Below are 53540 nucleotides of genomic sequence, written 5' to 3'. Positions count from 1 at the left end.
GTCGCCGACCTGGAGACCTGCGAGCGCGGCCGGCTGGGGCGGGAATGCCAGCTGGTGGTCGTGGTGGGGGGGGACGGCACCCTGCTCAACGCCGCCCGCAGCCTGGCCGACTACGGCGTGCCCCTGCTGGGTGTCAACCTGGGGCGGCTCGGCTTCCTGGCCGACATCAGCCCCGAGTCCATGCTCGGACGGCTGGAGCAGATCCTCGGCGGCGATCACCAGCGCGAGGAGCGCTTCCTGCTGCACGCGGACATCAGCCGCGGCGGGCAGCGGATCGCCGAGAACGCGGCCTTCAACGACGTGGTGCTGCACAAGTGGGACGCGGCGCGCATGATCGAGTTCGAGACCTACGTCGACGGCCAGTTCGTCTACTCCCTGCGCTCCGACGGCCTGATCGTCGCCACCCCCACCGGCTCCACCGCCTACGCGCTGTCCGGAGGCGGCCCCATCGTCCATCCCAAGCTGGATGCCATCGTGCTGGTGCCCATCTGCCCCCACACCCTCACCAACCGCCCCCTGGTGGTCACCGGGGACAGCCAGGTGGAGGTGGTGCTGAGCGACTCCAACGACGGCCACGCCCAGATCACCTGCGACGGCCAGATCAACTTCCAGCTCCACCCGGGGGACCGGGTGCGCATCGGCAAGAAGCCCCAGCGCATCACCCTGATTCAACCGCGCGGCCATAACTATTACGATATCCTGCGCACCAAGCTGCACTGGGGCCGCAAGGTCACCTGACCCCCCCGGGCAGTCGTGTACCGTCCACCGCCTGCCGGAACCGGAGCATGCTGACCCACCTGCACATCAGCGACTTCGCCATCGTCGACCGCCTCGACCTGGACTTCGAGGCGGGCATGACCGTGCTCACCGGGGAGACCGGCGCGGGCAAGTCGATCCTCATCGACGCCCTCGGGCTGGCCCTGGGCGATCGGGCGGACACCGGCGTCATCCGCGAGGGCTGCGCGCGGGCCGAGGTGGTGGCGGCTTTCGACCTCGGCGACGCCCCCGCGGCCCGGGCCTGGCTCGCGGAGCAGGAGCTGGACGAGGAGGGGGAGTGCGTCCTGCGCCGCACCCTCTCCGCCGAGGGCCGCTCGAAAGGCTACATCAACGGCCGCCCCGCCCCCATGCAGTCCCTGCGCGAGCTGGGCGAGCTGCTCATCGACATCCACGGCCAGCACGAGCACCAGTCGCTGCTGCGCCCGGAGGTGCAGACCGCCCTGCTCGACGGCTACGGCGATCTCCAGGCACCGGCCCGGTCGGTCGCCGCCACGGCGCGGGAATGGCGTGCCGCCCGGGAGGAGCTGGAACGCCTCTCCACCGCCGCGGCCGAGCGGGATGCCCGGCGCGAGCTACTCGCCTACCAGCTGCAGGAGCTGGAGGCGCTCGACCTCCAGCCGGGCGAGGTGGAGGCGCTGGAGGAGGAGCACCGCCGGCTCGCCAACGGCGGCCGCCTCATCGAGGAGGGGGGGCGCACCCTGGCCCTGCTGCAGGAGGACGACGAGACCTCCGCGGCGGCGCTGCTGGGTGCCGCCCGGCGCGGCCTGGAAGAGCTGCAGGCCCTGGATCCGGAGCTGGCGCCGGTCACCGAACTGGCCGAGAACGCCGAGGTGCAGCTCAAGGAGGCGGCCCTGGAGCTGCGCCGCTACCTGGACCGGCTGGAGCTGGATCCCGAGCGGCTGCAGTGGGTGGAGGCGCGCATCGAGGCGCTGCACGACCTGTCGCGCAAGCACCGGGTGCACCCCACCGGGCTGACCGGGCTGGCCGGCGAGCTGGCAGAAGAGCTGGCCGGGCTGGAGGGTGCCGACCAGCGCCGCGCGGAGCTGGCCGCCCGGGTGGAGACCCTGGCCGCGCGCTACCGCGAGGAGGCCGGGGCCCTGAGCGCCGGCCGCGCCCGGGCCGCCGCCGCCCTGGGCGAGGAGATCACCGGCCGCATCCGCCGCTTGAGCATGCCCGACGGGCGCTTCGAAGTGGCCCTGGAACCCCGCGCCGGCACCGATCCCGCCCCCGGCGGCGACGAGCGGGTCGCGTTCCGGGTGGCGGCCAATCCCGGCCAGGCGCCGCGCCCGCTGGCCCGGGTGGCCTCCGGCGGCGAGCTCTCCCGCATCAGCCTCGCCATCCAGGTGGCCACGGTCCAGGCGGGCACCGTGCCCACCCTCATCTTCGACGAGGTGGACGTGGGCATCGGCGGCGGCGTGGCCGAGGTGGTGGGACACTCCCTGCGCAGCCTGGGCGGGACCCGCCAGGTGCTCACCGTCACCCACCTGCCCCAGGTGGCCGCCCAGGGCCACCATCACCTGCAGGTGGGCAAGCAGAAGGTGGACGGCGCCAACCGCACCCGGGTCCGGCCCCTGTCGCCCGATCAGCGCGTGGACGAGATCGGCCGCATGCTCGGCGGCCTGGAGATCACCGACAACACCCTCGCCCACGCCCGGGAGATGCTGGAGCTGGCCGCGGTGGGATCCTAGTGTACTGTGCCAGGACGCGAAGAACGTCGGGAAAACAAGGGATTGACGGTCCTCTGCTACAGTGGCCCTCGCACAAGATGCTCGATGCGCCATTCATAATGGTCCTGATCATTTCGAACCTTGGCGCTCTTGGCGTTCCTGGCGAGAAAAATCCGGACCAGGAGACTGTCGAACTCGAGCGATCGTAGCGAGCCGGGGGAGAGCGGGGACAGATGGGGCCGGCGGCGGGTGCACCGTGTGCACCGGACCGGATGCAGCTCAGCGTCACTTCCGGCAGTCGGGGCAGATACCGTAGATGTAGAGGCAGTGATCGGTGATGTCGTAGCCGGCCTTCTCGGCGATGACCTTCTGGCGGCTCTCGATGGTCTCGTCCACGAACTCCTCCACCCGGCCGCACTTCACGCACACCAGGTGATCGTGGTGCTGGCCCTGCTCCAGCTCGAACACCGAGTGACCGCCCTCGAAGTGGTGGCGCGCCACCAGGCCGGCGTTCTCGAATTGGGTGAGAACCCGGTAGACGGTCGCCAGCCCCACCTCCTCACCGGCCTCGAGGAGGGCCTTGTAGACATCCTCGGCGCTGAGGTGCCGGTTGTCGGCCCCCTCGAGCACTTCGAGGATCTTGATGCGCGGCAGGGTGACCTTCAGGCCCGCCTTGCGCAGCTCCTGGTTTTCCAAGGATCGTGCCTCCCGGAACGTGTCAATCAGGGGAGCATTGCGGTATGATTTTTCCAACTTTCACAAGATAGTGGAAAAGATTCTCAAATGCAAAAGGATCGCGTTACCGTCTCCCTGGCCCTCGCCTTCGCCCTCGCCCTCCTCCTCGGCGGCTGTTCCACGGATGCCAAGATACCCGGCGTCTACCGCATCGACGTGCAGCAGGGCAACGTCGTGACCCAGGAGGATGTCAACAAGCTCGAACCGGGGATGACCAAGCGCCAGGTCCGCTTCCTCCTCGGCACCCCCCTCATCGTGGATGTCTTCCACCAGGACCGCTGGGACTACTACTACAGCATGCGGCCCGGCAGCCTCGGCGGGAAGAAGGAGCGGCAGCACGTGGTGCTGTTCTTCGAGAACGACCGCCTGGTCCGGCTGGAGGGCGATCTGCGCCCCGGCGTGCCGGTGGCGGCCGACGCCGAGGGCGGCGGCAGCGAGCCGGTCAGCGTGGAGCTGAAGGAAAAGGAGGAAAAGGGCTTCTTCGGCCGGATGCTCGAAAAGATCGGCGTCGGCGACGACTGAAGCGGACCACCCCGGGGCCCGTCCGGCCGGACGGGCCCCGGGCGCAACGACCCGCGGGGCTCAATCCCCCCCGTCGCCCCCGGAATCCCCGCCGTTGTCATCCCCGCCGTCGTCTCCGCCGGCGCGGGCACCCTTCTTGAGCTGCTTGCCCTCGGCCGCGCGCTTCTTGCGCACCTCCTTGGGGTCGGCGATGAGAGGGCGGTAGATCTCCACCCGGTCGCCCTCGCGCAGGGGGTTGTCAAGCTTGGCCAGCTTGCCGAAGATGCCCACCTTGGTGGCGGCCAGGTCGATCTCGGGGAAGCGCCGGAGGACCCCGGAGCGCTCGATGGCCTGCTGCACCGTGGTCCCCTCCGGCACCTCCAGCGACAGCAGCGCCTGCTCGTCGGGCCGGGCGTAGGCGACCTCCACCAGAATCGTTTCAGCGTTTTCCATACATCTCCACCGCGCGTTTGTAGAAGGAATCCACCAGGGTGCTGGCGATCTGGTTGAACACCGGCCCGAAGGCCATGCTGATGAGCCGGCCGGCGAACTCGAACTCCAGGTCCAGGGCCACCCGGCTGCCCACGTTCTCCAGCCCGTCGAAGCGCCAGAACCCCTCCAGGTGGGAGAACGGTCCCTCATCCAGCCGCATCTCGATCATCTTGTTCTTCTGCAGGCGGTTGCGGGTGGTGAAGGTCTTGTGCACCCCGCCCCGGGAGAGCTCGATGCGGGCCCGCAGCGCGTCACCCTCCTGATCGAGGATCCGCGCCGATCGGCACCAGGGAAGAAACTCGGGATAGCGCTCGATGTCGCTCACCAGGGCGTACATCTCCTGCGCCGAGTAGGGGACGAGGACGCTGCGGCTGATATTGGCCATGGGACTGTCTGTGCTGGGTTTACTGTTCTCGACCGGGACCGCCGGGCGGTGCTGCGCTGCGACAACCCCAGCCCCGACGGGGGCTTGAGTTTACGTCAGCGCCCCGCCCCGCGTCCATGCCCCCCCTGCCCCCGGCGCCCGCGGCCCTATATAATGCCCGCCCATGGCAAAACAGAAGAAGAAACCGGGCGCCGGCGGCGCCACCGTGGCCCTCAACAAGAAGGCCCTGCACGACTACTTCATCGAGGAGCGCTTCGAGGCCGGCCTGGCCCTGGAGGGCTGGGAGGTGAAGAGCCTGCGCGCCGGGCGGCTGCAGCTCAAGGAGAGCTACGTGGTCATCAAGGAGGGCGAGGCCTGGCTGTTCGGGGCCCACATCTCGCCCCTGCCCACCGCCTCCACCCACATCCACCCGGACCCCCTGCGCACCCGCAAGCTGCTCCTGCACCGCCAGGAGCTGGACCGGCTCATCGGCGCGGTGGAGCGCAAGGGCTACACCCTCATTCCCCTCTCCCTGTACTGGAAGCGGGGCCGGGCCAAGGTGGAGATCGGGCTCGGCAAGGGCAAGAAGCAGCACGACAAGCGCGACACCGAGCGCGAACGCGACTGGCAGCGGGAGAAGGAGCGGGTCCTGAAGGCGCACTGAGCGCGGCTTCAACCCCCCATGACAGGGAACTTATCCACAGGTATCATGTCCGAGTAGTACAAGAAACCGGGGGCGACTTGGTTTCGACGTGGGTTGCAAAACCCAAGGTGCATGCCGAGGATGCAGATGACCTCGTAAATCCTGTCTGCAACAACATAGTTGCCAACGACGACAACTACGCCCTGGCTGCTTAAGGCGGCCAGCCTCTGACCGAACCCTGTCTGCGGGGGTCGGAGTCCTTCGGGACGCCTCAGGGGTCGACTGTACACAGACTCGTGGCAAGGTTTGCCCGGAACCAAGCCGCTAAAACCTGACGGGCTCGCCGCTGAACGATCCTGCCGGTCGGAACGCCAGCGGTTAACTTGAAGATCTGGCTAAGCATGTAGATCCAAGGGCGGAGAGCTTGCGGACGCGGGTTCGATTCCCGCCGCCTCCACCAACAGGAACCGCCGCCGGCAAAACCGGCGGCGGTTTTTTTTGGTCTGCCAGGCGCGCTTTCCCTACCCCCGCAGCCCCGGTGTCCGGGCTGTTGGCACGGGCTGCCTGTGTGTCCCGCGCCATCGCCGCCGATATACTGTCCCCGGGCCGGCAGGCCCGCCCGTGCGTCGTCACCCGCGCCCTTGCCCCCGCCCCCCGCAACGGTCAGGCACATGACCGGCACCACGACAAGCCACCGGAGGAACGACCCATGCCCCTGCCGCGAACCGCGCTCCTTGCGCTCCTTGCGCTCCTGCTCACCGGCCTGCCGCCCGCCGTGCCGGCGGCGGAGTATCCGCCCACCGGCGTGGAGATGACCCTGCAGCGGGTCAGCGCGCACGGCTACTACGTCCAGGGACAGGCGGGCACCGCCATCGAGAACGAGGGCTTCGTCTCCAACGCCGGGGTGGTGGTGACCGACGCGGGGGTGGTGGTGATCGACGCCCTCGGCACCCCCTCCCTCGCCTGGAAGCTGCTGGAGGCGATCCGCACCGTCACCGACCGGCCGGTGGTGAAGGTGCTGGTGACCCACTACCACGCCGATCACATCCTCGGGCTGCAGGTGTTCAGGGACCAGGGGGCGGAGGTGATCGCGCCGGCCGGGGCGGAGCGCTACCTCAACGCCCCGGTGGCGCGGGAGCGGCTGGAGGAGCGCCGCTTCTCCCTCGATCCCTGGGTGAACGACACCACCCGGCTGGTGTGGCCCGACCGCTACGTGGCGGACGAGGAGCGCTTCAGCCTGGGCGGGGTGGAGTTCCGCCTGACGGTGGTGGGCGACGCCCACTCCGACGCGGACATGACCGTGTTCGTGGAGAACGACCGGGTGCTCTACTCGGGGGATGTCATCTTCGAGGGGCGGGTGCCCTTTCTCGGCAGCACCAACACCCGGCTGTGGCTGGAGACCCTGCGGCGGATGGACAGCAGCGGGCTGGCGGCGCTGGTGCCGGGCCACGGCGCCCACCAGGCCGCGCCGGTGGAGTCCATCGGCCTCACCTACCGCTACCTGGCCCACCTGCGGGCGACCATGGGGGCGGCGGTGGAGGAGCTGACGCCCTTCGACGAGGCCTACCGGGCGGCGGACTGGTCGGAGTTCGAGCACCTGCCGGCCTTCGCGGAGGCCAACCGGCGCAACGCCTACCAGGTCTATCTCTCCCTGCAGAACGAGCTGTTCGAGTAGCCGGCGGCCGTTGACAAGGGCGCGGGGGCCCCATGCCGGGGCCCGCCCCGCCCGCTCCCCGCTCTACCGATTTGTACCCTCCGCCGCGCCGTCGAACAGCCCCTCGTCCCAGTAGGGCCGTGCGCCGATCTGGTTCGCCAGGAAGTCGATGAGGGCGCGCACCCGCCGCGGCACGTGGCGCCGTGAGGGGTAGACGGCGTAGGCGGTGGCGGCGGGGACGGTGTAGCCGGGCAGCAGCGGCGTCAGCCGCCCCTCCAGCACCGCCCGGTAGGCGAGGAAGGTGGGCTGCAGGCAGACGCCCAGCCCCGCCGCGGCGGCGGAGAGCAGCAGGTCGCCGTTGTTGGCGCGCATGCGCAGCGGCACCCGCACCGCGACGCTGCCGCCGTCCGGCCCGGTGTAGCGCCACAGCTGGGGCTCGGGGAGATAGCCGTAGACCAGGCAGGGGTGGCGGGCCAGGTCCGCCGGCTCCCGGGGGACGCCGTGGCGGGCCAGATAGCCGGGGCTGGCGCAGGTGACGAAGCGGATGGGCGCCAGCGGGCGGGCCACCAGGGTGGAGTCGGCCAGGTGGCCGATACGCAGGGCCAGGTCCACCCCCTCCTCCACCAGGTTCACCTCCCGGTCGTCAAGGCGGATATCCAGCTCCACCCCCGGGTGCTCGGCCATGAAGGCGTTGAGGATGGACGGCAGGTGGAGCAGTCCGAAGGAGAGCGGCGCGGCGAGACGCAGGCGCCCGGTGAGGGCGGCCTGCTCCGCGGCCACCGACTGCTCGGTCTCCTCCAGCTCCGCCAGCAGCCGCACCGCCCGCTCGTAGAGGGCGCGCCCGGCGTCGGTGAGGGCGAGGCGGCGGGTGGTCCGCGTCAGCAGCTGCGCGCCGAGCCGGTTCTCCAGCTCGGCGATGCGCCGGGAGACCGCCGAGTTGTTGCAGCCGAGCCGCTCGGCGGCGGCGTTGAACTGGCCCGCCTCCACCACGGCGACGAAGGTCTGCAGGGCTTCGAAGCGATCCATTGTTGCCTTTCACGCAATTATGAATTCAGTAAATGCGACTTTATTTCCAAATGCGCCAGTTCACAATGGACTTATCCAAGCAATTCACTGGGACACCGCCCATGAACGGCAGCACCCGGAATCCGACCGCCCTCCCCTCCCGGCCCGTCCGCCAGCTGGTGCGCGGCCATGCCGCCGCCGACGGCGCCGGGGTGCGCCTGACCCGGGTCATCGGCGGGCCGCAGCTGCCGCTGCTGGACCCCTTCCTGCTGCTGGACCACATCCGCTCCGACGACCCGCGGGAGTACATCGGCGGCTTCCCCTCCCACCCCCACCGGGGCTTCGAGACCGTCACCTACCTGCTGGCCGGGCGGGTGCGCCACGAGGACAACGCCGGCCACGCCGGGGTGATCGAGCCGGGCGGGGTGCAGTGGATGACCGCCGGCCGGGGCGTGGTGCACTCGGAGATGCCGGAGCAGGAGAACGGGCTGCTGGCCGGGTTCCAGCTCTGGGTGAACCTGCCCGCGGCCCACAAGCTGATGCCGCCGCGCTACCAGGAGTTCGACCGCCGGCAGGTGCCGGAGGAGACGCGCGGGGACGGCGCCCGGGTGCGGGTGGTGGCCGGCGCCACCGCCCGCGGCACGGCGGGGCCGGTGCGCGAGCTGGTGACCCCGGCGCTGTTTCTCGACGTCAGCCTCGAGGCCGGCGGCCGCCTCGAGGAGCCGCTGCCGGAGGACTGGAACGCGTTCGTCTACGTGATCGAGGGGAGCGTCGCCATCGCCGGCACCGCCGTCGCGGCGGGCAGCCTCGCGGTGCTGGGCGAGGGCGGCCGGGCCGCCCTGGAAGCCGCCGCGGCCAGCCGCCTGCTGCTGGTGGCGGGACGCCCCATCGGCGAGCCGGTGGCGCGGATGGGCCCCTTCGTGATGAACACCGAGGCGGAACTGCGCCAGGCGTTCCGCGACTTCCAGGCCGGCAATTTCTGACCCACGGGCGGATTCCGGGGATGGGACTGCGCAACGACAGGGAACGCTATGGGGCGGTGTCCGTGCTGCTCCACTGGCTGGTGGCCCTGGCCGTGTTCGGGCTGTTCGGCCTCGGCCTGTGGATGACCGGGCTCACCTACTACGACGCCTGGTACACCCGCGCCCCCTGGCTGCACAAGGGCATCGGGGTCACCCTGCTGGCTGTGGTCATCCTGCGCCTGGCCTGGCGGTTCGTCTCGCCGCCCCCGCCCCCACCCGCCACCCATGCCCCGTGGGAGCGCCGGGGCGCCGCGCTGGCGCATGGCCTGCTCTACCTCCTGCTGCTGACGGTGATGGCGACCGGCTACCTCATCTCCACCGCCGACGGCCGGCCACTGGAGGTGTTCGGCCTGTTCACGATCCCGGCCCTGGTGACCGGCATCGAACGCCAGGAGGATGTGGCCGGCAACCTGCACCTGGTCTTGGCCAGCACCCTGGTGGGGCTCGCGGCGCTGCACGCGCTGGCCGCCCTCAAGCACCACTTCATCGACGCCGACCGGACCCTGCTGCGCATGCTGGGCCGCTGACTTCCCGCAAGACGACTGCAAACCAGAAGGAGAAGACCCATGCGACTGACCATCCTGACCCCGCTCCTCGCCGCCCTGGCAACCGCCGCGCCGGCCCAGGCGGAGGACTATGTCATCGACACCGCCCACGCCTTCGTCCAGTTCCGCATCCAGCACCTGGGCTACAGCTGGCTCCACGGCCGTTTCAACACCTTCGAGGGCGGTTTCAGCTACGACGAGAACGACCCCGCCGCCGCCAGGGTGGAAGTGACCATCGACACCGCGAGCCTCGACACGAACCACGCGGAACGGGACAAGCACCTGCGCAGCGGCGACTTCCTCGACGTGGATGCCCACCCCGAGGCGCGCTTCGTCTCCACCGCCTACGCCGAGAACGGCGACGGGAGCGCGAAGCTGGAGGGCAACCTCACCCTCAACGGAGTCACCCGCCCCGTCACCCTGGAGGTCACCGCCATCGGCGCCGGCCCCGACCCGTGGGGCGGCTACCGCCGCGGCTTCCACGGCACCACCACCCTGACCCTGGCCGACTTCGGCATCGACTACGACCTGGGGCCGGCCGCCCGGGAGGTGGAGCTGGTGCTCTCCGTGGAGGGCGTCCGCCAGTAGGGCGGCACGGTGTCCGCCGCCAGGGCCACATTTGTCACTTTCCCGCGTCTTCGTTGATCCGGGTCAAAGCAATCCGGCCAGAAAATCTGTTTATTAGTCTCTGCTGATATATGAAAATGGGACCGATGGCCGCCATCCGGGGCTTTCTCCGGAGCCGGCGCGAAACGGGGTAGGAAACCCCGGCCATCGGTCCGGGTCCGGATGACGCAGAGAGGATCGAGAGCATGTGCTTCAAGGCCGGGAACGACGAGCTGGACACCGTCAAGAACCTGATGCTGATGGCCCTGCGCGCGGCCATCGCCCAGGCCCTGGACGTGGAGATGGATGAGCTGGAGCCCGAGCAGCGCCTGGTGGAGGACCTCGCCATGGACGCCGACAAGCGGGCCGAGCTGGTGGAGCTCATCGCCGACACCTTCGACGGTCTGACCCTGGACCTCGACGCCCTGGAGACCATCGGTCAGATTTACGAGGCCGTGGTCCTGGAGGAGTTCCGCGACCTGGAAGCCCAGGCCGCCGCGACCGGGGAACTGGCCGCCTGAGCACCGGCGGGGCCGACGCCTCCCCGCCGCGTACGCCCCGCCCCGCCGCCCCGGCGCGGCGGGGCGCAAGAATCGGAATGCGCCCGGCCGGGTGACGGACTACGCTGCTCCTGTACCCCCCTTCAGGAGACCCCGATGTCCCCAGCCGCCACGCCGTACGGGCGCATCCGTGCCGCCATCGAGTACCTGGCCGAACACCACCGGGAGCAACCCGGGCTGGAGCCCCTCGCCCACCGCGCCGGCCTCAGCCCCTACCACTTCCAGCGGCTCTTCACCCGCTGGGCCGGCGTCAGTCCCAAGTCCTTTCTGCGGCAGATCACCCGGCAGCACCTGAAGGCCCGGCTCGGGGACTCCGTCCCGCTGCTCGAGGCGGCCATCGAGGCCGGCCTCTCCGGCCCCGGCCGTCTCCACGACCTGTTCATCTCCACCGAGGGCATGACCCCGGGCGAATACCGGCGGCTCGGCGCCGGCCTCACCCTGCGCCACGGCAGCGCCGAAACCCCCTACGGGCGGGCCTTCGCCGCCTGGACCGGGCGCGGCCTCTGCGCCCTGGAGTTTCTTCCCGATGGGGGTGATGGCGGGGCGGCGGCCGCGGCGCTGGCGGAGCGCTGGCCCGGTGCGGAGCTGCGGGAGGACAACGACTGCATCCGCGCCCTGATGGGGCGGGTCTTCGATCCCGCCACCGCCCGGCCGCCCCTGCACGTGGCCGGGAGCCGGTTCCAGCTCCTGGTGTGGGAGGCGCTGCTGCGCCTGCCCGAGGGGGCGCTCATCTCCTATGGCCGGCTGGCGGCGCTCGCCGGCCATCCCGGCGCGGCCCGGGCGGCCGGATCGGCGGTGGGGTCCAACCCCGTGGCCGTGCTCATCCCCTGCCACCGGGTGATCCGCGCGAGCGGCGCCGTGACCGGCTACCGCTGGGGCACGGGGCGGAAGCTCGCCCTGCTGGGGCGGGAACTGGCACGGGCGGAGGAGCGGAAAGCGGGAGAGTCTGCGTGAAACCGGGGCACCGCCACGCTCCCACCACAGCACCGGGAACGGAAGCCGGCCTGCGGGGATGACGGTGCGCACAGCGCACCCTACGGAGCGCTTCCCGCACCGGGGCAACCGTGCAGCGTAGGGTGCGCCGGGCGCACCGGAACGACGGGGTCCGGCTTCTACTGCGCGGCGTGGGCGCTGCCGAGGAAGGGCGAGAGCGTGGCCCAGTCACGCTCCTCCCGCTGCAGGCGCGCCAGGAACTCCCGCCACAGGCCCACCTGGTCGCGATCGCCCACGTACTCGGAGCGGGCGCGCTGCCGCGCCAGCCACAGCCCCTCGGTGTTGAAGCTGTAGACGGGCACCAGATCGAGGCGACTGGAAGCGGGCAGGATCTCCTTGACCAGGTTGTCCAGGATCAGCGGCTCGGCCTCCGGCTCGCGGTAGTAGGCCAGCACCATGTGCGGCTGCTGCAGGGTGAGGGACTTGACGTAGGTGAGCCGCATGCGCGACTCCGGCACCCGCAGGCTGCGCAGGGTGTAGTACTTGGCGATGGTGAAGTCCTCGCAGTCGCCCCCGTTGCTCACCAGGGTCTCCAGCGGGGTGGCCCAGTAGTCCTCGCGCCCCCAGTGCACAGCGTCGTCGACGAAGACCAGGCGGTTGATGAAGGCGTTCACCGAACGCAGCTTCTCGCCCTCCGCGACCGACTGTTCCCGCTCCACCAGGTCGCGCCAGGCCTCCACCCGCTGCCGCGCCTCGGGCCCGTGGGAGCTTTCGATCCGCCCCAGCAGCGCCTCGCCCGGCCCCGGCGCCTTGGGGGCGGTGCCGCAGCCGGCGAGCATGAGCATGCCCACCGCCAGCCCCATGCGCATGATTGTCGTCCAGCTCATCGTCGCCCGCCCGTGTGCCCCACCAAGTGGATGACGGAGCGGGAAAAATCCGGCCCCGTCGGATCTGCCGGAAGCAAACCATGGGCGGTGCTGGCGGTCAACTCCCACCCGCCGGCTCCATGACCGTTGGTGCTCATCAGCAATACGAGATTTCGCTTTCCATTCCAGTGATTTGGCGTTTAATTTCAGGTCGTTGACCAGCCCTGAACCAGGCCCAGACCTGGACCGCATCCACTGTGGAGGATTGCCCTGATGAAACGTTTCGTGTTGGCCGCGCTGACCGTGGCCGGCTGCTCGGCGGCCCTGGCCGCGCAGATCCCCGTCGAGTACCCCTCCGGTGCGCGCGATCAGCGGGATCCGCGCCTGGTGGCCTTCTACCAGACCCGTTGCGCGGAGTTCGCCGCCGCGAACGGAACCGCCGCGAAGGACCGGGACGGCTATGTCGGCTGGTGCGCCGGCCGGATGGCCCAGGTGATGCCCGTGGGAACGGTGGAGCCGAGCGGCAGCGAATAGGGTTCGGCCCGCATCACCCCCTGCACGACGAAGGCCCGGTCTGACCGGGCCTTCGTCTGTTCGGACACCTGGAACAACCGTCTCACCGCCCCTGGAACCAGGCCGGGAGCCGATCCGGTCCGGAATCGCGCACCGGGTACTTGAACCGCTGCCGGATCTGGTCGAGGGTCAGGTTGGTATTGGTGACATCGCAGAAGTAGTCCTCGCGCAGGAACTTGCGGTAGGACTCGGTGCCCTGGCCGGAGATGACCCGCCATTCAGGCGCCGACGCCTCGCGGAAGCCGCCGGCGCCATCGCCGTAGGCGTAGGTCACGTAGAGCGGCGAGGCGCACTGGATGCCCTCGAACAGGACGTTGCTCGCCCCCGTGCGGGAGGTGATGACGATGGTGTAGCGGACCACGTTGTCCGCGCCCACGTTGAGGTTCTCGCGATCGATGGCGAAGGTGAAGGGGGTCCCCGGCGGGGCCACGTCGACCTCCGCCAGGTTCTTCTCCTCCGGATAGGGCGGCAGCTGGTAGCTGCCCTCCTTCCAGGGCTCGGGCTCCTCGATCTCGCGCTGGATGCGGTGGGGCTCATCCTCGAAGGGCTTGGCCGCGAGGGCCGGGCCGGCGATCAGGACGGCCGCCAGGACCGCCAGGGTACGTCTCATGGGCTCACTCCGGTTGAGGACTGCCGTGGCCCGCCATCTTAACGCCCCCGGGCCCGGCAAGACCATATCCGCGACCCGGCGTCCGGGGGAACCCGCCTTCCCCTTCCCGCGCCCTCAGTCGAGATCGGCGACCAGGGAGGCGCGGGTGGCCTCGGGCAGGGGATCCTGCAGGTGGTTGAACCCCTCGAAGTCGATGCCGGCGGCGATGGGGGCGCCGGCCCGGGCGTCGGCGACCATCTCCGGGGTGAGCTGGAAGCGCAGGAAGTGGACGCTGGAGGTCTTCTCCTCGGTCTCCCGCTCCAGGTCCTCGTCGGCGATGGCGTAGACCGGGTCGTGGTCGTCCACCCGCATCCACACCCGGTCCTCCACTCCGATGAGCCGCTCCAGGGCCGCCTTGCGCTCCTCCACGTCGTCGTATTCGAGCATGAAGGTGGCCTTCCAGTTGTCGCCGTCGGGGATCAGCGGATTGTAGGCGTCCAGCTCCTCCTGGATGCCCGCGGCCTCGAAGATCCGCTCGGCCCGCAACATCTCCTGGACCTGGTACTGCATGGTGAGCGTGTCCTCGAAGTAGAGGGTGGCATTGGGCCCGAGGTGGACCTTGCGATCCTTCTTGTGGGCCATCACCCGCGCCCGGAAGTCGTTACGCTCCGCGGCGTAGCGCTCGAGGCTCATCAGCTCCTCGCGGCTCAGTTTCTTCGACATGGGGTCTCCTTCCGGCAGGCGGGGGGCCGCAGCCCCCCGCCGCACTCGTGTGTTGGCTCGGTTTCAGATGCCGTAGGCCTGGCGCAGCAGGGTGAGCGGATGCTCGGACTGGGTGCCGTCGGCCAGGCCGCTCTGGATGTGGCGCCCGGCCATGGGGCAGTCGCTGCCATAGTGATCGGCCTCGAACTGCCTGACCCGGTTCACCACCGGCTTGCAGATCTTCATGGCGTCGGCGTGGAACTCGCTCTTCACGGTGTAGGTGCCGTCATGGCCGGAGCAGCGCTCGATGGCCTGCACCTGGGTGTCCGGCACCAGGGACAGGATTTCGCGGGTACGCTGGCCGATGTTCTGCACCCGCAGGTGGCAGGAGACCTGCCAGGCCACCTTGCCCAGCGGATTCCTGAACTCGGTGTTGAGCTTGCCGTGCTTGTGGCGCAGGGCGAGGTACTCGAAGGGATCGAAGATGGCGTCGCGCACCTTCGCCACCGCCTCGTCGTCCGGGTACATCAGCGGCAGCTCCTGCTTGAACATGAGCACGCAGGAGGGCACCGGCGCCACGATGTCCCAGCCCTCGTCCACCAGCCGGGCGAGACGGGGGATGTTGTACTCCTTCGCCTTGTTCACCGCCTCGAGATCCCCCAGCTCCAGCTTGGGCATGCCGCAGCAGCGGGTGTCCCCGGCCAGGCTCACCGGAATGCCGTTGTGCTCGAACACCGCCACCAGGTCCTCGCCCAGGTGCGGCTCGTTGTGCTCGCCGTAGCAGGTGCCGAACAGGGCCACCCGGCCCCGGGTGGTGCCGGCGGGCTCGGCGCTGACACTGGAGCTGTGCCCCTTGAGGCGCTTGCTCAGGCTGTTGCTGTGGTACTCCGGCAGCAGCGCATCCGGGTGCACGCCCAGCACCTTGTCCAGCACCTGGCGGAAGGGCTTCATGCGGTTGGCGGCGTTGACCACCCCGGAGACCACCGGGATGCCGGCCAGGCTGCCGACGGTGTCGGTGGAGGTGAGGATGCGGTCGCGCATCTTCACGTCGCCCTTGCGGTACTTCACCGCCTTGGCGCGCAGCATCAGGTGGGGGAAGTCCAGGTTCCACTCGTGCGGCGGCACGTAGGGGCACTTGGTCATGAAGCACATGTCGCAGAGGTAGCAGTGATCCACCACCTGCCAGTAGACCGGCTTCGCCACGCCGTCGAGCTCCATGGTGTCGGACTCGTCGATGGCGTCGAACAGGGTGGGGAAGGACTGGCAGAGGTTGAAGCAGCGGCGGCAGCCGTGGCAGATGTCGAAGACCCGCTCAAGCTCCTTGAACAGGCTCTCCTCGTTGTAGAAATCGGGGTTGTTCCAGTCCAGGGGATGGCGCTGGGGCGCTTCCAGGCTGCCTTCACGCGGGCCACCGGTGGGTGCGGACATGGCGTATCTCCCTGCTCGTGCAGTGTTGTTATGGACAGGGGCCGGGCGTTCCCGGCCGGCGCTCCATCGGGGGGCCTTCCGGGCCGGTGGCGCCGCCCCCCGCCGGGGGGGAGCGGCGCGGCCGGAACTCAGCCCTGCATTTCGTCGAGGGCCTTCTGGAAGCGGTTGGCGTGAGACCGCTCGGCCTTGGCCAGGGTCTCGAACCAGTCGGCGATCTCGTCGAAACCCTCGTCGCGGGCGGTCTTGGCCATGCCCGGGTACATGTCGGTGTACTCGTGGGTCTCGCCGGCGATGGCGGCCTTCAGGTTGTCGCCCGTGGCGCCGATGGGCAGGCCGGTGGCGGGATCGCCGCTGGCCTCGAGGTACTCCAGGTGGCCGTGGGCATGGCCGGTCTCACCTTCGGCGGTGGAGCGGAACACGGCGGCCACGTCGTTGTAGCCCTCCACGTCGGCCTTGGCGGCGAAATAGAGGTAACGCCGGTTGGCCTGGGACTCGCCCGCGAATGCTTCCTTCAGGCTCTGCTCGGTCTTGCTGCCTTTCAGTTCCATGGATACCTCCTCATCTGGATGATGTGACTGTTCGCAAATAACCTTAGTTTAGTTCAGGTTTGATTTAGACCTAGTCTAAATTCCCCTGCCAAGTTAACCACCAACCCCACCCGTGTCAACAACCCCCGCCCGGAAACCACGGCAACGCCCCGCCCCGGCCCGTCCATGACCATTGCGATTGACCGTGAACGGCCCGGTCGGGTAAGTTTTGACCCTTCTCACCATCTGTCAAACCTGTCCGTGGCCCGCAAGAAAAGCACAGCATTCGATTTCGAACAGTCCCTTGCCGAGTTGGAGAGCCTGGTCCAGCGCATGGAGCAGGGCGATCTCAGCCTGGAGGACTCCCTGGCCGCCTTCCAGCGCGGCGTGGAGCTCACCCGCGCCTGCCAGCAGGCGCTCAGCGAGGCCGAACAGCGGGTGGAAATCCTGCTGGCCCGGGATGCCACCGAACCCCAGCCTTTCGATGCCGGCTCCGAGCAAGACTGACCCCGTTCCGCTGCAGGTCTTCATGGAGACCTGCCGGCAACGGGTGGACGCGGCCCTCGCGCGCTGGCTGCCCGCCACCTCGGCGACCAGCGCGGCGCTGCAGCAGGCCATGCGCTACGCGGTGCTGGACGGCGGCAAGCGGGTGCGCCCGTTCCTGGTCTACGCCGCGGGCGAGGCCGCCGGCGGACGGATCGGGACCCTGGACGGCCCGGCCTGCGCGGTGGAGCTCATCCATGCCTACTCCCTGGTCCACGACGACCTGCCGGCCATGGACAACGACGCCCTGCGGCGGGGCAAACCCACCTGCCACGTGGCCTTCGGCGAGGCCACCGCGCTCCTGGCCGGCGATGCGCTGCAGACCCTGGCCTTCGAGATCCTGGCCCGGGATCCCGGCCTGACGGTCTCCCCGGAGATCCGCATCGCCCTCATCGCCCGGCTCGCCACGGCCGCCGGGATGGCGGGCATGGCCGGGGGCCAGGCCATCGACCTGGAGGCGGTGGGACGGGAAATCGGACTGGCGGAGCTCGAGCGGATGCACCGGCTCAAGACCGGGGCGCTCATCCGTGCCGCGGTGGCTCTCGGCGGCCTGGCCGGGGGGGCGGACGACGCCGCGCTGGAGGCCCTCGACCGCTACGCCGCCGCCATCGGCCTGGCCTTCCAGATCCAGGACGACGTGCTCGACGTGGAGAGCGATACCGCCACCCTGGGCAAGACCCAGGGCGCCGACATGGCGCTCAACAAGCCCACCTACCCGGCCCTGCTGGGGCTGGAACCGGCCCGCGAGCGGGCGCGGGAGCAGTGCGCCCTGGCCATCGGGGCGCTGGAGGAGTTCGACGCCCGCGCCGACCAGCTGCGGGCGCTGGCCCGCTATGTCATCGAGCGGGTCCACTGAGGGCCGGAGTCCTGGCCGGCCGCGCCACACCGTTGATATACCTGAGGAATGCCGCCGGTTCGAATACCGCCAATGGTTTTTCCGCTTGCATGACGCGCCGCGAAAGGCGATCATTTTTTGTTTCCCGATCCGTTTGAGCTGTATCGCCGCTGATGCCGACTTCCGATTATCCCCTGCTGCACCAGGTCGACCTGCCCGCCCAGCTGCGCGAGCTGCCGGAATCCCGGCTGCCCGTCCTGGCCGCGGAGCTGCGCGCCTACATCCTGGAGTCGGTGGGGCGGACCGGGGGCCACCTGGCCGCGAGCCTCGGCACCATCGAGCTGACCCTCGCCCTGCACTACGTCTTCAACACCCCCGAGGATCGCCTGGTCTGGGACGTGGGCCACCAGGCCTACGCCCACAAGATTCTCACCGGCCGCCGCGGGGCGATGGCCACCCTGCGCCGCAAGGGGGGCCTGGCGGGTTTTCCGAAGCGCGGCGAAAGCCCCTACGACACCTTCGGCGTGGGTCACTCCAGCACCTCCATCAGCGCCGCCCTGGGCATGGCCGTGGCCGCCGGCATCGAGGGCAGGAACCGCAAGGTGATGGCGGTCATCGGCGACGGCGCCATGACGGCGGGGATGGCCTTCGAGGCCCTCAACCACGCCGGGGTGCTCGACGCCGACCTGCTGGTGATCCTCAACGACAACGACATGTCCATCTCCAAGAACGTGGGCGGACTGTCGAACTACCTGGCCAAGATGCTCTCCGGCCGGCTCTACTCCACCATGCGCGAGGGCAGCAAGAAGGTGCTGAGCTCGATGCCCTCGGTGTGGGAGCTGGCGCGCCGCGCCGAGGAGCACATGAAGGGCATGGTGGTGCCCGGCACCCTGTTCGAGGAGCTGGGATTCAACTACATCGGCCCCGTGGACGGCCACGACCTGCCCACCCTGGTGCACACCCTGCGCAACCTGCGCAAGCTGGGCGGCCCGCAGTTCCTGCACGTGGTCACGCGCAAGGGCAAGGGCTACGCGCCGGCCGAGGGCGATCCCTGCACCTACCACGGCGTGGGCCGTTTCGACGTGGCCACGGGCAAGCTGGAGCCGGGCAAGGTCACCGGCCCCACCTACTCCGGGATCTTCGGCGACTGGCTCTGCGACATGGCGCGCCGGAACCCCCATGTCGTCGGCATCACCCCGGCCATGCGCGAGGGCTCGGGCATGGTGCGCTTCTCCGAGGAGTTCCCCACCCGCTACTTCGACGTGGGCATCGCCGAGCAGCACGCCGTGACCCTCGCCGCGGGCATGGCCTGCGACGGGCTGCGGCCGGTGGTGGCCATCTACTCCACCTTCCTGCAGCGGGCCTACGACCAGCTGATCCATGACGTGGCGATCCAGAACCTGCCCGTGCTGTTCGCCATCGACCGGGGCGGCATCGTCGGGCCCGACGGCCCCACCCACGCCGGCAGCTTCGACCTCTCCTACCTGCGCTGCATCCCCAACCTGGTGGTGATGGCGCCCGCGGACGAGAACGAGTGCCGGCAGATGCTCTACACCGGCACCACCCTCGACGGCCCCGCCGCCGTGCGCTATCCCCGCGGCACCGGGCCCGGCGTGACGCCGGAGGAGGCCATGACCGCGCTGCCCGTGGGCCGGGCCGAGGTCCGGCGCCGGGGCCGCGGCGTGGCCCTGCTCGCCTTCGGGGCCATGGTGACGCCGGCGGAGGCGGCCGGTGCGGCGCTCGATGCCACGGTGGTGAACATGCGCTTCGTCAAGCCGCTGGACGCGGACCTCGTCCTCGAGCTGGCCGCCACCCACGCGCTGCTGGTGACGGTGGAGGACAACGCCGTCGCCGGCGGCGCCGGCAGCGGCGTCAACGAGCTCCTGGCCGCCGCCGGGCTCGCCTGCCGGGTGCTGAACCTGGGGCTGCCGGACCGGTTCCTCGAGCACGGGGGGCGGGATGAGCTGCTTGCCGAGGTGGGCCTGGACGCCGCCGGCATCGAGTGCTCGGTACGGGACTTTTCGGCCGCCACCGATTGTCAAATCGCGGCCACCGCCGTAAAGTCGTAGTTAATTACTCAGGTTTTAACGGCATGAGTGCGCGCCCCGCCCCGACGGTCCCGACCGCGCCCGCTCCCCGCCACGGGAGTGGCGGGGAGCGGGCGGCGCGGCGCCGGCCGGGCGGTCGGCCGATTCATCCCCGCCTGAACGCCAGCGAGCCCTTCGACCGCAGCCACGGGAACGCGGAGGAGCGCGTGGACCGGCCCCGTGGCCGGCTGCGGAAGAGGCTCAACAACAAGCGCCTGCGGGTGCCCGCCGTCCCCCCGGGGAAAACGGCGGCTGCCGGCGCTCGCCATACAGAGGATCCTGCACCATGAACCGACCCGAGAAGTCCATTGCCGACGTGCAGAGCAGCCAGGACACCCGGCGCATCGCCATCGACAAGGTGGGCATCAAGGATATCCGCCACCCCATCCGCGTCGCCGATCGCGACGGCGGCGAGCAGCACACCGTGGCCATGTTCAACATGTACGTGAACCTGCCCCACAACTTCAAGGGCACGCACATGTCGCGGTTCGTGGAGATCCTGAACCTGCACGAGCGCGAGATCACGGTGGACTCCTTCAAGGAGATGCTGGTGGAGGTCACCCAGCGCCTGGAGGCCGAGTCGGGACACATCGAGATGACCTTCCCCTACTTCGTCAACAAGAAGGCGCCGATTTCCGGGGTGCAGAGCCTGATGGACTACGAGGTGAGCTTCATCGGCGAGGCGCACAACGGCGAGATCTCCATGGATCTCAAGGTGGTGGTCCCGGTCACCAGCCTCTGCCCCTGCTCGAAGAAGATTTCCGACTACGGGGCCCACAACCAGCGCTCCCACGTCACCGTCGCCGCCCGCACGCGCGGCTTCATCTGGATCGAGGACATCATCGACCTGGTGGAGCAGGAGGCCTCCTGCGAGCTCTACGGGCTGCTCAAGCGACCCGACGAGAAGCACGTGACCGAGCGGGCCTACGACAATCCCAAGTTCGTGGAGGACATGGTGCGCGACGTGGCCGCGCGGCTGAACGCCGACGAGCGCATCAGCGCCTACGTGGTGGAATCGGAGAACTTCGAGTCCATCCACAACCACTCCGCCTACGCCCTCATCAGCATGGACAAGGAGCGGGCCGCGCAGGGCTGACCGCTGCCCCCGCCCGCCCCGCCGGGCGGGTCAGTGGCGCTGGGTGATGACCAGCATGTTGCCCTGGTCCTGCAACTCCAGGCGCTGCAGGAAGGACATGCCCAGCAGCGTCTCGGCGGGCAGCGGCCCGTCCAGGACCACCGCCTCCACCCCGCGCAGCTCCACCCCGCCCACCCGCACCCGGTCGAGGCGCACGCGCCAGGCCGCCTCGTAGCCCGAGGCCGTGACCACCCCCGCCGGCACGCCCACCACCCGGTAGTCGATGCCCAGGCGGCGCGCCTCGGCGGCGTTGAGGGAGACGCGGGTGGCGCCGGTGTCCACCAGGAAGCGCACCGTCTGGCCGTTGATGCTGCCGATGGTGCGGTAGAGGCCGCTGGCGTCGCGCGGTATCCGCGCCGTGCTGGTCTCGGGCGTGGCCAGGGCCGTGCTCACGTCGCTGCCGAGCCCGAGGGTCAGCGTCCGCCCCTCCACCTCCAGCACCGCCCGCTCGCTGTCGGCGCTCACCAGCCGCACCCCCTCGGGGCTGCGCTGTCCGGCGCGCAGGAGCCGGTCGGTGCCGTCGATGCGCACCACCGCCATGCCCTGGAACAGCCCCTGCACCGAAATCTGATCCACGGCCGCGGCCGTGCCGCAGACACCGGCGAGCAGCGCCAGCACACCCCACAGCCGCGGATGACCGTTCACGGACTCAGCGCCGGATGCGCCAGCCCGGGCCCGTGTCCCGGGTCAGGTCGATGGGCAGCGGCGCCCCCCAGCCATGGACCTTGTCGTGGCCCTGCACGGTCACGGCCCTGGCGTCCGGCGGAATCCGCAGTCCATCCAGGCTGCGGGTGAAGGGCTGCTCGTCCACATGGGGATGGTAGAGGGTGCGGGTGCCGATGACCGCGCCGTCCTCGCCCACCAGGCGCCAGGCGTCGGCGTAGTGGTCCCAGCCCGCATCGGCATGGCGGAGGGTCACGTGGGCGGTCCAGCCGCCGCTGCCGGGCACCAGTTCCACCGCCTCCACCGTCACCTCGCCGGCGCCGGCGGATCCGGCCGCGAGCAGCGCGCCGGCGAGAACGGCGCCGCGCATCATGCCACCGCCCCGTCCGGCGCCAGCGCCGCACCCAGCCCCGCCGCCCAGTCGGCCACGAAGGCCTCGATGGACTCGATGAAGTCGGGCTCGTGCCGTGGACGGTTGATGGTGCAGTGGACCCGCACCCCACCCTCCTCCCCGGTAATCGTCCAGGCCAGGGCGTTGGGGCAGCCGGGCAGGGCGAAGCGCACCCCCTGGCGGATCAGCTGGCGCTCCACCGTGAACTCGCCCCACAGGCAGTAGATGCGGCCCCGCTCCCCGGCATGCTCGATCACCGTGTCCACCGAGGCGCACAGCCGCGGCAGGGCGGGGATGACCACCCGGGCCTGGATGGCCTCCGCGGAGGCCGTCACCGGTACATCGGCGTAAAATTCCATCCTGCTGCGTCTCCTGTCACATGACCCGGCCGGCTGCCGGGTTGCCCGCCCGGAGCGCTGAACCTACCATGGGTAGCCATCATTCTGACTGCTTCGCGAGGAGATATCGTGGAACTCGAGCTCATCAGTTTCAAGCTCTGCCCATTCGTGCAGCGCTCGGTCATCACCCTGCTGCACAAGCAGGTGCCCCACACCATCACCTATATCGACCTCAACAGCCCGCCGGCCTGGTTCAGCGAAATCTCGCCCCTGGGCAAGGTCCCGGTGCTGCGGGTCGACAACCGCCATGCCATCTTCGAGTCCGCGGTCATCAACGAGTTCATCGACGAGGTCACGCCGGGACGGATGCACCCCGAGGATCCGGTGCGGCGGGCCATCAACCGGGCCTGGATCGAGTTCGCTTCCGACTGCTGGGGGGATCACATGCAGATCACCTCGGCACCCGAGGAGGCGAAGTTCCGGGCCCACCGCGCGGCCCTGGAGGCCAAGCTGGCGCGGCTGGAGCAGGTGCTCGGCGACGGCCCCTTCTTCAACGGCGATTCGCTGGCCCTGGTGGATACCGCCTTCGCCCCCCTGTTCATGCGCCTGGAGATGCTCAACCGCTTCGTCAGCACCTATGACCGGGAAACCCTGCCCCGGGTGGCGGCCTGGAGCGACGCCCTGCTCGCCCTGCCCGAGGTGCGCGACTCGGTGGTGCCGGAGTTCGAGAAGCTCTATCTCGCCACGGTCCGCAACCGCAGCGATTACCTCGACGACTGCCTCGACGCCGCCTGATAGTGTGACCGCGGCGCAGATCGCGGAACGACGACCATGCCGGGGCCTCGACCCCGTGCCAGACAGGAGGAAAGGCCATGTTTCTGTCCCGGATCGGCGCGGGTGCCCTCGCGCCGGCACTGTTCGCGGCCCTGCTCGCGGGCCACCCGGCCGGCCCGGCCGACGCCGCGGAGGACGAGGGCCTTGGCGAGGGACTGGTCAACCCAGGCTTCCACAGCCAGCCGGCCTGGTTCAAGTCCTCGTTCCTCGACCTGCGCGAGGACGTGGCCGAGGCCGGCGCCGAGGGACGCCGCGTGCTGCTCTACTTCTACCAGGACGGCTGCCCCTACTGCGCCCGGCTGCTGCAGGACAACCTGGGGCAGAAGGCCCTGGCGGAGCGGACCCGCGCCAACTTCGACGTCATCGCCATCAACATCTGGGGGGACCGGGAGGTGACCGATCTCGGCGGCCGGAGCGTGACGGAAAAGACCTTCAGCGCCGGGCTGGGGGTCCAGTTCACCCCCACCCTGCTGTTCCTGGACGAGAACGGCGCGGTGGCGCTGCGCATCAACGGCTACTTCCCGCCCCACAAGTACGCGGTGGCACTGGACTACGCCGCCCCCGGCGGCGGCAAGCCCGCCAGCTTCCGCACCTTCCTGGCGGAGCGGGCGCCGGCGCCCGCCAGCGGCGAGCTGCACCCGCAGCCCTTCTTCAGCCCGCCCCCGCACCAGCTCGACCGCAGCCACGCCGCGGCCGACCGGCCGCTGGCCGTGCTGTTCGAGCAGCGGGCCTGCCCCGCCTGCGACGAGTTGCACACGGAGGCCTTCACCCGGCCCGAGGTGCGAGCGGCCCTGGAGCGTTTCCAGGTGGTGCAGCTGGACATGTGGAGCGACACGCCGGTGATGACGCCCGCGGGGGAGCGCACCACCGCGCGGCAGTGGGCCGACCGCCTCGGGATCCAGTACGCGCCCACGCTGGTGTTCTTCGACGTGTCGGGCCGCGAGGTATTCCGCAACGAGGCCTACCTGCGCCCCTTCCACCTGGTCAACGGCCTGCGCTACGTGGCGGACGGCGCCTACCGGGAGCAGCCCAGCTTCCAGCGCTACCTGCAGGGGCGCACCGAGGCGATGCGCGAACGGGGCGAATCGGTGGACCTGTGGGAGTAATGGCGCGGGAAAGGTTCCGCCGCTGGACCGGGTCTACGAAAAAGCCATCGGGCCGGCGCGGGCACCCGCGCTTTGTCGGCCTTTGCCCGCTTTCTGTGTACCCTGTGCCTGAATGGCGACAATCAGGCATCCGGACAGGTTGGAGACACAATGCGCACGCAGCTGCTGATCGTCGAGGATGACGCGGCCCTGGCGGAACTGCTGGCCCTGCACTTCGAGGAGCAGGGCTACGGCACCGCCATCGCCTCCACCTGCGCCGGGGCCGAGGCGCACCTCGCCTCCCACGCCGTGGACCTGGTGCTGCTCGACCAGCACCTGCCGGACGGGCGCGGGATCGAGCTGCTGCGGCGCCTACGCGCCGAGGACCCGGAACTGCCGGTCATCATGATGACCGGGCTGCACGACCTGGATCTCGCCATCGAGGCCATCAAGGAGGGCGCGCTCGACTTCGTCCACAAGCCGGTGAAGACCCAGGAGCTGGAGCTGGTCATGGGCCGGGCGCTGGAGTCCCGGCGGCTCCGGCGCGAGCTGCGGGTGCTGCAGGAGGAGCCGGCCCACCCGCGCACCACCAGCGACTTCATCGGCCGCGGCGAGGCGATGCTGAAGGTGAGCAAGGAGATCGCGCTCACCGCCGCCAGCCACGCCAACGTCCTCATCACCGGCGAGAGCGGCACCGGCAAGGAGGTGGTGGCGCGCCTCATCCACGCCCACAGCGGGCTCAGCGGGCCGTTCGTGGCGGTCAACTGCGCGGCCATCGTGGAGACCCTGCTGGAGAGCGAGCTGTTCGGCCACGAGAAGGGCGCCTTCACCGGGGCCGTGGAGCGCAAGGTGGGCAAGTTCGAGCTGGCCCGGGACGGAACCCTGTTCCTGGACGAGATCGGCGAGCTGGCCCTGCCCCTGCAGGCCAAGCTCCTGCGGATTCTGCAGGAGGGCACCTTCGAGCGGGTGGGCGGCAACCAGAAGCTCACCACCAACGCCCGCATCATCGCCGCCACCAACCGCGACCTGCTGCAGGAGGTCAGGGAGAAGCGCTTCCGGGAGGATCTCCTCTACCGCCTCAACGTGGTCACCGTCCACCTGCCACCGCTGCGCGAGCGGCGCGAGGACATCCCGCTGCTGGCCCAGGCACTGATGGCCAAAGCCGCCAAGAAGATCCACAAGCCGCCCCTGCACATCACCGACGGCGCCGAGCAGGCGCTGCTGCGCTACCCCTGGCTCGGCAATGTGCGGGAGCTGGAGAACGTCCTCACCCAGGCCATGGTCCATGCCCGCGACGGCCTGCTCACCCCCGACCTGCTGCCCAGCGGTCCCGGCGAGGAACCGCCCCCGCCCGCCACGGCGGAGGCGCCCCTGAAGAGCCTGGACGAGGTGGAGGCGGAGCACATCCAGCGGGTGCTGAACCACACCGGCGGCCACAAGGGCCACACCTGCGAGATCCTCGGCATCTCGCGCCCGGCCCTGGACCGCAAGATCGCCAAGTACGCCCTGACCCTGCCCCAGAGCTGAGGCCGGCGCTGCAGCAGCGCCGGCCTGGACACGCAGCTCCTCTCGCGAGGCAGCAACGATCCCAACGGCGGCGAGGTCGGGATGTCGAATGCCTGCCTGTCGCTCTCCCGGCGTCCTGGCGTTGAGGTCGCTTGGTGAAAGACCGTCTTGCCCGGACCCGGCACCACGCCTATCCTGTGACCCCTTCATTCCGCTCCCGGGAGGGAAGCCCGTGTCCCATTCCTCGCCGGCCGCGGCGGCGCTGCGCGCCAGCCTGCCGGTCCTGTTCGGCTACGTGCCGCTGGGCATCGCCTTCGGCCTGCTGTTCGACGGCCTCGGCCACCCCTGGTACTTCGCCACCCTCATGGGACTGCTGGTCTTCGCCGGGGCCGCCCAGTTCCTTGCCGTGGGGCTGCTGGCGGCCCATGCCGGCCTGCTGGAGGTGGCGGTCACCACCTTCCTGCTCAACTCGCGCCACCTCTTCTTCGGCCTGTCGCTGCTGACCCGCTTCCGCGTCGGCGGCTGGCGCAAGTTCTATCTCGTCTTCGGCCTCACCGACGAGACCTACTCCCTGCTCACCGGCACCCGGCCGCCGGACGGGGTGCCGCGGGTGAGCTACGACCTCTGGGTCACGGGGCTGAACCAGCTGTGGTGGGTCAGCGGCTGCACCCTGGGCGCACTGCTCGGGCGGGCGGTGGCCTTCGACACCACCGGCCTCGAGTTCACCCTCACCGCCCTGTTCGCGGTCCTGGTGCTGGAGCAGTACCGGGCCACCCGCGCCCTGCTGCCGTTCCTGGTGGCGCTGGGATGCGGACTCCTGGCCCTGGCGCTGTTCCGCCAGGAGCACATGCTGCTGCTCTCCATCGCACTGTCCACCGCCATCCTCGTCGCCCACGGAAAGACCCGCCAATGGACGCCACGCTCTACCTGATCGCCGTCATCGGGGTCATGGCGGGCGCGACTCTGCTCACCCGCGCCCTGCCCTTCCTGCTCTTCGCCCGCGGCGCCGAGCACCCCACCCTGCTCTACCTGGGCCGGGTGCTCCCGCCGGCGGTGATGACCCTGCTGCTACTCTACTGCCTCAAGGACGTCCCCCTGGCCACGGCGCCCCATGGCCTGCCCGAGGCGCTGGCCCTCGCTGCCGTCGTGGGCCTCCACCTCTGGCGCCGCAACGCCCTGCTCAGCATCGGTGCGGGCACCGGGCTGTACATGTTCCTGGTCCAGAGCGGCGTCTTCGGCTGAGTCGAGCCTGGAATGGACGGGATTCACCGGATTTTCAGGATGTGGGTTGGTGAGGATAGGGGATAAGGGACAAAGGCGAGTATCACGGACATCAGTTTTCAGTCAGAGCATATCGACGCACTCACGCACTCACGCACTCACGCATTCACGCATTCACGCATTCACGCATTCACGCACTCACGCACTCACGCACTCACGCACAATGTACGAATTCCAGCACAGCACCGATCTGGTCACCCGCGAGGGCAACCGCGCCTTCGAGACGCCCCTGTGGGTGGTGGGCCACTCCCCCTTCGATCAGTACCAGAGCGTGGACGAGGGGCACGTGGCGCACCTGGGCGCCCCCCGCTTCGTGGCGCGCTGGTACACCGGCATGGAACCGGACAACCCGGCCGACCTCGAGGGCGGCATCACCTGGCACGACGACGTCTACGACATCAGCCTCTGCGAACTGGTCTTTCTCGACGCCGACACCGAATTCACCGACCTGGAGATCGAGCTCCACCCGTGGCTGAACGAGGCGGTGATGGTGATCGCGGTCTGGCGGGGCGAGCTCGAGCTGCACGACGACGACGACTTCTGAGGCCACTGCCCGCCGTGGCGGGCGCGGGCAGTGAGAATCACCGCGGCTTCAGGCGTACCACGGGACCAGGCGCTGCAGGGCCTGCAGCGCAAGCCAGGCGTAGGCCCCGGCGATGAGATCGTCGAGCATGATGCCGAAGCCGCCCTGTACGTACCGGTCGGCGAGGTGGATGGGCCACGGCTTCCAGATGTCGAACAGGCGGAACAGCAGGAACCCCGCCACCACCCACGGCCAGCCCGCCGGGGCGGCCGCCATGGTGACCAGGAAGCCGGCGATCTCGTCCCAGACGATGCCCGGGTGGTCGTGGACGCCGAGACGGCGGGCGGCATGGCCGCACAGGTAAGGGCCGGCGAGGATGACCAGCGCGGCCAGCGCCAGATAGGCCGCCAGGGGCAGGGGCGCGATCAGCAGGTAGAGAGGCACCGCCACCGCCGTGCCGAAGGTCCCCGGCGCCCATGGCGCCAGCCCGCTGCCGAAGCCGAAGGCCAGCAGCAGGCGGGGATCGCCGAGGACCTGGCGGGCGGGGGGCGGCGGGAGACGGGCCATGGCTTCAGCCCCCGAAGTGCTGCCAGCCGCCGCGGCCCGCATCCACGCTGTCGCCCTCCGGCGTCACGCAGCGCAGGCCGGGAGCGGCCTCGATCACGCCCACCCGGTCGGCCGGGCAGCCGGCGGCGGCCAGCGCCCGCTCCGCCTCCCCCTGGCGCGCGGCGGGCACGGTGAAGCAGAGCTCGTAATCGTCGCCTCCGCTCAGCGGCAGGCTCCAGCCGCCCGCGGCCGCCAGGCGGGCCGCCAGGGTGGCGGAGACGGGCAGCCGCTCCAGGTGCAGGGTGGCCCCGGCGCCGGAGGCTTCCAGGATGTGACCGAGATCGGCCGCCAGGCCGTCGGAGATGTCGATGCAGGCGCTGGCGATGCCGCGCAGGGCCAGCCCCGCCCCCACCCGCGGCCGGGGGCGATCGAGGCGCTCGCGCACGGCGGCGAGGTCCGGGCCGGGGAGCCGTATCTCCCCCCGCAGGGCGAGCAGGGCCAGGCCCGCGTCACCGAGGGTGCCGGTGACATAGACGAGATCGCCGGGGCGCGCGCCGCCGCGGGTGAGGGCCTGCCCGGGCGGGACGAAACCGTGGGCCTGGACCGTCACGGAGAGCGGGCCGCGGGTGGTGTCGCCCCCCACCAGCGCCACCCCGTGCTCCCGGGCCAGGGCCGCGAAGCCGCCGGCGAAGGCTTCCAGCCATGCCGGGTCCGCCGCGGGCAGGGTCAGGGCGAGAGTCACCCAGGCGGGCTCGGCGCCCATGGCGGCGAGATCGCTCAGGTTGACCGCCAGGGCCTTGTGGCCGAGGTCCCCGGGGCGGGTCGCGTGGGGAAAGTGGACGCCGTCCACCATCGTGTCGGTGGTCAGCGCCAGCAGCTGCCCGGCCGGGGGACGCAGCAGGGCGCAGTCGTCCCCCACCCCGAGCGCCACGTCCTCCCGCGGCGCGCCGGCGTGGCTGAAGTAGCGGGCGATGAGCTCGAACTCGGACAGCGCCATGTGCGACCCGTCGCCCGGGCGTTCAGCCGCCCCGGGCGCGCACCTCCGCGCCGCGCAGGCGCGCCGCCAGCTTGTCGAGGATGCCGTTGACGTAGCGGTGGCTCTGCTCGGCGCCGAAGGTCTTGGCCAGCTCCACCCCCTCGTTGATGGCCACCACGTAGGGAACCTCCGGGCGCCGGGCGAGTTCGTAGGCGCCGAGGCGCAGGATCGCCCGCTCCACCGGGTCCAGTTCCGCGAGCGGCCGGTCCAGGTAGGGCTCGATGTAACCGTCCAGGGTGTCCTGCTCCTCCACCACGCCCTGCAGGAGGTGGTGGAAGTAGTCCACGTCCACCTTGTCCATCTCCTGCTCGGCCCGGAACTGGAGCTCGATCTCCACCGCGTCCTGGGGGTTGAGCTGCCACTGGTAGAGCGCCTGCAGCGCCATCCGGCGCGCGCGGCGTCGCGCGGCTATCTGGGCCTGGCGGTTGCGGGCCCGGGGCTGATCGCCGCTCCCGGTCATGGTCTCAGGCATCCAGGCTGCGCATCAGGTTCACCATCTCGATGGCGGTCATGGCCGCCTCGGCGCCCTTGTTGCCGGCCTTGGTGCCGGCCCGCTCGATGGCCTGCTCGATGGTGTCGGTGGTGAGCACGCCAAAGGCCACGGGCACCCCGGTGGCGAGGGAGGCCTGGGCCAGGCCCTTGGTGCACTCGCCGGCCACGTAGTCGAAGTGGGGCGTGCCGCCGCGGATGACCGCGCCGAGGGCGATGACGGCGTCATGCCTGCCGCTCTGCATCAGCTTCTGGGCCACCAGCGGCATCTCGAAGGCGCCGGGCACGCGCACCACCTCGATACCGGCATCCTCGGCCCCATGGCGGCGCAGCGCGTCCAGGGCGCCGCTCAGCAGGCTCTCGACGACGAAGCTGTTGAACCGGCTCACCACGATGGCGAAGCGCGCCCCGCTCACCGTCAGCCCACCTTCCACGGTCTTGATCTCAGCCATTTCCCACCCCTTGTAAATTGTTCGCTCAGTTGACTATTTCACCACGAAGCCACGTAGGTCGTGAAAAGACTTTTTATCCGCAGATTACGCAGATTTAAAAAAACACAGCGGGTTGTTGATGGTGCCACTGGCGGATGCAGACCCGGTCGCGTGCGACCGGTACAGGGTCGACCGCCGTTTACCAGTCCCGGATTGTCAACGGGCGGCTCGTCCTGCAGCGAATAATCTGCGTCAATCAGCGTAATCTGCGGTTAACAAAAATCTTTCCAGTCCAGTCCCGGTCCCTGCGTGGCTCCGGTTGATTTCAGGAGACGTACTCGACCACCTCGAGGCCGAAGCCGGAGAGGCCGGGCATCTTGCGCTGGGTGCCGAGCACCCGCATCTTGTGCACGCCGAGATCGGCGAGGATCTGCGAGCCGATGCCGATGACCCGCAGGTTGCCGTCCTCCTCCGGCGAGGGCAGATTGACGCCGCGGTCGGCCAGGGCATAGTTGCGGATGCGCTTGATCATGGCCTGGGGCGGCTCCGGGTACTGGAGCAGCACCGCCACGCCGGAGCCGGCCGCGGCGATGCGGCGCAGGCTCTCGGCGAAGGGACGATGGGCATCCTGGCGCCGCCCGCCGAGCACGTCGGTCAGGGTATCGCGCAGGTGCACCCGCACCAGGGTCGGCGCCGCCGGATCCACCTCGCCGTAGACCAGCGCCAGGTGCATCTGCTGATCCACCACGTCCAGGTAGCTCACCAGGCGGAACTCGCCGTACTCGGTGGGCAGGTTGCACTCGCCCACCCGCTCCACGCTCTTCTCGTTCTGCATCCGGTACTGGATCAGCTCGGCCACGGTGCCGATCTTCAGCCCGTGGGTGCGGGCGAACGCCTCCAGGTCCGGGCGCCGCGCCATGGTACCGTCCTCGTTGAGGATCTCCACGATCACCGCCGCCGGCTCCAGGCCCGCCATGCGGGTGAGATCGCAGCCCGCCTCGGTGTGGCCGGCGCGGGCCAGCACCCCGCCGGGCTGGGCCATCAGCGGGAAGATGTGGCCGGGCATGACGATGTCGTCGGGACCCGCCCCGGGCGCCACCGCGGCCTGCACCGTGGTGGCGCGATCGGCGGCGGAGATCCCGGTGGTCACCCCCCGGGCCGCCTCGATGGAGACGGTGAAGTTGGTGGAGTGGATATCGCCGGTGTTGCTCACCATCAGCGGCAGCTTGAGCCGCTCGCAACGCTCCCGGGTCAGGGTCAGGCAGATGAGGCCGCGGCCATAGCGGGCCATGAAGTTGATGTCATCGGGCGACACCTTCTCCGCGGCCATGATGAGGTCGCCCTCGTTCTCGCGATCCTCGTCGTCCATCAGGATGACCATCCGGCCCTGCCGGATGTCCTCGATGATTTCTTCGATGCTGTTCAGCGCCATTGACCCGCTGTCTCCCGCTCCCGTCCGGCCGCAGCCTATTTCATGAACCCGTGCTGGGCCAGGAATTCCATTGTGATGCCCCCGGCCCCGCTCTCGGCGGCCTGCTCACCCAGCAGCAGCCGCTCCAGGTAGCGGGCGATGATGTCCACCTCGAGGTTCACCGCCCGGCCCGGCTGGAAATCGGCCATGGTGGTCTCCTCCAGGGTGTGGGGAACGATGTTGAGGGTGAAACGCGCCCCGTCCACCCCGTTGACGGTCAGGCTGATGCCGTCGACGCAGATGGAGCCCTTCTCGGCGATGTACTTCGCCAGCCCGGCGGGGGCTTCGATGACGAAGCGCACCGAGCGGCCGGCGGGGCTGCGCTCGACGATCCGGCCCACGCCGTCCACGTGGCCGCTGACCAGGTGCCCGCCCAGGCGGGTGGTGGGCGTGAGCGCCTTCTCCAGGTTCACCCGCCCCCCCACCGCCAGGTCGGCGAAGGCGGTGCGCGCCAGGGTCTCGCCGGAGACATCGGCCCAGAAGCCGTCGCCCGGCAGGTCCACCACGGTCAGGCAGACGCCGTTCACGGCGATGCTGTCGCCCAGCCGCACGTCGCCCAGATCGAGCTTGCCGGTCTGTACCCGCACCCGGGAGTCCTGCCCCCGCGGTTCCATGGCGGCGATGCGTCCCACCGCCTCGATGATGCCTGTGAACATCTGTCTCGTGCTCCCCGTCAGGATTGCGCCGCGGCGGAGCGGGTGGCGACCCGCGCGCTGATGCGCCAGTCGCGGCCCACCGCCCGCAGGTCGACGATCTCCAGCTCGACCCGGTCGGCCATGCTAGCCAGTCCCGGCAGGTGGAACAAGCCGCGCGCCCCGTCGCCGAGCAGCAGCGGCGCCATGTAGACCACCAGCTCGTCCACCAGGCCGGCGCGCAGCATGGCGCCGGCCAGCGTCGCCCCGGTCTCCAGGTGCACCTCGTTCATCCCGCGCTGACCGAGCAGTTCCAGCACGGCATCCAGGTCCACCGTGTCCGGCGTGCCCGGCAGCCGCGCCACCTCCGCCCCCGCCGCCAGCAGGGCATCGGCCTCCGCCGTGTCGTCGCTGGTGGTAAGGATGAGCGTCGAGCCCGGCAGGCTCAGCATCCGCGCCGTCGGCGGCGTGCTGAGGTGGGGATCGACCACCACCCGCAGGGGCTGGCGCAACCCGCCCGCCGGCTCGCCCTCGCCCAGCTCCGCGGCGCGCACCGTGAAGGAGGGGTCGTCGGCGAGCACCGTCCCGGCGCCGGTCAGGATGGCCGAGCTGCGCGCCCGCAGCCGCTGTACGTCGCGGCGCGCCTCCGGGCCCGTTATCCACTGGCTCTCGCCCGAGGCCATGGCGGTGCGGCCGTCGAGGCTCATGGCCAGCTTGCAGCGGACATAGGGACGCCCGCCGCGCATGCGCTTGAGGAAGCCCGGATTCAGGGCCTCGGCCTGGTCCGCCAGCAGGCCGTGCTCCACCGCGATGCCCGCCGCGCGCAGCCGCGCCAGCCCCTGCCCGGCCACCGCCGGGTTGGGATCCTCCATGGCGGCGACCACCCGCGCCACGCCCGCCGAAACCAGGGCCTCGGCGCAGGGCGGAGTCAGCCCGTGGTGGGCGCAGGGCTCGAGGGTCACGTAGCAGGTGGCGCCCCGGGCGTCGGCGCCCGCCGCGCGCAGGGCGTTCACCTCCGCATGGGGCTCGCCGGCGCGCTCGTGCCAGCCCTCCCCCACCACCGCGCCGTCACGGACCAGCACGCAGCCCACCCGCGGATTGGGATCGGTGGTATAGAGCCCGCGCGCGGCCAGGCGCAGCGCCTGGGCCATGTAGCCGTGGTCCGCGGCGCTGAAGCGCCCCTCACTCATCATTGTCCTGCCCCTTGCCGCCGAGCAGGTCGAGCTGCTGGCGGCGCGCCTCGGCGGAGGGCGCGCGCTCCAGCCGCTCGATCTCCTCGCGGAAGGCGTTCACGTCCTCGAAGCTGCGGTAGACCGAGGCGAAGCGCACGTAGGCCACCTGGTCCGCCTCCCGCAGTTCGTCCATCACCCATTCGCCGATGGCGCCGGAGGCCACCTCGCGCTCGCCGGCGGCGCGGATGCGGTGGAGAATGCGATTGATCATCGCCTCCACCTGCTCGGTGTCCACCGGACGCTTCTCCAGCGCCCGCAGGATGCCTCCGCGCAGCTTCTCCTCGTTGAAGGGGACGCGGCTGCCGTCGCGCTTCACCACCCGGGGCATGAGCAGCTCCGCGCTCTCGTAGGTGGTGAAGCGCTCGCCGCAGGTCAGGCACTCGCGGCGACGGCGCACCTGGTCGCCGTCGTTGGACAGGCGCGAGTCGATGACCTTGGTGTCCTGGGCCGAGCAGAAGGGGCAGCGCATGGGAACGACCCGTGGGCAAGGACCGCGGATTCCGGGGCCTGCGCCCCGGGCCCGCGGCCCCGCACTCCTGGTTACTTCTCGTAGACCGGGAAGCGCCGGCAGAGCGCCAGCACCTGCCCCTTGACGCGCTCCACCACCGCCGCATCGCCGCGGGCGTCGATCACGTCGCACATCCAGCCGGCCAGCTCGACGCACTCCGCCGTGCCGAAGCCGCGCGTGGTCACCGCGGGGGTGCCCACACGGATGCCCGAGGTGACGAAGGGCGACTGGGGATCGTTGGGCACGCTGTTCTTGTTCACCGTGATGTTGGACGCGCCGAGCCAGGCGTCCACATCCTTGCCGGTCAGGCCCTGGCCGATCAGGCTCACCAGGAACAGGTGGTTGTCGGTGCCGCCGGAGACCACCTCGAAGCCGCGCTCGATGAACACCCCGGCCATCGCCCGGGCGTTGTCCACCACCAGCTGCTGGTAGGCCTTGAACTCCGGCTCGAGCGCCTCCTTGAAGGCCACCGCCTTGGCGGCGATGACGTGCATCAGCGGGCCGCCCTGGGTGCCGGGGAAGACCAGCGAGTTGAGCTTCTTCTCCACCTCCGGATTGGCCTTGGCGAGAATGATGCCGCCGCGGGGGCCGCGCAGGGTCTTGTGGGTGGTGGAGGTGGTCACATCGGCGATCTGCACCGGGCTCGGATAGACGCCCGCCGCCACCAGGCCGGCCACGTGGGCCATGTCCACCATCAGCCAGGCGCCCACCTCGTCGGCGATGGCGCGGAAACGCTGCCAGTCCACCACCCGGGAGTAGGCGGAGAAGCCGGCGACGATCATCTTCGGCTTGTGCTCGCGGGCCAGCCGCTCCACCTGGGCGTAGTCGATCTCGCCGGTGGACTCGTCCAGGCCGTACTGCACCGCCTTGTAGATCTTGCCGGAAAAGTTGACCTTCGCGCCGTGGGTGAGGTGGCCGCCGTGGGCCAGGCTCATTCCGAGCACCGTGTCGCCCGGCTCCAGCAGCGCCATGTACACCGCCGCGTTGGCCTGGGAGCCGGAGTGGGGCTGGACGTTGGCGTAGTCGGCGCCGAACAGCTCCTTGACCCGCTCGATGGCCATCACCTCGGCCTTGTCCACGTACTCGCAGCCGCCGTAGTAGCGCTTGCCGGGATAACCCTCGGCGTACTTGTTGGTCAGCACCGAGCCCTGGGCCTCGAGCACCCGCGGGCTGGCGTAGTTCTCGGAGGCGATGAGCTCGATGTGCTCTTCCTGGCGGACCGCCTCGTCACGGATGACCTGGGCGAGCTCGTCGTCGAAACCGGCAATGGACATGTCACGCTTGAACATTCGGCACCTGCTTTGCTGGCTGGCGGTGGAAACGGAATATTGTACCCCCAGCGGGGCTCACAGGGGAAATCCCCCGCGCCCCGGCGCCATTCACCAAGGATTCACCACGAAGGCACGAAGGACACGAAGAAAGGCGAAAAGACGTTTTATCCGCAGATTACGCCGATTACGCAGATTTCTTATTTCGGGTGGGCGGCTCTGCTCACTGCCGGGGCAGCTCCCTGCCCCCAGTGGCAACGGAACAGCCGGTATGGCAGGGAGTGTCCACCGGGCATCCCGCATCAACATCGTAATCTGCGTAATCGGCGTAATCTGCGGATAGTTCTTTTCTTCGTGTCCTTCGTGCCTTCGTGGTGCGAATCAATCCATGTCCGGGGGCGGAGCACTCACGCCACCGGGGGTTCGAGCAGGGCGCTGACGACGGCGGTCCAGGCGCGGGCCATGTTGGCATGGTCGTAGCCGCCCCCGCCCAGGGCCAGCACCCTCCCGCCGCAGTGGGCGTCGGCGATGGCGCACAGGCGCCGGGCGGCATGGGTGTGGGCCGCCACGGTCAGGTCGAGATGGGTGAGGGGATCGCCGCCGAGGCTGTCGGCGCCGCACTGGAACAGGATGAACTCGGGCGGGTAGCGCGCGAGCAGCGCCTCCACCTCCGCCCAGCGGGCCAGGAACAGCTCGTCGCCGGCGCCCGGCGGGAGGGGGATGTTGAGCTTGGTGCCGACCGCCGCGCCGCTGCCGCGTTCGTGGGCGAAGCCGGTGCCGGGGTAGAGGTAGCGGCCGTCCTCGTGGAAGTCGGCGATGATCACGCGGGGGTCGTCCTCGAAGCCGTAGTAGACGCCGTCGCCATGATGGGCGTCGATGTCCACGTAGGCCACCCGCCGCAGCCCGTGCACCTCCAGCAGGGTGGCGATGGCCAGCGCGCAGTCGTTGAACACGCAGAAGCCGCCGGCCCGGTCGCGGCGGGCGTGGTGCAGTCCGGCCACCGGCACGAAGGCGCGCCGGCAACGCCCCTCCAGCAGGTCCCCGGCCGCCGCCACCACCGAACCCGCCACCGTGGCGGCCGCCTCGTAGACACCCGGGTAGGCCGGGGTATCGCCGTAGTCGAGGAAACCGCTGCCGACCCGGGACAGGGCCTTCACCCGGCCCACGTAGCCGCCGTCGTGGAAGCGCCCCAGCAGGGCGTCGTCGGCCTGAACCGGCTCGCAGACCCGCACCCGCGCCTCCAGCCCCGCGGCCCGCAGCCCATCCCAGAACACCTCCAGGCGCTCGTTGCCGAACGGGTGGCCGACCCCGAATCCGTAACGGGTCAGCGCCGGTCCGCTCCAGACACAGAGTTGAACCTCCGCCTCCGGGGCGGGTCTCTCTCGTTGAGGTTGCCGTACAGACATGGGCCGTCGACCGGATGCCACCTGCTTCAGACTATGACACAATATCCGCCCACTTTCGTCCTTGATTCCGGAGCTTACCCGCCGCCATGCCGTGCCTGAACCTGCGGGTGCCGCGCTCCCCGCGGCGCCCCGCCATCGCGCGCCTGTCCGCGTGGCTCGTTCTCGTCCTCCTGCCCGCCTTAGCCCCGGCGCAGACCTTCACCCTTCCGCCGGAGGGCGACAGCGTGGTGGGCCGTCCGCTGGAGATCGCCACCCGCTACGAGGACACCTTCGCCGACGTCGCCCGGGCCCACGGCCTCGGCTTCCGGGAGGTGGCGGTCGCCAACCCCGGCGTGGATCCCTGGGTGCCGGGCGAGGGCACGGTCATCACCCTGCCCACCAGCCACATCCTCCCCGACGCCCCCCGCGAGGGAATCGTCATCAACGTGGCGGAGATGCGCCTCTACTACTACCCCCGCGGCCGCAACGAGGTCATCACCCACCCCATAGGCATCGGCCGCGAGGGCTGGGCCACGCCCACCGGCACGGGCACCATACTCGACAAGACGGCCCATCCCAGCTGGACCCCGCCGGCCTCCATCCGCGCCGAGCACGCGGCCCGCGGCGACATCCTGCCGGCGGTGGTGCCGCCCGGCCCGGCCAACCCGCTGGGCGATTACGCCATGCGCCTGTCCCTGCCCGGCTACCTCATCCACGGCACCAACCGCCCCTTCGGGGTGGGGATGCGCATCAGCCACGGCTGCATCCGCCTCTACCCGGAGGACATCGCCTCGCTGTTCGCCCAGGTGCCGATCGGGACGCGCGTGAACATCGTCAACCAGCCCTACAAGGCCGGCTGGCGCGACGGGGTGCTCTACGTCGAGGCCCACCCGCCGCTGGACGAGGACCAGGCCGGGGGGCTCAACACCACCCCCCTGGTGGCCGCGGTGATCGGCGCCGCGGAGCAGCGGGGGCTGGAGCCGGACTGGGAGCGGATCCGGGCCGCCGCGCTGGAGCACACCGGGCTGCCGGTGCCGGTCACGGGCGAACTGACGCGCATGCCGCTGCTCAGGGCGGCCGCATGGCCCGCCCCTGCCGACGCGGCGCCGAAGCAGGAGCCTGCGCCGCAGGCGATCGTGTCCGCGGCCACCCCGCGCGATCAGGAATGGCACCTGCACATGGGCGCGTTCCGGGATCCGACCGGCCTGGAGATGCTCACCGGGGAGCTGAACGCCCTGCGCATCCCCTCCCGGGTGGAGGCGGTTCCGGGCCGGGATCTCCAGCGCCTGGTGCTCGGTCCCTTCGCCACCGCCGCCGAGGCCATGGCGGCCCGGGTGCGGGTGCGCGAGGCCACCGGCATCGAGCCCGCCCTGCTGCCGCCGGGTGACGCCGGCTCCTGACAGCGCCGCGGCAGCGCGCGCCGAACCCCGGGCTCATTTCGGAGCGGACAAAAAAACGGCCCGGAGTGCACTCGCACTCCGGGCCGTTGTGGAATGGCCTGGGCGTCGACTTACTTGCCGCAGCACCTCTCCATCATGCGGTCGGCACGCTCATTGGCCTGATCGGCGGCGCGCATGGCGGCATCCGCCTTCTGCATGGCGGCTTCGGCCTTGCTGTCGGCGGCATCGGCGGTGCTCTGGGCCTGGGAGGCCATCTGCTTGGCGCTGTCGATGTCGGCCTGCATCTGCTTGAGCTGATCGGTGGTGGCGCAGCCAGCCAGCAGCCCCACGCTCAGGGCGACGGCGGACATTTTCAGGACAATGCTTTTCTTCATCGCTTTCTCCTTGTTCAAGAAGGTTTACCCGGGAATCCGTGGCCACGACGGCCGATGGAAAGATATCAGTTGCCCCTTGCCCAATCGGGATTGTAGTTCAAATTTCCACACTTGTTCGGTCATGGTTCATCAAGATTGCATAAAATCCGTGGCTGCGGAAGTGGATCCCGACGCGCGACCGGCAGTTTGATCTCACGCCGCCGATTCATTAGTGTGCTGCCTCCAGGGGTGAAGCAGCACACGGCGGCCCGGCCGCCATTTTTCCTCTCTCCGACTCTTCGACGAAGGTCTGTCCAACCATGGCCCAGTACATCTACACCATGAACCGGGTGGGCAAGGTAGTGCCCCCCAACAACCGCTGGATCCTGAAGGATATCTCGCTCTCCTTCTTCCCCGGCGCCAAGATCGGCGTGCTCGGCCTCAACGGCTCGGGCAAGTCCACCCTGCTGCGGATCATGGCCGGGGTGGATACCGACATCCAGGGCGAGGCGCGGCCCCAGTCGGGCATCAACATCGGCTACCTGCCCCAGGAGCCCCGGCTCGACCCCGCCAAGGACGTGCGCGGCAATGTGGAGGAGGCGCTGGGCCATGTGAAGGAGGCGCTGGCGAAGCTCGACGCGGTCTACGCCGCCTATGCCGAGCCCGACGCCGACTTCGACGCCCTGGCCGCCGAGCAGGCGCGGCTGGAGAACATCATCCAGGCCGCCGACGGCCACAACCTGGAACACCAGCTGGAGGTGGCCGCCGATGCGCTGCGCCTGCCGCCCTGGGACGCCGACGTGACCAAGCTCTCGGGCGGCGAGCGGCGCCGGGTCGCGCTGTGCCGGCTGCTGCTCTCGGCGCCCGACATGCTGCTGCTGGACGAGCCCACCAACCACCTGGACGCCGAGAGCGTGGCGTGGCTGGAGGTGTTCCTGAAGAACTTCCCCGGCACCGTGGTGGCCATCACCCACGACCGCTACTTCCTCGACAACGTGGCCGGCTGGATCCTCGAGCTCGACCGCGGCCAGGGCATCCCCTGGGAGGGCAACTACTCCTCCTGGCTGGAGCAGAAGGAGAAGCGCCTGGAGCAGGAGCAGAAGCAGGAGGCGGCGCGCATCAAGGCCATGAAGCACGAGCTGGAATGGGTACGCTCCAACCCCAAGGGGCGCCATGCCAAGAGCAAGGCCCGCCTGGCCCGCTTCGAGGAGCTGCAGTCGGCCGACTACCAGAAGCGCAACGAGACCAACGAGCTCTACATTCCGCCGGGGCCGCGCCTGGGCGACCTGGTGATCGAGGCCGAGGGGCTCACCAAGGGCTTCGGCGAGCGGCTGCTCATCGACGGCCTCTCCTTCCGCCTCCCCCCGGGCGGGATCGTGGGCGTCATCGGCCCCAACGGTGCCGGCAAGACCACCCTGTTCCGGATGCTGGTGGGCCAGGAGCAGCCGGACGGCGGCGAGCTGCGGGTGGGACCCACCGTGCAGCTCGCCTACGTGGACCAGAGCCGCGATGCGCTGGACGGCGGCAAGACGGTCTGGGAGGAGGTCTCCGGCGGCCAGGAACTCATCACCGTGGGCAGGTTCCAGCTCAACTCCCGGGCCTACCTCAGCCGCTTCAACTTCCGCGGCACCGACCAGCAGAAACAGGTGGGCAATCTCTCCGGCGGCGAGCGCAACCGCCTGCACCTGGCCAAGCTGCTGCAGAGCGGCGGCAACGTGCTGCTGCTGGACGAGCCCACCAACGATCTCGACGTGGAGACCCTGCGGGCGCTGGAGGAGGCGCTGCTGGAGTTCCCGGGCTGCGCCGTGGTCATCTCCCACGACCGCTGGTTCCTCGACCGCGTCGCCACCCACATCCTCGCCTTCGAGGGCGACAGCCGGGCGGTCTGGTTCGAGGGCAACTACGCCGACTACGAGGCCGATCGCCACCGGCGCCTGGGCACCGACGCCGACCAGCCCCACCGCATCAAGTACAAGCCGCTCAAGGTCTGAGGCGCGACCTCCAACCACCCTGTTCACCACGAAGGCACGAAGGACACGAAGCAAGGCGAAAAGACTTTTTATCCGCAGATTACGCCGATTACGCCGATTACGCCGATTGGGTTTTCAATGCCGGGATTTCCCGTCGGGAATCCCGGCCTCACCGGCTGTTCCATTGCCACGGCGGGCGAGAACTTGTCCGGGCCCGGCGCGGAACCCTGCGCGCGAAAAAAAAATCTGCGTAATCGGCGTAATCTGCGGATAGTTGTTTCTCTTCGTGTCCTTCGTGCCTTCGTGGTGAAACGGGCCGTGCATGACGCGATCCCGGGAGGCGGCCGGCTGGTGCATAATGGTTGCCACCGCACCCATTCCCCGAGCAGGTCGTCCGGACATGTCCAACGTCTCCCCCCGCGGGCTGCAGCTCGCCGTGTTCGCGCTCGTCGCGGCGGCCTTCACCAACATCTACATCACCCAGCCGGTGCTGCCGGTGCTGCAGCGGGAGTTCGGCGCCTCGCCCACGGAGGTCTCCTTCACGGTGGCGGCGGTGATTCTCGGCGTCGCGCTGGCCAACCTGCCCTTCGGGCGGCTGGCCGACCGGGTCGACGTGCGCCGGCTGATTCTCGCCGGCGGTGTGCTGGTGGCCGTGAGCGGGCTGGTGTGCGCGGTCACGGAGAACCTGTGGCTGCTGGTGGCCGCCCGCTTCGTGCAGGGGCTGTTCATCCCCGCGGTCACCACCAGCCTCGCGGCGCACCTCTCCCGCAGCCTGCCGCTGGAGCGCCTCAACGTCGTGATGGGCGCCTACATCTCCGCCACGGTGGCCGGCGGGCTGGGCGGGCGCCTGCTCGGCGGCTGGCTGCACCCGCCCGCCCACTGGCGCTGGGCCTTCGTCACCGCCGCCGCACTGCTGCTGGCGGCCACCCTGTTCGCGCTGCGGGTCCTGCCGCGCCCGGAGGCCGGCACCCGGCCCGAGCCCGACACCGGCGGCTACCTGGACCTGCTGCGGCGCCCGGAGATCCTGCGCATCTACGCGGTGGCCTTCGCCGCCTTCTTCGTCTTCTCGTCGCTGTTCAACTACCTGCCCTTCCGCCTCGAGGGCCCGCCCTTCGGGCTGCCCACCGGGGTCATCACCCTCATCTACCTGGCCTACGTCGTCGGCATCGGCATGGGGCCGCTGGCGGGCCGGCTCAGCAACCGCTACGGCAACGCCGCCACCCTGCTCGGCGGCACCCTGGTGCTGGGCGGCTCCATCGGCCTGACCCTGCTGCCCTCCCTGTGGACGGTGGTGATCGGGCTGGTGGGCATCTGCGCCGGGTTCTTCGCCATGCACGCGGCGGCGGCCGGTTCGCTGAACCGGCGCCTGTCGGGCAGCCGCGGCCGGGCCAATGCCCTCTACGTGCTGTTCTACTACCTCGGCGGCTGGACCGGCATCAGCGTCTGCGGCCTGGCCTGGAGCCGGGCCGGCTGGGGTGCGGTGGTGAGCCTGGACCTGGCGCTGCTGGCCATCCCCCTGGCGGTTGCCTGGTTCGTCCACCGCCAGGGAGGGCCGGCGCCGGCCTCCGGCTGATACCCGTTCTCTGCGGCCTTTGCCAATTCCGTATCACAGATGCTGTAATAGAACGGTTATGAATTCCCGTCCTTCAAGGAGACCCACAGTGCAGCAGACCAAGATCCTGCTCGACGAGTCCGAGATTCCCACCCACTGGTACAACGTGGTGGCCGACATGCCGAACCCGCCGGCACCGCCGCTGGGGCCCGACGGCAAGCCCATCGGCCCCGACGCGCTGGCCGCCATCTTCCCCATGGCCCTCATCGAGCAGGAGGTCTCCGCCGAGCGCTGGATCCCGATCCCGGACGAGGTGCGGCAGTTCCTGACCATGTGGCGGCCCTCGCCCCTGTTCCGCGCCCACCGCCTGGAGCAGATGCTCGGGACCCCGGCGAAGATCTTCTACAAGTACGAGGGCATCAGCCCGGCCGGATCCCACAAGCCCAACACCGCCGTGGCCCAGGCCTACTACAACAAGCAGGAGGGCATCAAGCGCCTGACCACCGAGACCGGCGCCGGCCAGTGGGGCTCCTCCCTGGCCCTGGTGGGCAACAAGTTCGGGCTCGACGTGCGCGTCTACATGGTGAAGGTGAGCTACGAGCAGAAGCCCTTCCGCCGCTCCATGATGCAGACCTGGGGGGCCGAGGTGCTGCCGAGCCCCACCAACCTCACCAACTCCGGGCGCCACATCCTGGCCCAGGACCCGGACTCCCAGGGCTCGCTCGGCATCGCCATCTCCGAGGCGGTGGAGGAGGCGGCCTCGCGCGACGACACCAACTACTCCCTGGGCTCGGTGCTCAACCACGTGCTGCTGCACCAGACGGTCATCGGTCTCGAGACCCGCAAGCAGCTGGAGAAGGTGGGCGAGTACCCGGATGTCATCTTCGCCCCCTGCGGCGGCGGCTCCAACGTCGGCGGCATGATGTTCCCCTTCTTCGCCGACAAGGCCGCCGGCAAGGATATCCGCCTGGTGGCGGTGGAGCCCGCCTCCTGCCCGACCCTGACCCGCGGCCACTACGCCTACGACTTCGGCGACACCGAGGGGCTCACCCCGCTGATGCTCATGTACACCCTGGGCCACGACTTCATGCCCCCGGGCATCCACGCCGGCGGCCTGCGCTACCACGGCGACTCCCCGCTGGTCTCCCAGCTCTACAAGGAGGGCTACCTGGAGGCGCAGGCGGTGTCGCAGATCGCCACCTTCGAGGCCGGCGTCACCTTCGCCCGGGCCGAGGGCATCGTGGCCGCCCCCGAGTCCTGCCACGCCATCCGCGCGGCCATGGACGAGGCGCTGCGCTGCAAGGAGACCGGCGAGGCGAAGACCATCCTGTTCACCCTCTCCGGCCACGGCCACTTCGACATGGCCTCCTACGACAAGTACTTCGCCGGCGAGTTGGAGGACTACGACTACCCCGAGCAGGCCATCCACGACGCCCTGGAGCGGCTGCCCAAGGTGGGCTGAGCGGCCGGGCGTCGTTCGGTCTTCACCGGTGCGCGCGACGCACCCTACGCAGAGTCCACTGCTGTAGGGTGCGCCGCGCGCACCGTCCGCCCCCGCCTCAGAGCACGCTCGGCGGAGCCACCCGCAGCACCTCCTCCACCGTCGTCTCGCCCCGGGCCACCTTGCGCGCGCCGCTCAGGCGCAACGGGCGCAGTCCGTCGCGCAGGGCCTGCTGGCGCAGCGCCTTGAGCGCGCAATCCGGCCCGATCAACGCCTTCAGCCCCTCGGTCACCCGCAGCAGCTCGTAGACCCCGGTGCGGCCCAGGTAGCCGGTCTGGCGGCACTCCAGGCACCCCACCGGCCCGTGGATCCGCTCCGGCAGCTCGGCCTTCCACGGACTCACCAGGCTCTGCCAGGCGGTCTCGTCCACCGCGACGGCTTCCTTGCAGTGGGGACACAGGGTGCGCACCAGGCGCTGGGCCAGCACGCCGAGCAGGGTGGCGTTGATGAGGTAGGGCGGCACGCCGATCTCCATCAGCCGGGTCACGGCGGAGACCGCGTCGTTGGTGTGCAGGGTGGAGAAGACCAGGTGGCCGGTCAGGGCCGCCTGCACCGCCATCTCGGCGGTCTCGCGGTCGCGGATCTCGCCCACCATGATGATGTCCGGGTCCTGGCGCAGCAGGGTGCGCACACCGGCGGCGAAATCGAGCCCGATGGCATGGTGCACCTGCATCTGGTTGAAGGCCGGCTCCACCATCTCGATGGGGTCCTCCACCGTGCACACGTTCACCTCCGGCCGGGCCAGCACCTTCAGGGTGGAGTAGAGGGTGGTGGTCTTGCCCGAACCGGTGGGACCGGTCACCAGGACGATGCCGTGGGGCTGGGTGATGAGGCCGCGCCAGGCGCGCTCCTCCTCGCCGCTGAAGCCGAGCTCGTGGTAGTCCTGCACCAGGGTTCCGGGATCGAAGATGCGCAGCACCAGCTTCTCGCCGAAGGCGGTGGGCAGGGAGGAGAGGCGCAGCTCCACCTCGGCGCCGTCGGGGCTGCGGGTCTTGATGCGCCCGTCCTGGGGACGGCGCTTCTCGGCCACGTCCATGCGGCCGAGAATCTTGATGCGGCTGGTGACCGCCGCCAGCACCGGGGCGGGAATCTCGTAGACGGTATGCAGCACCCCGTCGATGCGGAAGCGCACGTTGCCCTGCTCCCGCCGCGGCTCCAGGTGGATGTCGCTGGCGCGCTGGCCGAAGGCGTACTGCAGCAGCCAGTCGACGATGTTGATGACGTGCTGGTCGTTGGCGTCGAGCTCGCCGCGCCGGCCCAGCTCCATCAGCTGCTCCAGGTTCTGCACCCCCGCGGCGCGTCCCTCGCGCTCGGCGTCCTCGGCCCGGCGCACCGAGCGGGACAGGGTGTAGAACTCCAGCAGGTAGCGGTCGATGGCTGCGGGACTCGTCACCACCCGGCGGATGGGACGCCCGAGGACATGGGCGAGCTCGTTTTCCCAGGCCCGGACCCAGGGCTGGGCGGTGGCGATCACCACCGCCTCGGACCCCGCCTCCACGGCCAGGATGCGCCAGCGCCGGGCGTAGGCGTAGGACATCACCCCGGTGATGGCGGTGACATCCACTTTCAGGGGATCGATGACCTGGTGGGGCAGCCCGGCCCGCCGGGCCAGCCAGCCGGTCAGGGTTTCGAGATCCAGCGCCCGCGCCGGGGCGTCGGCGCGCGGCCAGTTGCGTTCGGCGATGAGGGCCAGGGGATGGCGATCGCCGCTGCCCCGCGTCCCCCGCCCCGCCTTCAGCGCGGCGGCCCGGTCGGCGGCCAGCAGGCCGTCGGCCACCAGGGCATCGAGCACGGCGAAGAGCTCCAGCGGGTGCTCGCCGCCCGCCGCCTCGCCACTGGGCAAAGCCGATTCCGGCTCCATAGACCTCTCCCGTCGACTCCACGATAGCGCCAGCTTACCCGCCCGGAGGCCCGGGGAACGTGAAGCGCTCCCGGCGCCGCCGAATCGGCCCGGGGTCGTGCCGGCGGGATGCGGGACACCGCCGTGAGAGTCTAGCAGCCCCCGTGCCGCCTGCCGCGGGATCGCGCTGGCGGGTGTCCGGCAGCGGCCGGGTCAGCCGATGGCATCGATGGCCTCGGCGAGGCGCTGCACCGCCACCACCTCCACGCCCGGCGGCGCCCGCTTCGGCGCGTTGGCCCGCGGCATCAGCACGCGGCGGAAGCCGTGCTTGGCCGCCTCCCGCAGCCGCTCCTGCCCACCCTGGACGGGGCGGATCTCGCCCGACAGCCCCACCTCCCCGAAGGCCGCCAGCCCCTCCGGCAGGGGCCGGTTGCGCAGGCTGGAGAGCACCGCCAGCAGCACCGGCAGGTCGGCGCCCGTCTCGGTGACGCGCACGCCGCCCACCATGTTCACGAACACGTCCTGGTCGAAGGTGGCCACGCCGCCGTGGCGGTGGAGCACCGCCAGCAGCATGGCGATGCGGTTCTGGTCGAAGCCGAGGGTGAGCCGGCGCGGATTGCCGAGGTGACTCTGGTCCACCAGCGCCTGCACCTCCACCAGCAGCGGCCGGCTGCCCTCCCAGGTGGCCATGATGACGCTGCCGGGCACGCTCGCCTCGAAGCCGGAGAGGAAGATGGCCGAGGGGTTGCTCACCTCCTTCAGCCCGCGGTCGGACATGGCGAACACGCCCAGCTCGTTGACCGCGCCGAAACGGTTCTTGACCGCGCGGATGACCCGGAAGCGCGCCCCCCGCTCGCCCTCGAAGTAGAGCACCGTGTCCACCATGTGCTCGAGCACGCGGGGGCCGGCCAGTGTCCCCTCCTTGGTGACGTGGCCGACCAGGAACAGCGCGGTGCCGGTCTGCTTGGCGAAGCGCACCAGGCCCGCGGCGCTGTCGCGCACCTGGGCCACCGAGCCGGGGGCCGAGCTCAACTGCTCGGTGTAGACGGTCTGGATGGAGTCCACCACCGCCACCTGCGGGCGCTCCTGCTCCAGCACCTGGAGCATGCGCTCCACCCGGGTTTCGGCCAGCAGCCGCAGGCCCGCATCGGGCAGCCCCAGGCGGCGCACCCGCAGCGCCACCTGCTGCAGGCTCTCCTCGCCGGTGATGTAGAGGCAGGGATGGCCGGTGCCCAGGTGGGCCAGCGCCTGGGACAGGAGCGTGGACTTGCCGATGCCGGGGTCGCCGCCGATGAGCACCACCGAGCCGGCCACCAGCCCGCCGCCGAGCACCCGGTCGAGCTCCACCAGGCCGGTGGGCAGGCGCGGCTCGGCCTCGAGGCTCACGTCCTCCAGCCGCTTGACCTCGGAGAGCGCGCCGGCGTAGCCGGCGAAGCGGGGACCGCGGGCCACCCCCTCCTCGGCTACCTCCACCAGAGTGTTCCAGCCGCCGCAGTCCGGGCACTGGCCGGCCCACTTCGGGGACTGGGCGCCGCACTCCGTGCAGCAGTAGCTGATCTTCTGCTTCGCCATCCGCGCCTCTTCGCTTCCAGGGAAGAGCGCTACTTTACCGCAACCCTCCCCGCCCGCGCAGGCGCTGGATCATGGATCGCGCGGATTCGGGCCGGAAGGGGACGGCTGCACCGGCCACGGTGAACGGGGCTCAGTGCTCCACCTCCTCGTAGCCGGTGATCATTCCCCGGATGAGGGAGAAGACCGTCTTGCCCATGGTCGCCATGTAGACGTGGGCGATGAAGAAGATGAGCATGCCGAAGGCGGCGGCCGTGTGCACGATGGCCACGGTGCCGAGGCTCAGCCAGCCGGGGCCCTGCCCCTGCCACTGCGGGTAGAAGAGGTAGGCCAGGCCCGAGACCCAGATGACGGGCGCCACCAGGGTGGCGAAGAAGAGCAGGTAGGCCATGCGCTGCAGCGGGTTGTGCTTGGCCTCCACCGACTTCCGGAACGGGTGCTTCTCGCCCAGGAAGGTGCCCAGGGCGTAGTAGCGGGCCACCTCCGCCAGGCTCTTGGCGCACTGGGGCAGCGGGTTGCTGGGCAGGTAGTGCCGGAAGGCGCCGGTGGTGAGGTGCCAGAAGATGGCGAACACCCATAGCACCATCAGGGCCCAGGCCAGCAGGGTGTGGATCTGCACCGCGCGGCCGAAGCCGAGCAGTTCATACTCGCCGTGGATCTCGAAGCCGGTGATCATCAGCCAGATGATGAGACCGGCCTGGGTCCAGTGCCAGAACCGCTCGAAGCGGGCGTAGAGATAGAGCTTGGTCATGATCAGGCCTCCCGCGGCTTGCGCTTGACGAGGAACCGGGCGATACCGTGGGCCAGGGCGCCCAGCAGCGTCAGCACCACCACAATCCAGCCGATGGTGTCGAGGATGCCGAAGGCGTCGCGGCCGGGGATGTAGACGCCCTCCAGGTTTGCCAGCCGGCCGTCCTGGCTGTGGCACTCGGCGCAGCCGAGGGCCTCCCCGGCGGGCGCCACCATGTGGGTGATGGGCCAGAACATCCGGTTGTCCACGAAGCCGTACTCGCCGCTGAAGGGCTGCGTGACCTCCCCCACCGCCACCGCCTCGGCCATGCCGGCCCCGAGCGCCCTGGACCAGTCGAAGTTGGTCCACAGGGCGGTGTCGTCCTTGCCGAACACATGGGTGACCAGCAGGGTGTTGGTCACCTTGTCGTAGGGCTGGCGGCCGCGCATCACCTTGAAGGGCCAGATGCGGGAATCGGGATCGTCGGCGCTGCCCTCGATGTCGTTCACCGATACCACCTGGTCCGGATCGATGGCGTCGCCGAACCTGGTGTACTTCACCGTGCCGTTGAACCAGTGGTACTCGGGCTGCACGTTCTCGCCGAACCTGAAGTCGCCCTTGGTGCTCAGGTAGACGGCGTGGCCGTGCTCGTCGAGCCGGGTGATGGGCTTGCCGTTCTCGTCCAGCCGGGTGGCCGTGGACCAGTCCCAGAAGGTCTTGGTGGCGATGCCGCCGCGGGCGAACTCGGGGATGTGGCAGGTCTGGCAGGCGACCCGGTCGGTGTGATCGTTGAGCTTGTCGTGGTCGGCGGCATGGGGCCGGTCGCCGTGGCAGGATTCGCACGAGGCGCGGCCGTCGTCGCGCCCGGGGATGTCCACCCCGTGGCCGTCCTTCGCGGTCATCCGGTAACGGCTGCCGTCCACCTGGTGCCGGTCGCTGGTGTGGCAGGTGGCGCAGGTGAAGTCCAGGCCGTCGGCGGCCATGTGCACGTCGAGCGCCTGGTCGGGCTCGATGAGCGAGCTGTCCAGGTCGCCGTGCTTGACACCGTCGTGACCGCCGCCGCTGAAGTGGCACGCGCCGCAGGTCTCGCGGCTGGTCATGCCCACGTGCTGGGCCACCTGCGCCAGGTCGGGCGCCTGCACCAGCTTGCCCTTCACCATCCGGTCCGCGTAGAGGGGGTGCCCGGCGTCGGTGGGGAACTTGGAGTAGGTCCCGGTGGTGTCGTGGCAGGCCAGGCAGTCCACGTTCTCCTCGGAGGAGAAGTCGAAGCTGGCATCCTCCCAGCCGTAGCCGATGTGACAGCTGGTGCAGCGCGGGTAGTTGGAGAGGATGCTGCCGCAGAAGACGTTGGGCTCGTGCTTCTTGCCCAGCACCTGGCCGGTTTCGGGGTGCTGGTACTCCCAGGTCCAGTGCTTGGTCCGGTGCAGCTGCCGGGCCGCCTCGGTATGGCAGGTCAGGCAGGCCCGGGTCACCTCCGGACCGGACTCGAACGGGCCCTGGAGCACCTCGAACTTGCCGTGGTCGGCGGTGGAGGCCGGAATCCCGGACCCGGCGTCGGTGGCGGCGGCCAGGGGCAGCCACAGCAGCAGCCCGGCGAGCAGCAGCCCGCCGGGAATGATTCTGGAACAGGACATGATTATCTTCCGCAGCGTCTGGAATGGCGGGTTACAGCGGCGTCACGGGTACTCCCCGCGCTGCCGGGCGGCATTCAAGCACATGCGGAAATACTGATGTAATGAGGATTATCAATGGGGCCGGAATTCAGGCGCCGGGCGGGGGTGACTGGGCAGGCGAGGATATTACGGGAGCGGATCGTGGCGGCCACCCGGTAAACCGATCCCGTATCGCCGCCCTACGGATGAAGTCCGCAGCTGCGGCCGCGTTCGCTCAGGCCGCGAAGCCGCCGTCGCCGAAGCGGTCGGGGGTGAAGTTCTCGAAGCGGGTGTAGCGGCCGAGGAAGGCCAGCCGCACGGTGCCGATGGGACCGTTGCGCTGCTTGCCGATGATGATCTCGGCGGTGCCCTTGTCGGGGCTGTCCTCGTTGTACACCTCGTCGCGGTAGATGAAGACGATGACGTCGGCGTCCTGCTCGATGGCGCCCGACTCGCGCAGGTCCGACATCACCGGGCGCTTGTTGGGACGCTGCTCCAGGCTGCGGTTGAGCTGCGAGAGGGCGATCACGGGGACGTGGAGCTCCTTCGCCAGGGCCTTGAGGGAGCGGGAGATCTCGGAGATTTCCGTGGCCCGGTTCTCGCCGCCGCCGGCCACCTGCATGAGCTGCAGGTAGTCGAGCATGATGAGCCCCAGGCCGTCGTGCTCGCGGGCCAGGCGGCGGGCCCGGGCGCGCACCTCGGTGGGAGTGAGGGCCGGGGTGTCGTCAATGAAGATCCTGGCCTCGGAGAGCAGGCTCACCGCGGAGGTCAGGCGCGGCCAGTCCTCGTCCTCCAGCTTGCCGGTGCGCAGCCGCTGCTGGTCGATCCGGCCGAGCGAGGACATCATGCGCATCACCAGCTGCTCGCCGGGCATCTCCATGCTGAACACCAGCACCGGCTTGTCGCCCTTGAGCGCGGCGTTCTCGGCCAGGTTCATGGCGAAGGTGGTCTTGCCCATGGACGGGCGGCCGGCCACGATCACCAGGTCGGAGGACTGCAGGCCCGAGGTGAGCTCGTCGAAATCGGCGTAGCCGGTGGAAAGGCCGGTGATGGGGTTGTCGAGCTCGAACAGGTGGTCGATGCGATCCACCGCCTTGGTGAGCAGTTCCTTGATGCCCCGGGGTCCGCCGCGGCCGCGCGAGCGCTGCTCGGCGATGCGGAAGACCTCCTGCTCGGCCACGTCCAGCAGCTCCTCGCTGGCGCGCCCCTTGGGGTTGAAGGCGGCATCGGCGATGCGGTTGGCCACCGCGATGAGCTGGCGCAGCACCGAGCGCTCGCGGACGATATCGGCGTAGGCGCCGATGTTGGCCACGCTGGGGGTGTTCTTGGCCAGCTCGGCGAGATAGGCGAGCCCCCCCGCCGCATCCAGCTCCCGGCGGCTCTCCAGGGTCTCGGACAGGGTGAGGACGTCGCAGGGCCGGTCGGTCTCCACCAGCTCGCGCACGGCGCGGAATATGAGGCGGTGGTCCTGGCGGTAGAAGTCCTCTTCACCCACCCGGTCGGCGATGCGCTCCCAGGCCCGGTTGTCCAGCATCAGGCCGCCGATGACCGACTGCTCCGCCTCGAGGGAGTGCGGCGGCACGCGCAGGGCCTCGGTGGCGGCGTCCACTGGCTCCTTGGCGTACACGTTCTCGGGCATGGCGGCTTGACTGGCTCCCGTCGGGTGGGCGATGGGGGGCCTCCCTGGCCCGGCGCGGGCGGACGTCCGGACTGTTACGCCCGCGGCACCGCGTTCCCTGCGGTGCCGTTCGGCCGTCTCAGTCGGCGACCACGGTCACCTTCACGCTGGCTTCCACGTCGCTGTGCAGGGCCAGCGCGATCTCGAACTCGCCGGTCTGGCGCAGGGCGCCCTCGGGCAGCAGCACTTCGTGCTTGCTCACCTCGACACCGGCGGCGGTGATGGCGTCGGCCAGGTCCCGGGTGCCGATGGAGCCGAACAGCTTGCCCTGGTCGCCGGCGCGGGCGGCAATGGTCACCTCGAGGCCTTCGAGCTGCCCGGCGCGCGCCTGGGCGGCCTCCAGGGCTTCGGTCTGCTGACGCTCGAGCTCGGCGCGGCGCTCCTCGAAGGCAGCCAGGTTGACATCGGTGGCGACCACCGCCTTGCCCTGGGGGATGAGGAAGTTGCGGCCGTAGCCGGGCTTCACGTTCACCTTGTCACCCAGGTTACCCAGGTTACGAATCTTTTCCAGCAGAATGACTTCCATCTTGCACACCTCGGTCTGTGACAGCACGCATCCGGGTCAGGCCTGACGGCCGGTGCGGCGTCGAATATCCAACCAACTGTCGGCCACCGCCGCCAGCGCCACCAGGAGCGCCAGGGGCTGCAGCACCACCAGCAGAACGTAAAATCCAACCAGCCAGAAACCGCTGTTCGGCGCCCGCGCGGCCAGCGCGTGCACCAGTCCGATCCCGGCCAGCGCGAACGCCATCAGCAGCGGCATGGCGAGATCGGCGGCGAAACCGGCCAGCGGCCCGCCCCCGAACCCGGCGGCCGCCAGCAACAGCACCAGGGCCAGCCCCAAGCGCCGATCCAGTCGCAGCCCGTGAAATTCCACCCGGAATTCTCCGGGATTATACAGGAGCGACTGCCACCAGCGCGCCAGCAACAGGCTGACCACGACGCTGAACAGGACCGCCGAGGCCAGCAGCCCGGTAAACCGGGGCGCCCACGCCAGCAGCAGATCCCGCAGCGCCTGCACCTCCGGGCCTGCCGCGGCGGACTCCAGCAGGGGCCCGAAGCCGGCCTCCAGGGCCGATTGCCAGAAGCTGGCCACATCCCCGACGGCGAGATAGGTGGCCACCACGGCGACAACCCCCAGCAGCGCTCCGCCCTGCAGCGTCAGCGGCAGGGAGACGGTGAGCCGGAGCAGGAGCGCCAGGCCCGTCACCGCCAGCCAGAATCCGCCCTGCAACAGCAGCAGCCGGCTGGGATCCCCCAGCAGGCCGAAGCCGAGCACGGCGGCGCCCAGCAGCGCCAGCCCCATCACCTGCAGGGCTTCCCGCCCGCCGTGGCGCAGGGCCACCAGGGCCATCGCACCGCCCGCCACATAGCTCAATGGCGGCAGGAAGACCGACAGGAAGGCGCAGGCCACGGCCACGAGGGCCGCCTGCAACCGGCCGCGCATGATGTAGGCAGCGAGCGCACGCATGACTGGGAGACCGGTTCAGCGATTACCGGCGCACGGGAACGGCCCCCGGGCCGTGCCCGGCCTCCACGGACTCAGTGCTGATCCGTGTAGGGCAGCAGCGCCAGGAAACGGGCGCGCTTGATGGCCGTGGCCAGCTGGCGCTGGTAGCGGGCCTTGGTGCCGGTGATGCGGCTCGGCACGATCTTGCCGCTCTCGGTGACGTACTCCTTGAGGGTGACCAGATCCTTGTAATCGATCTCCTCGACGCCCTGGGCGGTGAAACGGCAATACTTGCGACGGCGGAAAAAACGTGACATCTCTTAAATCTCCTGCTCAATCAATCGGTTCAATCTCGACAGCGTGAAGAACGAGGCGGGGCTCACCCTGGCGGTTGGTCGTGCGCTCGATGAAACCGCTCACCCGTACCCGGTCATCGGTGCCGAAGGCCTTCGCCTTCGGCGCCAGGTCCTCGCCACAGGCGACCACCCCTATGCGGCAGTACACCTCGCGGCTGAGACCGGCTTCGACCTGCCGGGAACGGTGTTCGAGCACGAACCGGGTAATGGGAATGGCGGCCGGCGAGTAGCGTATGTCAGGAGCCCTGACCACCCTGCCGTCCAGTTCCAGCCGGTTCGCCACCGCCGTGGCGCCTTACTCCTCCTCTTCCTCTTCTTCTTCGCCGCTGTCGTCGGATTCCTGCCTGTTGGAGCCACGGTCACGATCGTCACGATCACCACGGTCGCGATCCTCACGATCGCCACGGCCACGGTCCTCGCGGCCCTCACGCTCCTTCAGCATCGGGGAGGGCTCGGTCACGGCGGCCTTGCGGGTAATCACCAGGTTGCGCAGCACGGCATCATTGAACCGGAACAGGCTCTCGATTTCAGCCATGGTCGCCGGGTCGCACTCGACATTCATGAGCACGTAGTGGGCCTTGTGCACCTTGTTGATCGGGTAGGCGAGCTGGCGCCGACCCCAGTCCTCGAGGCGGTGGATGGCACCGCCGTTGCCCTCGATGAGCGCGCGATAGCGCTCGATCATGGCAGGGACCTGTTCACTCTGGTCCGGATGGACCATGAATACCACTTCGTAATGACGCATCTACTGTTCGCTCCTTTCGGCCTGAACAGCCCCCGGAACCATTCCGGGAGCAAGGAGAAACCCCCGGCGACCTGAGTCCCGGAGGTGGAAACGCGGAATCTTAATGGATCAGACAGTTGGGCGCAATGGCGGCGATGGTCACCAGTCACCGGTCACCGGTCACCGGTCACCGGTCACCGGTCACCAGCATCGAACCTCGGCTCCGGTCACACAGGTCCGGTCAGCCCTGGCCGCCCACCCGCCCCTTCGCGTCCCGCTGGCGCAGGGCCTCGAACAGGCAGATGCCGGTGGCCACGGAGACGTTGAGGCTGCTGACGCTGCCGCGCAGGGGGATGG

General features: G+C 69.9%; 59 protein-coding genes, 1 other RNA gene and 1 pseudogene (1 of these 61 running past the window's edge). 26 read left to right on the top strand and 35 right to left on the bottom strand.

The features are described from left to right. Both DFQ59_RS13600 and recN read left to right on the top strand, forming a co-directional pair. Positions 1 to 738, top strand: partial view of an NAD(+) kinase gene (locus DFQ59_RS13600; RefSeq protein WP_114280258.1) — the 3' portion only. Its footprint begins 144 nt before the window's first position; 738 of the gene's 882 nt are visible here — the last part of the coding sequence; its start codon lies off the left edge, out of view; its stop codon occupies positions 736 to 738. 47 nt (positions 739 to 785) lie between these two features. Further along, a complete protein-coding gene (gene recN, locus DFQ59_RS13595; protein ID WP_114280257.1) occupies positions 786 to 2465 on the top strand; it encodes a DNA repair protein RecN in 1680 nt (559 codons plus the stop codon). 264 nt (positions 2466 to 2729) lie between these two features. Here the strand turns inward: recN and fur are convergent, their stop codons facing one another. After that, the gene (gene fur / locus DFQ59_RS13590) at positions 2730 to 3140 is read right to left on the bottom strand and encodes a ferric iron uptake transcriptional regulator (RefSeq protein WP_114280256.1); all 411 of its coding nucleotides are present in this window, start codon (positions 3138 to 3140) and stop codon (positions 2730 to 2732) included. An 87-nt stretch (positions 3141 to 3227) separates the two neighbouring features. Between fur and DFQ59_RS13585 the strand changes: the two genes are divergently transcribed. Further along, positions 3228 to 3701, top strand: a complete 474-nt coding sequence (locus DFQ59_RS13585; RefSeq protein WP_114280255.1) for an outer membrane protein assembly factor BamE — start codon at positions 3228 to 3230, stop codon at positions 3699 to 3701. A 60-nt stretch (positions 3702 to 3761) separates the two neighbouring features. Here DFQ59_RS13585 and DFQ59_RS13580 read toward each other — a convergent pair whose 3' ends face one another. Together DFQ59_RS13580 and DFQ59_RS13575 are read right to left on the bottom strand one after the other, a co-directional pair. Continuing rightward, a complete protein-coding gene (locus tag DFQ59_RS13580; RefSeq protein WP_114280254.1) occupies positions 3762 to 4133 on the bottom strand; it encodes an RnfH family protein in 372 nt (123 codons plus the stop codon). Beyond that, on the bottom strand, positions 4120 to 4557 hold the full coding sequence (locus DFQ59_RS13575) for a type II toxin-antitoxin system RatA family toxin (protein ID WP_114280253.1): 438 nt from the start codon (positions 4555 to 4557) through the stop codon (positions 4120 to 4122). Before DFQ59_RS13575 ends, DFQ59_RS13580 begins: the two co-directional genes overlap by 14 nt. Before the next feature lie 163 nt (positions 4558 to 4720). On the opposite strand from DFQ59_RS13575, the gene smpB reads away from it, so the two are divergent. From smpB to DFQ59_RS13560, 3 genes are all read left to right on the top strand, one after another. Then, positions 4721 to 5200 carry an SsrA-binding protein SmpB gene (gene smpB / locus DFQ59_RS13570; protein ID WP_114280252.1) on the top strand — a complete coding sequence of 160 codons (480 nt, stop codon included), beginning with the start codon at positions 4721 to 4723 and terminating at the stop codon, positions 5198 to 5200. A 68-nt stretch (positions 5201 to 5268) separates the two neighbouring features. After that, positions 5269 to 5639: a transfer-messenger RNA gene (ssrA, locus tag DFQ59_RS13565) on the top strand. Positions 5640 to 5888: 249 nt separating this feature from the next. Then, a complete protein-coding gene (locus DFQ59_RS13560) occupies positions 5889 to 6854 on the top strand; it encodes an MBL fold metallo-hydrolase (RefSeq protein ID WP_114280251.1) in 966 nt (321 codons plus the stop codon). A gap of 63 nt (positions 6855 to 6917) precedes the next feature. On the opposite strand, the gene DFQ59_RS13555 is transcribed toward DFQ59_RS13560, so the two are convergent. After that, positions 6918 to 7859 carry a LysR family transcriptional regulator gene (locus DFQ59_RS13555; protein ID WP_114280250.1) on the bottom strand — a complete coding sequence of 314 codons (942 nt, stop codon included), beginning with the start codon at positions 7857 to 7859 and terminating at the stop codon, positions 6918 to 6920. 101 nt (positions 7860 to 7960) lie between these two features. Here DFQ59_RS13555 and DFQ59_RS13550 point away from each other — a divergent pair, with 101 nt between their 5' ends. The 5 genes from DFQ59_RS13550 to DFQ59_RS13530 all read left to right on the top strand — a co-directional run bounded on the left by DFQ59_RS13550 (position 7961) and on the right by DFQ59_RS13530 (position 11525). Continuing rightward, positions 7961 to 8821 (top strand): pirin family protein, encoded by an 861-nt coding sequence (locus DFQ59_RS13550; protein WP_114280249.1) that lies wholly within the window; start codon positions 7961 to 7963, stop codon positions 8819 to 8821. 20 nt (positions 8822 to 8841) lie between these two features. Next, positions 8842 to 9387 (top strand): cytochrome b, encoded by a 546-nt coding sequence (locus DFQ59_RS13545; protein WP_114280248.1) that lies wholly within the window; start codon positions 8842 to 8844, stop codon positions 9385 to 9387. A 39-nt stretch (positions 9388 to 9426) separates the two neighbouring features. Further along, positions 9427 to 9993 carry a YceI family protein gene (locus tag DFQ59_RS13540; RefSeq protein ID WP_114280247.1) on the top strand — a complete coding sequence of 189 codons (567 nt, stop codon included), beginning with the start codon at positions 9427 to 9429 and terminating at the stop codon, positions 9991 to 9993. A 224-nt stretch (positions 9994 to 10217) separates the two neighbouring features. After that, positions 10218 to 10532: an acyl carrier protein gene (locus DFQ59_RS13535; protein WP_114280246.1), complete on the top strand. Its 315-nt coding sequence runs from the start codon at positions 10218 to 10220 to the stop codon at positions 10530 to 10532. A gap of 135 nt (positions 10533 to 10667) precedes the next feature. Continuing rightward, the gene (locus DFQ59_RS13530; RefSeq protein WP_114280245.1) at positions 10668 to 11525 is read left to right on the top strand and encodes a methylated-DNA--[protein]-cysteine S-methyltransferase; all 858 of its coding nucleotides are present in this window, start codon (positions 10668 to 10670) and stop codon (positions 11523 to 11525) included. Positions 11526 to 11683: 158 nt separating this feature from the next. Here DFQ59_RS13530 and DFQ59_RS13525 read toward each other — a convergent pair whose 3' ends face one another. Further along, on the bottom strand, positions 11684 to 12391 hold the full coding sequence (locus DFQ59_RS13525) for a transglutaminase-like cysteine peptidase (RefSeq protein ID WP_114280244.1): 708 nt from the start codon (positions 12389 to 12391) through the stop codon (positions 11684 to 11686). 252 nt (positions 12392 to 12643) lie between these two features. Between DFQ59_RS13525 and DFQ59_RS13520 the strand changes: the two genes are divergently transcribed. Further along, entirely contained in the window at positions 12644 to 12904 is a 261-nt protein-coding gene (locus tag DFQ59_RS13520) for a hypothetical protein (RefSeq protein WP_114280243.1), read from the top strand. Between the two features lie 82 nt (positions 12905 to 12986). On the opposite strand, the gene DFQ59_RS13515 is transcribed toward DFQ59_RS13520, so the two are convergent. The 4 genes from DFQ59_RS13515 to DFQ59_RS13500 form a co-directional block, all read right to left on the bottom strand. Further along, positions 12987 to 13553: a CNP1-like family protein gene (locus tag DFQ59_RS13515; protein ID WP_170142159.1), complete on the bottom strand. Its 567-nt coding sequence runs from the start codon at positions 13551 to 13553 to the stop codon at positions 12987 to 12989. 114 nt (positions 13554 to 13667) lie between these two features. Then, positions 13668 to 14255, bottom strand: a complete 588-nt coding sequence (locus tag DFQ59_RS13510) for a DUF3501 family protein (RefSeq protein ID WP_114280241.1) — start codon at positions 14253 to 14255, stop codon at positions 13668 to 13670. A 63-nt stretch (positions 14256 to 14318) separates the two neighbouring features. Next, positions 14319 to 15662, bottom strand: coding sequence for a heterodisulfide reductase-related iron-sulfur binding cluster (locus DFQ59_RS13505; RefSeq protein WP_114280240.1), 1344 nt, complete (start codon positions 15660 to 15662; stop codon positions 14319 to 14321). A gap of 128 nt (positions 15663 to 15790) precedes the next feature. Then, entirely contained in the window at positions 15791 to 16210 is a 420-nt protein-coding gene (locus DFQ59_RS13500; RefSeq protein ID WP_114280239.1) for a rubrerythrin family protein, read from the bottom strand. A 240-nt stretch (positions 16211 to 16450) separates the two neighbouring features. Between DFQ59_RS13500 and DFQ59_RS13495 the strand changes: the two genes are divergently transcribed. The 4 genes from DFQ59_RS13495 to folE2 all read left to right on the top strand — a co-directional run bounded on the left by DFQ59_RS13495 (position 16451) and on the right by folE2 (position 20750). Beyond that, positions 16451 to 16696: an exodeoxyribonuclease VII small subunit gene (locus tag DFQ59_RS13495; protein ID WP_114280238.1), complete on the top strand. Its 246-nt coding sequence runs from the start codon at positions 16451 to 16453 to the stop codon at positions 16694 to 16696. Between the two features lie 22 nt (positions 16697 to 16718). Next, on the top strand, positions 16719 to 17588 hold the full coding sequence (ispA, locus tag DFQ59_RS13490) for a (2E,6E)-farnesyl diphosphate synthase (protein ID WP_114280385.1): 870 nt from the start codon (positions 16719 to 16721) through the stop codon (positions 17586 to 17588). 152 nt (positions 17589 to 17740) lie between these two features. Beyond that, the gene (gene dxs / locus DFQ59_RS13485; RefSeq protein ID WP_114280237.1) at positions 17741 to 19636 is read left to right on the top strand and encodes a 1-deoxy-D-xylulose-5-phosphate synthase; all 1896 of its coding nucleotides are present in this window, start codon (positions 17741 to 17743) and stop codon (positions 19634 to 19636) included. Positions 19637 to 19940: 304 nt separating this feature from the next. Continuing rightward, positions 19941 to 20750: a GTP cyclohydrolase FolE2 gene (gene folE2 / locus DFQ59_RS13480; RefSeq protein ID WP_114280236.1), complete on the top strand. Its 810-nt coding sequence runs from the start codon at positions 19941 to 19943 to the stop codon at positions 20748 to 20750. 30 nt (positions 20751 to 20780) lie between these two features. Here folE2 and DFQ59_RS13475 read toward each other — a convergent pair whose 3' ends face one another. Genes DFQ59_RS13475 through DFQ59_RS13465 form a run of 3 tightly spaced genes read right to left on the bottom strand, consistent with a single transcriptional unit; the run spans position 20781 to position 22202 of the window. After that, on the bottom strand, positions 20781 to 21434 hold the full coding sequence (locus tag DFQ59_RS13475) for a retropepsin-like aspartic protease family protein (protein WP_211314938.1): 654 nt from the start codon (positions 21432 to 21434) through the stop codon (positions 20781 to 20783). 4 nt (positions 21435 to 21438) lie between these two features. After that, positions 21439 to 21822 carry a hypothetical protein gene (locus tag DFQ59_RS13470; RefSeq protein ID WP_114280383.1) on the bottom strand — a complete coding sequence of 128 codons (384 nt, stop codon included), beginning with the start codon at positions 21820 to 21822 and terminating at the stop codon, positions 21439 to 21441. Then, positions 21822 to 22202 (bottom strand): hypothetical protein, encoded by a 381-nt coding sequence (locus tag DFQ59_RS13465; RefSeq protein WP_114280235.1) that lies wholly within the window; start codon positions 22200 to 22202, stop codon positions 21822 to 21824. Before DFQ59_RS13465 ends, DFQ59_RS13470 begins: the two co-directional genes overlap by 1 nt. A 108-nt stretch (positions 22203 to 22310) precedes the next feature. On the opposite strand from DFQ59_RS13465, the gene DFQ59_RS13460 reads away from it, so the two are divergent. The 6 genes from DFQ59_RS13460 to DFQ59_RS13435 all read left to right on the top strand — a co-directional run bounded on the left by DFQ59_RS13460 (position 22311) and on the right by DFQ59_RS13435 (position 27431). Continuing rightward, positions 22311 to 22976 carry a glutathione S-transferase family protein gene (locus DFQ59_RS13460; RefSeq protein WP_114280234.1) on the top strand — a complete coding sequence of 222 codons (666 nt, stop codon included), beginning with the start codon at positions 22311 to 22313 and terminating at the stop codon, positions 22974 to 22976. Between the two features lie 77 nt (positions 22977 to 23053). Then, a complete protein-coding gene (locus DFQ59_RS13455; RefSeq protein ID WP_114280233.1) occupies positions 23054 to 24121 on the top strand; it encodes a thioredoxin family protein in 1068 nt (355 codons plus the stop codon). A gap of 150 nt (positions 24122 to 24271) precedes the next feature. After that, the gene (locus DFQ59_RS13450; protein WP_114280232.1) at positions 24272 to 25627 is read left to right on the top strand and encodes a sigma-54-dependent transcriptional regulator; all 1356 of its coding nucleotides are present in this window, start codon (positions 24272 to 24274) and stop codon (positions 25625 to 25627) included. Positions 25628 to 25838: 211 nt separating this feature from the next. Further along, complete coding sequence (locus tag DFQ59_RS13445) at positions 25839 to 26537, top strand: AzlC family ABC transporter permease (RefSeq protein WP_211314937.1); 699 nt, start codon at positions 25839 to 25841, stop codon at positions 26535 to 26537. Continuing rightward, on the top strand, positions 26516 to 26848 hold the full coding sequence (locus tag DFQ59_RS13440) for a branched-chain amino acid transporter permease (protein WP_114280230.1): 333 nt from the start codon (positions 26516 to 26518) through the stop codon (positions 26846 to 26848). The genes DFQ59_RS13445 and DFQ59_RS13440 overlap by 22 nt, the downstream gene beginning before the upstream one ends. A gap of 202 nt (positions 26849 to 27050) precedes the next feature. Then, a complete protein-coding gene (locus DFQ59_RS13435; protein WP_114280229.1) occupies positions 27051 to 27431 on the top strand; it encodes a hypothetical protein in 381 nt (126 codons plus the stop codon). Between the two features lie 48 nt (positions 27432 to 27479). On the opposite strand, the gene DFQ59_RS13430 is transcribed toward DFQ59_RS13435, so the two are convergent. The 10 genes from DFQ59_RS13430 to DFQ59_RS13385 form a co-directional block, all read right to left on the bottom strand. Further along, positions 27480 to 27977, bottom strand: coding sequence for a phosphatidylglycerophosphatase A family protein (locus tag DFQ59_RS13430; protein WP_114280228.1), 498 nt, complete (start codon positions 27975 to 27977; stop codon positions 27480 to 27482). A 4-nt stretch (positions 27978 to 27981) separates the two neighbouring features. Beyond that, positions 27982 to 28947, bottom strand: coding sequence for a thiamine-phosphate kinase (gene thiL / locus DFQ59_RS13425; RefSeq protein ID WP_211314946.1), 966 nt, complete (start codon positions 28945 to 28947; stop codon positions 27982 to 27984). 28 nt (positions 28948 to 28975) lie between these two features. Further along, a complete protein-coding gene (nusB, locus tag DFQ59_RS13420; protein WP_245937281.1) occupies positions 28976 to 29464 on the bottom strand; it encodes a transcription antitermination factor NusB in 489 nt (162 codons plus the stop codon). Continuing rightward, on the bottom strand, positions 29457 to 29933 hold the full coding sequence (ribH, locus tag DFQ59_RS13415; protein ID WP_114280225.1) for a 6,7-dimethyl-8-ribityllumazine synthase: 477 nt from the start codon (positions 29931 to 29933) through the stop codon (positions 29457 to 29459). The genes nusB and ribH overlap by 8 nt, the downstream gene beginning before the upstream one ends. A gap of 304 nt (positions 29934 to 30237) precedes the next feature. Next, positions 30238 to 31344, bottom strand: coding sequence for a bifunctional 3,4-dihydroxy-2-butanone-4-phosphate synthase/GTP cyclohydrolase II (ribBA, locus tag DFQ59_RS13410; RefSeq protein ID WP_114280224.1), 1107 nt, complete (start codon positions 31342 to 31344; stop codon positions 30238 to 30240). 35 nt (positions 31345 to 31379) lie between these two features. Further along, positions 31380 to 32039: a riboflavin synthase gene (locus DFQ59_RS13405; RefSeq protein WP_114280223.1), complete on the bottom strand. Its 660-nt coding sequence runs from the start codon at positions 32037 to 32039 to the stop codon at positions 31380 to 31382. 17 nt (positions 32040 to 32056) lie between these two features. After that, complete coding sequence (gene ribD, locus DFQ59_RS13400; protein WP_245937280.1) at positions 32057 to 33205, bottom strand: bifunctional diaminohydroxyphosphoribosylaminopyrimidine deaminase/5-amino-6-(5-phosphoribosylamino)uracil reductase RibD; 1149 nt, start codon at positions 33203 to 33205, stop codon at positions 32057 to 32059. Next, a complete protein-coding gene (gene nrdR, locus DFQ59_RS13395) occupies positions 33198 to 33716 on the bottom strand; it encodes a transcriptional regulator NrdR (protein WP_114280222.1) in 519 nt (172 codons plus the stop codon). The genes ribD and nrdR overlap by 8 nt, the downstream gene beginning before the upstream one ends. 71 nt (positions 33717 to 33787) lie before the next feature. Then, positions 33788 to 35044, bottom strand: coding sequence for a serine hydroxymethyltransferase (gene glyA / locus DFQ59_RS13390; protein ID WP_114280221.1), 1257 nt, complete (start codon positions 35042 to 35044; stop codon positions 33788 to 33790). A gap of 386 nt (positions 35045 to 35430) precedes the next feature. Next, positions 35431 to 36429, bottom strand: a complete 999-nt coding sequence (locus tag DFQ59_RS13385) for an acetoin utilization protein AcuC (protein WP_114280220.1) — start codon at positions 36427 to 36429, stop codon at positions 35431 to 35433. An 86-nt stretch (positions 36430 to 36515) separates the two neighbouring features. Between DFQ59_RS13385 and DFQ59_RS13380 the strand changes: the two genes are divergently transcribed. Beyond that, entirely contained in the window at positions 36516 to 37808 is a 1293-nt protein-coding gene (locus DFQ59_RS13380) for a L,D-transpeptidase family protein (protein ID WP_114280219.1), read from the top strand. A 110-nt stretch (positions 37809 to 37918) separates the two neighbouring features. Here DFQ59_RS13380 and DFQ59_RS13375 read toward each other — a convergent pair whose 3' ends face one another. After that, positions 37919 to 38182: an Lpp/OprI family alanine-zipper lipoprotein gene (locus DFQ59_RS13375; protein ID WP_114280218.1), complete on the bottom strand. Its 264-nt coding sequence runs from the start codon at positions 38180 to 38182 to the stop codon at positions 37919 to 37921. Between the two features lie 299 nt (positions 38183 to 38481). Between DFQ59_RS13375 and ettA the strand changes: the two genes are divergently transcribed. Further along, entirely contained in the window at positions 38482 to 40152 is a 1671-nt protein-coding gene (gene ettA, locus DFQ59_RS13370; protein WP_114280217.1) for an energy-dependent translational throttle protein EttA, read from the top strand. A 114-nt stretch (positions 40153 to 40266) separates the two neighbouring features. On the opposite strand, the gene DFQ59_RS19590 is transcribed toward ettA, so the two are convergent. Continuing rightward, positions 40267 to 40533, bottom strand: a complete 267-nt coding sequence (locus DFQ59_RS19590) for a hypothetical protein (protein WP_147275253.1) — start codon at positions 40531 to 40533, stop codon at positions 40267 to 40269. Here DFQ59_RS19590 and DFQ59_RS13365 point away from each other — a divergent pair. Both DFQ59_RS13365 and DFQ59_RS13360 read left to right on the top strand, forming a co-directional pair. Beyond that, on the top strand, positions 40532 to 41704 hold the full coding sequence (locus DFQ59_RS13365; protein WP_114280216.1) for an MFS transporter: 1173 nt from the start codon (positions 40532 to 40534) through the stop codon (positions 41702 to 41704). The two genes, DFQ59_RS19590 and DFQ59_RS13365, sit on opposite strands and share 2 nt — an antisense overlap. Before the next feature lie 88 nt (positions 41705 to 41792). Next, positions 41793 to 43145 (top strand): TrpB-like pyridoxal phosphate-dependent enzyme, encoded by a 1353-nt coding sequence (locus DFQ59_RS13360; RefSeq protein WP_245937279.1) that lies wholly within the window; start codon positions 41793 to 41795, stop codon positions 43143 to 43145. A 97-nt stretch (positions 43146 to 43242) separates the two neighbouring features. Here DFQ59_RS13360 and tfpB read toward each other — a convergent pair whose 3' ends face one another. From tfpB to DFQ59_RS20305, 11 genes and pseudogenes are all read right to left on the bottom strand, one after another. Further along, positions 43243 to 45045 (bottom strand): type IV pilus assembly ATPase TfpB, encoded by a 1803-nt coding sequence (tfpB, locus tag DFQ59_RS13355; RefSeq protein WP_114280214.1) that lies wholly within the window; start codon positions 45043 to 45045, stop codon positions 43243 to 43245. Between the two features lie 192 nt (positions 45046 to 45237). Beyond that, positions 45238 to 46596: a DNA repair protein RadA gene (radA, locus tag DFQ59_RS13350; protein WP_114280213.1), complete on the bottom strand. Its 1359-nt coding sequence runs from the start codon at positions 46594 to 46596 to the stop codon at positions 45238 to 45240. 130 nt (positions 46597 to 46726) lie between these two features. Further along, the gene (locus DFQ59_RS13345) at positions 46727 to 47344 is read right to left on the bottom strand and encodes a cytochrome b/b6 domain-containing protein (protein WP_211314936.1); all 618 of its coding nucleotides are present in this window, start codon (positions 47342 to 47344) and stop codon (positions 46727 to 46729) included. Positions 47345 to 47346: 2 nt separating this feature from the next. Then, a complete protein-coding gene (locus DFQ59_RS13340) occupies positions 47347 to 48957 on the bottom strand; it encodes a tetrathionate reductase family octaheme c-type cytochrome (protein WP_114280212.1) in 1611 nt (536 codons plus the stop codon). Positions 48958 to 49210: 253 nt separating this feature from the next. Continuing rightward, a complete protein-coding gene (gene dnaB / locus DFQ59_RS13335; protein ID WP_114280211.1) occupies positions 49211 to 50614 on the bottom strand; it encodes a replicative DNA helicase in 1404 nt (467 codons plus the stop codon). 118 nt (positions 50615 to 50732) lie between these two features. Further along, entirely contained in the window at positions 50733 to 51179 is a 447-nt protein-coding gene (gene rplI / locus DFQ59_RS13330) for a 50S ribosomal protein L9 (protein WP_114280380.1), read from the bottom strand. Between the two features lie 36 nt (positions 51180 to 51215). Then, a complete protein-coding gene (locus tag DFQ59_RS13325) occupies positions 51216 to 52124 on the bottom strand; it encodes a hypothetical protein (RefSeq protein ID WP_114280210.1) in 909 nt (302 codons plus the stop codon). Positions 52125 to 52195: 71 nt separating this feature from the next. Further along, positions 52196 to 52420, bottom strand: coding sequence for a 30S ribosomal protein S18 (gene rpsR / locus DFQ59_RS13320; RefSeq protein WP_114280209.1), 225 nt, complete (start codon positions 52418 to 52420; stop codon positions 52196 to 52198). A 16-nt stretch (positions 52421 to 52436) separates the two neighbouring features. Next, on the bottom strand, positions 52437 to 52742 hold the full coding sequence (priB, locus tag DFQ59_RS13315; RefSeq protein ID WP_114280208.1) for a primosomal replication protein N: 306 nt from the start codon (positions 52740 to 52742) through the stop codon (positions 52437 to 52439). A 12-nt stretch (positions 52743 to 52754) separates the two neighbouring features. After that, the gene (gene rpsF, locus DFQ59_RS13310) at positions 52755 to 53204 is read right to left on the bottom strand and encodes a 30S ribosomal protein S6 (protein ID WP_114280207.1); all 450 of its coding nucleotides are present in this window, start codon (positions 53202 to 53204) and stop codon (positions 52755 to 52757) included. A gap of 220 nt (positions 53205 to 53424) precedes the next feature. After that, positions 53425 to 53540: pseudogene (locus DFQ59_RS20305) on the bottom strand (23S rRNA (guanosine(2251)-2'-O)-methyltransferase RlmB); the annotation flags it as partial.

The organism is Thioalbus denitrificans (assembly GCF_003337735.1).
GTDB classification, from domain to species: domain Bacteria; phylum Pseudomonadota; class Gammaproteobacteria; order DSM-26407; family DSM-26407; genus Thioalbus; species Thioalbus denitrificans.
The sequence above is the reverse complement of the archived record's forward strand: the minus strand, read 5'-3'. Positions and strand labels throughout refer to the sequence as shown.

What these genes read in the sequence shown, in the direction of transcription:
- recN (WP_114280257.1), top strand. Translation starts at nt 786, where the DNA reads ATGCTGACCCACCTGCACATCAGCGACTTCGCCATCGTCGACCGCCTC.
- DFQ59_RS13585 (WP_114280255.1), top strand. Translation starts at nt 3,228, where the DNA reads ATGCAAAAGGATCGCGTTACCGTCTCCCTGGCCCTCGCCTTCGCCCTC.
- DFQ59_RS13580 (WP_114280254.1), bottom strand. Translation starts at nt 4,133, where the DNA reads ATGGAAAACGCTGAAACGATTCTGGTGGAGGTCGCCTACGCCCGGCCC.
- DFQ59_RS13575 (WP_114280253.1), bottom strand. Translation starts at nt 4,557, where the DNA reads ATGGCCAATATCAGCCGCAGCGTCCTCGTCCCCTACTCGGCGCAGGAG.
- smpB (WP_114280252.1), top strand. Translation starts at nt 4,721, where the DNA reads ATGGCAAAACAGAAGAAGAAACCGGGCGCCGGCGGCGCCACCGTGGCC.
- DFQ59_RS13560 (WP_114280251.1), top strand. Translation starts at nt 5,889, where the DNA reads ATGCCCCTGCCGCGAACCGCGCTCCTTGCGCTCCTTGCGCTCCTGCTC.
- DFQ59_RS13555 (WP_114280250.1), bottom strand. Translation starts at nt 7,859, where the DNA reads ATGGATCGCTTCGAAGCCCTGCAGACCTTCGTCGCCGTGGTGGAGGCG.
- DFQ59_RS13550 (WP_114280249.1), top strand. Translation starts at nt 7,961, where the DNA reads ATGAACGGCAGCACCCGGAATCCGACCGCCCTCCCCTCCCGGCCCGTC.
- DFQ59_RS13545 (WP_114280248.1), top strand. Translation starts at nt 8,842, where the DNA reads ATGGGACTGCGCAACGACAGGGAACGCTATGGGGCGGTGTCCGTGCTG.
- DFQ59_RS13540 (WP_114280247.1), top strand. Translation starts at nt 9,427, where the DNA reads ATGCGACTGACCATCCTGACCCCGCTCCTCGCCGCCCTGGCAACCGCC.
- DFQ59_RS13535 (WP_114280246.1), top strand. Translation starts at nt 10,218, where the DNA reads ATGTGCTTCAAGGCCGGGAACGACGAGCTGGACACCGTCAAGAACCTG.
- DFQ59_RS13530 (WP_114280245.1), top strand. Translation starts at nt 10,668, where the DNA reads ATGTCCCCAGCCGCCACGCCGTACGGGCGCATCCGTGCCGCCATCGAG.
- DFQ59_RS13525 (WP_114280244.1), bottom strand. Translation starts at nt 12,391, where the DNA reads ATGAGCTGGACGACAATCATGCGCATGGGGCTGGCGGTGGGCATGCTC.
- DFQ59_RS13520 (WP_114280243.1), top strand. Translation starts at nt 12,644, where the DNA reads ATGAAACGTTTCGTGTTGGCCGCGCTGACCGTGGCCGGCTGCTCGGCG.
- DFQ59_RS13515 (WP_170142159.1), bottom strand. Translation starts at nt 13,553, where the DNA reads ATGAGACGTACCCTGGCGGTCCTGGCGGCCGTCCTGATCGCCGGCCCG.
- DFQ59_RS13510 (WP_114280241.1), bottom strand. Translation starts at nt 14,255, where the DNA reads ATGTCGAAGAAACTGAGCCGCGAGGAGCTGATGAGCCTCGAGCGCTAC.
- DFQ59_RS13505 (WP_114280240.1), bottom strand. Translation starts at nt 15,662, where the DNA reads ATGTCCGCACCCACCGGTGGCCCGCGTGAAGGCAGCCTGGAAGCGCCC.
- DFQ59_RS13500 (WP_114280239.1), bottom strand. Translation starts at nt 16,210, where the DNA reads ATGGAACTGAAAGGCAGCAAGACCGAGCAGAGCCTGAAGGAAGCATTC.
- ispA (WP_114280385.1), top strand. Translation starts at nt 16,719, where the DNA reads ATGGAGACCTGCCGGCAACGGGTGGACGCGGCCCTCGCGCGCTGGCTG.
- dxs (WP_114280237.1), top strand. Translation starts at nt 17,741, where the DNA reads ATGCCGACTTCCGATTATCCCCTGCTGCACCAGGTCGACCTGCCCGCC.
- folE2 (WP_114280236.1), top strand. Translation starts at nt 19,941, where the DNA reads ATGAACCGACCCGAGAAGTCCATTGCCGACGTGCAGAGCAGCCAGGAC.
- DFQ59_RS13470 (WP_114280383.1), bottom strand. Translation starts at nt 21,822, where the DNA reads ATGCGCGGCGCCGTTCTCGCCGGCGCGCTGCTCGCGGCCGGATCCGCC.
- DFQ59_RS13465 (WP_114280235.1), bottom strand. Translation starts at nt 22,202, where the DNA reads ATGGAATTTTACGCCGATGTACCGGTGACGGCCTCCGCGGAGGCCATC.
- DFQ59_RS13455 (WP_114280233.1), top strand. Translation starts at nt 23,054, where the DNA reads ATGTTTCTGTCCCGGATCGGCGCGGGTGCCCTCGCGCCGGCACTGTTC.
- DFQ59_RS13450 (WP_114280232.1), top strand. Translation starts at nt 24,272, where the DNA reads ATGCGCACGCAGCTGCTGATCGTCGAGGATGACGCGGCCCTGGCGGAA.
- DFQ59_RS13440 (WP_114280230.1), top strand. Translation starts at nt 26,516, where the DNA reads ATGGACGCCACGCTCTACCTGATCGCCGTCATCGGGGTCATGGCGGGC.
- DFQ59_RS13435 (WP_114280229.1), top strand. Translation starts at nt 27,051, where the DNA reads ATGTACGAATTCCAGCACAGCACCGATCTGGTCACCCGCGAGGGCAAC.
- DFQ59_RS13430 (WP_114280228.1), bottom strand. Translation starts at nt 27,977, where the DNA reads ATGGCCCGTCTCCCGCCGCCCCCCGCCCGCCAGGTCCTCGGCGATCCC.
- nusB (WP_245937281.1), bottom strand. Translation starts at nt 29,464, where the DNA reads ATGCCTGAGACCATGACCGGGAGCGGCGATCAGCCCCGGGCCCGCAAC.
- ribH (WP_114280225.1), bottom strand. Translation starts at nt 29,933, where the DNA reads ATGGCTGAGATCAAGACCGTGGAAGGTGGGCTGACGGTGAGCGGGGCG.
- ribBA (WP_114280224.1), bottom strand. Translation starts at nt 31,344, where the DNA reads ATGGCGCTGAACAGCATCGAAGAAATCATCGAGGACATCCGGCAGGGC.
- DFQ59_RS13405 (WP_114280223.1), bottom strand. Translation starts at nt 32,039, where the DNA reads ATGTTCACAGGCATCATCGAGGCGGTGGGACGCATCGCCGCCATGGAA.
- ribD (WP_245937280.1), bottom strand. Translation starts at nt 33,205, where the DNA reads ATGAGTGAGGGGCGCTTCAGCGCCGCGGACCACGGCTACATGGCCCAG.
- nrdR (WP_114280222.1), bottom strand. Translation starts at nt 33,716, where the DNA reads ATGCGCTGCCCCTTCTGCTCGGCCCAGGACACCAAGGTCATCGACTCG.
- glyA (WP_114280221.1), bottom strand. Translation starts at nt 35,044, where the DNA reads ATGTTCAAGCGTGACATGTCCATTGCCGGTTTCGACGACGAGCTCGCC.
- DFQ59_RS13385 (WP_114280220.1), bottom strand. Translation starts at nt 36,429, where the DNA reads ATGTCTGTACGGCAACCTCAACGAGAGAGACCCGCCCCGGAGGCGGAG.
- DFQ59_RS13380 (WP_114280219.1), top strand. Translation starts at nt 36,516, where the DNA reads ATGCCGTGCCTGAACCTGCGGGTGCCGCGCTCCCCGCGGCGCCCCGCC.
- DFQ59_RS13375 (WP_114280218.1), bottom strand. Translation starts at nt 38,182, where the DNA reads ATGAAGAAAAGCATTGTCCTGAAAATGTCCGCCGTCGCCCTGAGCGTG.
- ettA (WP_114280217.1), top strand. Translation starts at nt 38,482, where the DNA reads ATGGCCCAGTACATCTACACCATGAACCGGGTGGGCAAGGTAGTGCCC.
- DFQ59_RS13365 (WP_114280216.1), top strand. Translation starts at nt 40,532, where the DNA reads ATGTCCAACGTCTCCCCCCGCGGGCTGCAGCTCGCCGTGTTCGCGCTC.
- DFQ59_RS19590 (WP_147275253.1), bottom strand. Translation starts at nt 40,533, where the DNA reads ATGTCCGGACGACCTGCTCGGGGAATGGGTGCGGTGGCAACCATTATG.
- tfpB (WP_114280214.1), bottom strand. Translation starts at nt 45,045, where the DNA reads ATGGAGCCGGAATCGGCTTTGCCCAGTGGCGAGGCGGCGGGCGGCGAG.
- radA (WP_114280213.1), bottom strand. Translation starts at nt 46,596, where the DNA reads ATGGCGAAGCAGAAGATCAGCTACTGCTGCACGGAGTGCGGCGCCCAG.
- DFQ59_RS13345 (WP_211314936.1), bottom strand. Translation starts at nt 47,344, where the DNA reads ATGACCAAGCTCTATCTCTACGCCCGCTTCGAGCGGTTCTGGCACTGG.
- DFQ59_RS13340 (WP_114280212.1), bottom strand. Translation starts at nt 48,957, where the DNA reads ATGTCCTGTTCCAGAATCATTCCCGGCGGGCTGCTGCTCGCCGGGCTG.
- dnaB (WP_114280211.1), bottom strand. Translation starts at nt 50,614, where the DNA reads ATGCCCGAGAACGTGTACGCCAAGGAGCCAGTGGACGCCGCCACCGAG.
- rplI (WP_114280380.1), bottom strand. Translation starts at nt 51,179, where the DNA reads ATGGAAGTCATTCTGCTGGAAAAGATTCGTAACCTGGGTAACCTGGGT.
- DFQ59_RS13325 (WP_114280210.1), bottom strand. Translation starts at nt 52,124, where the DNA reads ATGCGTGCGCTCGCTGCCTACATCATGCGCGGCCGGTTGCAGGCGGCC.
- rpsR (WP_114280209.1), bottom strand. Translation starts at nt 52,420, where the DNA reads ATGTCACGTTTTTTCCGCCGTCGCAAGTATTGCCGTTTCACCGCCCAG.
- rpsF (WP_114280207.1), bottom strand. Translation starts at nt 53,204, where the DNA reads ATGCGTCATTACGAAGTGGTATTCATGGTCCATCCGGACCAGAGTGAA.